Source organism: Pedobacter sp. PACM 27299, from assembly GCF_001412655.1.
Classification (GTDB): Bacteria; Bacteroidota; Bacteroidia; order Sphingobacteriales; family Sphingobacteriaceae; genus Pedobacter.
In genome coordinates, this window is sequence record NZ_CP012996.1 from 230,686 (window position 1) to 288,356 (window position 57,671).

A 57,671-nucleotide genomic window follows, 5' to 3' on the forward strand; every position below is an offset into this window, starting at 1 on the left:
TTGCCTTTTCCTGAAGGATGGATGATCACCAATGAACGGCTAAAAGTGACAAATGATGCAAAAGTAATGCATTGTTTGCCTGTGCGCCGGGACCTGGAACTATCTTCGGAAGTATTGGACGGACCAAATTCTTTGGTAATACAAGAAGCAGGAAATCGTTTATGGGCCGCCCAGGCAGTCCTGAAAGCAGTCCTGGAAAAATTATAATTTTCATTAAGGGATGTTGGGGTAAATCCAGCATCCTTTTTTTATATCGCTAAAATTGTGCGGCCCGGTAAATCAGTTCGGGATAAAATGAGCTGGAATTTCTTGCTGGCATTGTCAGCAGAAAATGGTTAAATGGCCAGTATTTATTAAGGTCAAGAAAGAAAACAGGTTTTGTAAAGCCTTAAATATTGAAAACATATTGATTAAAAATGAAGAAACTAAGTGTAATTAAAATCGGCGGAAATGTAATTGACAACTCGGAGAAACTGCATCAGTTCTTACTGGACTTTAAGGCACTTTCCGGTGATAAGATTTTAATTCATGGAGGTGGAAAAATCGCGACTGAATTAGGGGTTTCCCTGGGCGTAGAAGCGAAAATGGTAGAAGGCCGACGCATTACCGACATTGAAACGCTTAGAATCGTGACCATGGTATATGCCGGTCTGATCAACAAAAATATGGTGGCGCAGTTACAGGCTAAAGGCTGTAATGCCATCGGCCTGACTGGTGCCGATGGGAACATCATTAAAGCAGTTAAACGCCCTGTAAAAGATATTGACTATGGTTTTGTAGGAGACCTGGATGAAAATTCTGTGGCTTCCGGCACGCTGGATAGCCTGCTGAAAGCCGGGTTAGTACCCGTTTTATGTGCGATTACGCACGATGGCGAAAGTCAGCTGCTCAATACCAATGCGGATACCATTGCTTCTGCCGTGGCTGTAGCCATGTCTGATTTATACGATACCGTATTGGTGTACTGTTTTGAAAAAAGAGGCGTTATGCGCGATATAGAAGATGATCATTCCCTGGTTCCCGAGATAAAAATGGAAGAATTTGAAGGACTAAAAGCCGAAGGAGTAGTTTCTGGAGGTATGATCCCTAAATTGCACAATGCTTTTGATGCGATAAAAAAAGGAGTGGCCGCGGTGTATATCGGTAAGGCCGATGAACTTCCTCAGCTAAATGAAGCGGGTTTCGGAACCCGGTTAATCATTTAAATTTTTGAATACCCAGATCAATCACCAACCAAACCATAAAAAGATGAAACAGTTTAACGGCAATATCGCCATTTTAGGAAGCGGAAATATTGGCATTTCTTTGGCCATGGGACTCGTAAAAGCACATTATGCAGCGCCCGGTCAGATTAGTTTAACCAGAAGAAACGTGGATAACCTAGCCCCCTTTGCCGAACAAGGCTTTGTGGTAAGCGGTGATAATGCAGCTGTTGTTGCGGCCTCAGACGTGATTGTACTGGCAGTTCTACCGCAGCAGTTAAACCAGTTAATGGATCAGATCCGCCCTTCCGTAGATTTGAAAAAGCATCTTTTTATCTCTGTGGCCTCCGGCGTGAGTTGTGCAGACATCAGAAGTAAATTGGGCTCGGAAGCCCAGGTTGTTCGCGCAATGCCAAATACGGCCATCGCCATCGGGCAATCCATGACTTGCATCGCTACCGATCAGGCTTCGCCAGAATACATGGAAGAAGTAACCCGTATGTTTGAAACGGTAGGAGCGGTCGTGAAAATAAATGAAGATTTAATGACAGCCGCTACAGCCCTTTGTGCCTGTGGAATTGCTTTCTTTTTAAGAGGAATCAGAGCCGCTTCGCAAGGAGGAGTGGAAATTGGTTTCCATGCAGATGAAGCGTTAAAAATGGCCGTTCAGACCGCAAAAGGAGCCGCTGATCTGCTGTTACAGATGCAGTCGCACCCAGAGCAGGAAATAGATAAAGTAACATCGCCGAAAGGCTGTACCATTGCCGGGTTAAATGAGATGGAGCACAATGGCTTTAGCTCCTCTTTGATTAAAGGCATCAAGCTGTCGGCACAAAAAGCCGGCGCTTTATATACCAAAGAATAAAATTATGATAGAACAACTGCAAAAAGATAGTTTAGAACTGTTGAAACAATTGATTAGCATCTCTTCATTTTCAAAAGAAGAAGATCAGACCGCTGATGTAATTGAACAGTTTTTGCAGATGCGTGAAGTAAAAACTCATCGGAAATTGAATAATGTGTGGGCTTATAACAAACATTTCGATCCGAAAAAGCCAACCCTGCTTTTAAATTCACACCATGACACGGTGAAGCCGAATTCAGGCTATACACGCGATCCTTTCGCGCCAACCGTTGAAGATGGTAAATTATATGGATTGGGCAGTAATGATGCAGGAGGTTGCCTGGTTTCGCTTATAGCGACCTTTCTTTACTTCTATAAGCAGGAAGGTTTGAGCTATAACGTATGTCTGGCCGCTACCGCAGAAGAGGAGATCTCTGGAAATAACGGGCTGGAATGTGTCCTTCCAGACCTCGGTGAGCTGGAATTTGCCATTGTTGGCGAACCTACTTTAATGAATTTAGCCGTTGCTGAACGCGGTTTACTGGTGTTAGATTGCGTAAGTACCGGAAAAGCCGGGCATGCTGCCCGCGAAGAAGGCGACAATGCCATCTATAAAGCACTGAAAGATATTGAATGGTTCCGCAATTATCGTTTTTCTAAGGTTTCAGAGATGTTTGGGCCATTGAAAATGTCGGTCACGATTATCAATGCCGGTTCTCAGCACAATGTGGTGCCTGCAACCTGTACTTTTACAGTCGATGTAAGGGTAACAGATGCTTATGCAAATGAAGAGGTTTTGAAAATTATCAGAACAAATGTGGATTGTACGGTAACTCCGAGATCTGTTCGTTTGAAGCCTTCCTCAATTGACAAGGAACACCCAATTGTACGTGCTGGCATCGCATTGGGAAGAACAACTTACGGCTCTCCAACTACCTCAGATCAGGCACTGCTGAGCATTCCTTCATTGAAAGTTGGGCCTGGTGACTCTGCACGTTCTCACATGGCAGATGAATATGTGTTTGTGAATGAAGTAGAAGAAGGAATTAAGTTATATATCGAGATGTTAAAACCCGTGATTAACGGAAAATAGAAAGACGATCCTTTAAAGGAGATCAATAAATTCTCTTTGATTTGGGTAGACAGGGATGTGCTGATCATGACAATTTTGAAAAACACAGGCCACAAGATCAAAAATCTTGCGGCCTGTGTTTGTTGGAGATGTTTTCTTTATGGTTTTATGGGCTATTGTTCTTGCGTGTGATCAAATGCCCTGGCTTCCAGATGTTTTTCCATATCAGAGCGGTTAATTCCTTTTGCCCACCAATCCGGTGCAGGTTTATCTTTTAGCATATAGTCGAAATATTCCATCATGCGAACTGCATAATCCTTTCTGTTCGGCATTTTAGCAATCCCGTGATTTTCCCCGCGATAGGTAATCATTACGACCGGTTTATTTAACCTTCTCAGGCCGTTATAGTACTCAATACCTTGCGTATAATCTACCGCGCCGTCTTTATCATTGTGCAATAACAACAGTGGTGTTTGTACTTTTTTGATGTGGTAGATTGGAGAGTTGCGGGTAAAGGCATCCCAATTGTCCCAATAGCCAGGAGTTAATCTGCCCTGACTGGCTTCGAAAATCGCCTGATTGGTCCCTCCGCTATTCCAATAAATCAGACTGTACATACTGATCATATTAGTTAGTGGTGCACCCGCTGCGGCTGCTTTAAAGATGTTGGTTTGAGTAATCAGGAAGGAAGTCTGATAACCTCCCCAGGAGTGTCCGTGAATCGCTACGCGTTTCTCATCTACAATCCCGGTAGCAATCGCCGCTTTTACTGCCGGAACCACACAGGCCACTGCCGACATTCCCGGATCGTTTAACTTGTACTTGATGTCAGGCATTAAAACCGCATACCCATTGCTGTTATACATGGCCCTGTTGAAACCTCCACCAGGAAACGCAGGCATGGAGTAAACATTCATTTCATTGGTTAAGCGCTCGTAGATATAAGTGATGGTCGGATAACTTTTTCCTTCCTGATAGTTCGCCGGTAAGTATAAAACAGCTTGCAGTGAATCGCCGTTTGCACTCACATAGTTGATCAGTTTAACACCAGAAGACCAGGCATAATTGCGCTGATCAGGCGTGTTGTTGCTGATTTGCTTCGCGCTGGCAAGCGTAGCTGCGGTAGTGGAATACATTTCCGGGGATTTTTCATTGTCGTATTTCATGTAAATGAAAACATTGGCATCCGTCGCTTTCTTCAATCCTCCATAAACATGAGCATCTACAAAAAGTGGTTTGATGTTCGTTTTACCAGCTTCCAATAACCCAACGCCTGAATTCTTATTCTGCTGGTTGAAAACGAGGAAATATTGGTCTTTAGTCAAGTCTGTTCCCTTCTCTCTCTGGTAAATGGAAAACCGCTCTGTGACCTCCTGTTTTTTGCTTTTCCAGTGGTCAGAAAGAGAAACTGCCGTTTTTCCATCTGCAGAAATCCGCCATAAATCGTAGTTATCTTTGATCAGCGCATATTTAGAATCCGCAGACCAGCCGAAATTGGGCGTTTCCGGTTGAAGCACATTATGGTCGTCTAATTCATCCACAAAAGAGGATTTGATGTTTTTGGTCAGGTTATACTGTTCCAAAGTTTCCAGATTGATGCTGTAGAATGCGCCATCTTTACTGAAAGTAGCCCATTTTCCATTCGGAGAAAGGTTGAAAAGATCACGTCCTGCGGTGTAAAACTTCTCAAAAATACGCTTTTTATTCCCTGTTTTTAGGTCGATTACATAAATGTCGGTATAACCCTGTCCATCCAGATTCCTCATTAATTCATAGTTCGAGTCGTCATACCCAATTGCATATAGGTTTTTCGGAGCCATTACAACGTTTTTTAGCGTGCTGTCTGCCAGTTGACTGAATTTCTGATCAGCAATGCGGTAAGCACTCAGGTAGCTGTAATTTTTATCCCGGGTTTCCTGTGTTTGCTGCGCGGATTGCAGGCGTTTGTCCTGCCAGTTCCAAATGATCATATCTGGCTTTTCAATGTCAGCTTTTGCCAATGCCTTTTGGTCTGGTTTAGTTTTGCCAGTGCTGTCGGCCTTGGTTTTAACACTATCAGTTTTGCCGCTTGCATTGGTCGCTACAGGATTGCTGCCAGATTTCTTGTCGGTGCTGTCGGCTTTCTTTTCCTGAGCACTGATGCCAAAAAACAAACTCGCCTGGTCGTCAGACCAATAAGGTCTGCCATTGGCGCTAATGCCCATGTTAACTGGGAAATTCTTAGCTGATGCGCCATTAAAGGAAATCTTATTGCTCAGTTCTCCGGCAATTTTATTGATACCGATGACGGTAAACACGTCTTCTTTATATTTTTCATTCTTGTTGGACTTGAGTAGGGCAAAAGCATCTCCATCCTCGTTCCAGTTGATGTTTTTATAATTCGCCTTATCATTTTCCAACGCAGTAATCAGCCCGGTTTTCATGTCCCTGATGAAAATTCCGTTTCCATTTTGTCCATTTGCATCAATGATATAAGCCAGAACGTTTCCTGTCTTATTAAAGGCATATTCGGATACATTACCCAGGTTAAAACTCTTTTTTGTACTCAATTGATACAGTAGTAAATCGGTTCCTTTTGCCGCGTCTTTATCTTTTGACGCACTTTCTGCGGGTATGAAATGAATGGCGAGCCAATCTGGGTTGTCCGCAGAAAAACTGAAAGCCTTTACCTTTTCAAAAGTTGTCTTTTGATTCCCCGGCAAAGAAACCAGTAAAAGCTGATCGTAAAGTGGTTTCATGGTTTTCTTGACAGCTTTCACCTCCGCATCCTTCGCGGAAACTTTAAAAGCAGCATATTTAGCGTCTTTAGAAAAGAAAACAGGGGAGGCAGTTGCACCGATCGGATAAATGAAATTGAGGGTATCTGAAACTTTTCTGATCACCATTTGAAGGTCTCCTTCGGTAGGGCCCTTTGCCCAGGAAAGCCATTGTCCGTTAGGAGCCAGGCTATAGGTATTACTTCTGATGTAATTCCATTTGGAGACATCTTTCCAGCTCAGTGCCGGTTTTTGCTGTGCCAGTACCCCTGAACTGAAGGGTAGGAGCAAGAATAAGAGCGAATACTTGATTCTGTTCATTATGTTTGAAGGTTTCCCCTAAATTATTGTTTTAGTTTAACAATATTCTAATGTGACAAGAAAATTGTACAACCCTCCTTTATAGCGTAATTATTGTATTTTTGCAAAATACCTTTAGCCTTTAAAGAACCTAAACTATAGATTGATAAATGAAGATTTGGCAGAAAAACGTAGACGTAAATAAAGATATTGAAACTTTTACTGTAGGTAAAGACAGGGAACTGGATTTACAAATGGCAGCTTTTGATGTGCTGGGCTCTTTGGCTCATGTGGAAATGCTGGAGAGTATCGGCCTGTTAACCGCGCCGGAACTGGTAGAAATACAAACAGAATTGAAACATATTTACGCGGATATCGCCGCAGGGAAATTTACCATCGATGATACGGTAGAAGATGTACACTCGCAGGTAGAATGGCTGCTGACTCAGCGTATCGGCGAAGCGGGTAAGAAAATTCATAGCGGACGCTCCCGTAATGACCAGGTTCTGGTAGATTTAAAGCTTTATTTCAGAAGCTGTATTGAAGAAATGGTGGGCAATACCACTGTACTTTTTGAACAGCTGATCGAACTTAGTAATACTCATAAAGACAAGTTGCTTCCTGGTTATACGCATTTACAGATCGCCATGCCTTCCTCTTTTGGCCTATGGTTCGGTGCTTATGCGGAAAGTTTGGTAGATGATATGGAAATGATGCTGGCCGCTTATAAAATCTGCAACAAAAACCCACTGGGATCTGCAGCAGGTTATGGCTCTTCTTTTCCTTTGAACAGAACGATGACGACAGCATTGCTGGGTTTCGAAAGACTCAATTATAATGTGGTATATGCACAGATGGGACGCGGAAAAACGGAACGTGTATTGGCACAGGCAATGTCTTCAGTAGCGGCTTCATTAGCTAAAATGGCCATGGATGTGTGCTTGTTTATCAACCAGAATTTTGGATTTATCACTTTCCCTGATGAGTTAACCACCGGTTCGAGCATCATGCCTCATAAAAAGAACCCGGATGTTTTTGAATTGATCCGCTCCAGATGTAATAAAATCCAGGCGCTGCCGAATGAAATTGCATTGATGACTACAAATTTGCCTTCAGGATACCACCGCGACCTGCAGTTGCTAAAAGAAAACCTTTTCCCTGCCATTACTTCTCTGAATGAATGTCTGGAAATGACTACTTATATGCTGCAGCACATCCGCATTAAAGACCATATACTGACAGATAAAAAATATGCTTACCTGTTCAGCGTTGAAGTAGTAAACGAGCTGGCTTTAAAAGGGGTTCCTTTCAGAGAGGCTTATAAAATTGTTGGAGAATCCATTGAAATGGGCACTTTCTCACCCTCTACGGAATTAAATCATACCCATGAAGGCAGTATCGGTAATCTTTGCAATCCGGAAATTAAAGGGATGATGAATGAAGTACTCTCCCAGTTCAAATTTGAGAAAACGACTGCCGCAATTGAAAAATTGCTGGCTTAATTATTCATATATAAATAAAATACAATGAAAGTATCAGTATTAGCTAACACGCTTATCGGTTCGGAAATCATTAAAATTGGAAATGAAGTGAATGAAATGAAGCGGAAGGGTGCAGAAATTGCAAACCTGACCATCGGTGATTTCGACCCTTCTATTTTTCCAATTCCCGCTGAACTGAAAGAGGAAATTATTGATGCTTATCACCATAATCAAACCAATTATCCGCCTGCAGAAGGTATTTTACCATTGCGTGAAACGGTAGTTGGTGTTTTAAAAGACAGGTATGCCTTAAGTTACAGCAGTTCAGATATTCTGGTTGCAGGTGGATCCCGCCCTTTAATTTATGCAACCTATCTGGCCTTGATAGATCCGGGAGATAAAGTGATTTACCCGGCACCATCATGGAATAACAACCATTATTGTCACCTTTCTTCTGCCAAAGGAATTGCAGTGGAAACGACTGTAGAAAACAACTTCATGCCTACTGCAGCACAGTTGAAGCCTTATTTAAAAGGTGCCACCTTACTTGCTTTATGTTCCCCATTGAATCCTACAGGAACGATGTTTACCAGGGAACAGCTGGAAGAAATTTGTGATGCGGTCATCGCGGAAAACGACAGCAGGGCACCAGAGGATAAGCCTTTGTACATCATGTACGATCAGATTTATTCCTTACTGACTTTCGGTAAAGAACACATCAACCCTGTGAGTTTACGTCCGGAATTAAAAGATTACGTCATTTATATTGATGGAATTTCTAAATGTTTGTCGGCTACAGGAGTTCGTGTAGGATGGGCTTTCGGACCAGAAAATGTGATTGGGAAAATGAAATCAATACTGGGACACATTGGAGCATGGGCACCTAAAGCAGAACAAGTGGCCGTAGCGAAATATTTTAAAGATGCGACTTTGGTTGATCAGTACCTGACTTCCTTTAAAAAACAAGTTCAAAATAGCCTTGATGCACTTTACAATGGGTTCCAGGAATTGAAATCAGCAGGTTTTGCAGTAGATGCAGTGATCCCAATGGGCGCAATTTACCTGACGTTAAAGATCGATTATATCGGCAAAACGACTCCTGAAGGCAAGGTGTTGAAAAACAGCGCAGACGTGAATTTCTACCTCATCAAACAAGCTCAGGTGGCATTGGTACCCTTTTCTGCTTTCGGTACAGACGAAACGGTGAACTGGTTCCGCGCTTCGGTTGGTGGCTGTTCATTGAAAGATATTGAAAACATGATTCCTAGAATCAAAACCGCTTTGAGTCAGCTTAAATAAATACGATAAAAAAGAAGCCCCATAAAGTTCAATACTTTATGGGGCTTTTTCATGAACACTCCAGTCGTTTATTTAAACTCTGAAGTTTTGTGGAATTCAATATCCGGATAATCGCGCATGGTCATATTGATCATGAAATCATTATCCGCAAGGAATACCGGATTGCCATCCTTATCCTCGCCAATATGCTGTTGCTTTCTTTTCAGGAATTCGTCTAACTTTTTCTTGTCTTTAGAGGTCACCCAGTTTGAACGGCCATAACTTAAAGTACGGAAATGTGCTTTTGCACCGTATTCATGCTCCAGACGGAACGCAATCACCTCAAACTGCAGCTCACCAACTGCACCAATAATCTTACGGTTACCCGGTTGTGCGGTAAATAATTGCGCTACACCTTCTTCCGTAAGCTGTTGTATGCCTTTCTCCAGCTGTTTTGTACGCAATGGATCTTTATTCTCTACCTCTTTAAAAATCTCAGGAGAGAAGCTAGGAATCCCTTTAAACTTCAATTGTTCTCCTTCTGTTAAGGTATCTCCAATTTTAAAGTTTCCGCTGTCATATAGCCCAACAACATCTCCAGGCCATGCTTCTTCTACAATGCTTTTTTCATTGGCCATGAAATCCATTGGATTGGAGAATTTCAGTTTCTTCCCCTGACGCGTATGGTAATAGAATTTATTACGCTCAAATTTACCAGAGCAAACCCTTAAAAAGGCAATACGGTCACGGTGTTTTGGATCTAAATTGGCATGTATTTTAAACACAAAGCCACTAAAATTCTTTTCATCTACTTTCACTTCACGCTCTTCTGCTTCTCTGCTTCTAGGGCTAGGAGCGATTTGAACGAAAGTATCCAGCAATTCTTTAATCCCGAAGTTATTGATCGCACTACCAAAAAACACAGGAGCAAGTAAACCTTCTGTATACATGCTTTTGTCTATCTGCCCATAAACACCTTCTACCAGTTCCAGTTCGCTTTTCAAGCCATCCAGTTCCTTTGGTTTTAAGAAATTATTCAGGTTAGGATCATTCAGGTCGTTTACTTGAATTACTGACTCACTGATTTTAGTTTTATCCGGCTCAAAAAGATTCAGATGTTTGTTATATATGCTATATACACCTTTGAAAGTATGTCCCTGACCAATTGGCCAGGACAAAGGACAAAGACTGATGTTCAATTTATTTTCAATTTCGTCTAACAGATCGAAAGCATCTTTACCTTCACGGTCCATCTTATTGATAAAGATGATCACAGGAGTATTCCGCATCCGGCAAACAGCCATCAGTTTTTCGGTCTGCTCTTCCACACCTTTTACACAGTCAACCACCAAAATAACGCTGTCTACAGCGGATAAAGTACGGTAAGTATCTTCCGCGAAGTCCTTGTGACCTGGCGTATCTAATATATTGATGCGCTTTCCACTATATTCAAAGCCCATTACTGAGGTCGCCACGGAAATTCCACGCTGTTTCTCAATTTCCATAAAATCGGAAGTATTGCTTTGGTTTGCCTTGTTACGTTTAACCGCTCCGGCTGTATTTATTGCACCTCCAAAGAGTAAAAACTTCTCCGTAAGGGTAGTTTTTCCGGCATCGGGGTGACTGATAATAGCGAATGTTTTTCGTTTTTCTATTTCTGGGTGAATCATAAAGAATTAAGCCTGTTGTGCTTGATGAGGCTGCAAAGATAAATATAATATATAAAAGAAATCGTATTGCTTCCTATAGTGCTGCGGATCAGCAAGAGCGGACAAAAGAAAACCGGTCTGTGAGGACCGGTTTTCAATAATTTTCAAAAGAGATTATCCTCTTCCACCTCTGGAACTTCTTGTTCCTTCAGTTCTGCCTTCGCTGCTTCTGCCTTCAGAACGTGGAGGGGCGCTTTGACGCTCTTCCCGCTGCGGCTGCACTTGTGGCTGCCTTTGAGGTTCTGCTTGTCGCTGTGGCTCCTGCTGACGCTGCGGCTGTTGCTGTGGCATCGGCCTTTCTTGCCTTTCCGACCTTTGACTAGGCTGTGGATTCTGCTGCGGTTGAGGCATTTGCTGCGGTCTCTGTTCACGCTGTGGTCTAACCTGCGGCTGTGGCTGCTGTTGAGGTGCAGGCTGTTGCTGCTGCGGAACATTTGGAGACGAATTCGGCATTCTCGACGGGCGGTTTTCTCTGCCAGGATAAGTCCGGTCAGTTTGTGACGGATTTACCTCTGGATTCCGACCAGGTAAGGTCGAAGGGCTGTTGTTTTCTCTTGATGGTCTGTTTTCTGGCCTGCCGACTGTATTCCCCACATCAACATTCCCTGCATCATTTCTCGAAGGTCTGTTATTCGGTGAAGGATTCACATTGTCTCGATTTCCTCTGTCAGTACGGTCTGCACCAGGAGTTCTACCGCCGTTTATGCCCTCAGTTCTGGAAGGACGGCCAGTGGTTACCGTGTTGCGATCACCTCTGCTAAAGTTAGCATCCCCTTGAATTGAGTTTCTTGGTGCTTGTACAGTACCTCTTGCTTCCCTTGATGGCCTTGGATTGTAAATATTCAATTCATTGCCTCTGATCTCGCTTCTTCCTGATCTGTCGGTTCTGTTTACACGGTATACGGTCACGTCGCCTCTGGTTGCACGCCTTACATCATCGATCCTCGGACCTGTATAATAAGTCCTTCTGCCTCTTTCATAAGTATTATTTATGATCGTGGTATGGTGAATAATGGTCACATTTCTGCGAGAGTAATACCTTGGAAAACGGTCGTAATAAATGTTTGCCTGAGGAATAAATACCCACCAGTTATCAGGAATGCCAATATTGATGTTGATATTGAGGCCTGGACTTAAAGGTGCCCATCCATAGTATCCGCCACCACTTCTCCAGCTTACCCATGCCGGTCCCCAAACGGTATCAGGAATCCATAACCACTGTCTGTAGCGGTTATATACCCATCTTCCATAGTGAAACGGTGCCCATCCCCAGTCATAGTCAGACACCCAGGTATTGCCATATTCGGTCATTGCCCATCGGCCATTGCTATAATAAGGTCTAAAATCTTGTTGGTCAACATCAGGTCTCCATACATACCCATATTGTGGGTCTTGAATCCAGGTGCCGTAAGGAGAAAGCTCATCATAAAATGATTGGAGCGATACATCATCATCCTGCGCCATAGCGCGCTGCGTGAAACCGGTGATTAGGAGCAGTAGCCCCAGCACAATTGCCGGTAATTTGATTAACTTTTTCATCTGTGTGTGTGTTTAATTTACCTAACGCTTTTGATATATCAATTTGAGTTCCAATTCTTACAAATAGTTTAAAGCCTCGGAGAAATATTACATTAGGATTATGACATTTCACCTAATAATATTGGCTTTGGAGAGGTGTTTGATGATATTTAATTCGTTATCCTGCTTTCAATTTATTGACAATTTAGCAAAAATTATTTTTTATCATCGTTATAATATAGTCAGAATGCAATATTAAATCTCCGGTCTTGCTCTTTCCAGGAATATATTTTCTTCTTTTGTAAACAAAACACAACTTATGCAAAAAGGCACTTTATTTTTAATACCTGTTCCTCTGGCAGAAAATGCTGCTCAGAAATCTTTTACCCCTTTTCTTGGCGATACCATCAACTCCATCAGTACCTATATTGTGGAAAATGAAAAATCCGCCAGAAAATTCTTAAAAGAGGCTGGATTGAAAATGCCACAGAGTGAGCTGATCGTTCATGATTATGGCAAGCATCAGCGTAATGCCTCTTTAGCGCCTTATTTTAAAGAGCTGACTGCAGGAAAAGATGTTGGTCTGATGAGTGAAGCCGGATGTCCGGGAGTAGCAGATCCAGGTGCAGAAATCGTTGCCGAAGCACATAGAAGAGGGATCAAAGTGGTTCCTTTAGTAGGGCCGAGTTCTATCTTACAAGCTTTAATGGCTTCAGGATTTAATGGTCAGAGTTTTACTTTCCATGGATACCTGCCGATTGATAAGGTAGAAAGAGCAAAAAAAATTAAAGAAATCGAATTATTGTCGACAAAAAACAAGCAAACGCAAATTTTTATGGAGACACCATTCAGAAATAACCACTTGTTCGAAGACGTATTGAAAAATGCTTCCGCACACGCGATGTTATGTGTGGCTTCCAATATCAATGGCGAAGAGGAATACATTAAAACGTTATCGGTTACTTTCTGGAAAAAAGAACGCATCGACCTTCATAAAAAGCCAACCATCTTTCTGCTGTATAAGCCAGCTTAAAATTAGCGGTACATGTTTTTATTGTCCATGAAAGACAAGACATTATCCGGAACAAAATATTGAACATTTCTTCCATCTTTTAACGCTTTGCGAATAAAAGTGGAGGAAATGTCCATTTGTGGGGTATCCGTAATGGTAATTGAAGGATGATTTTCCCAATCTTTTATCTCTATACCAGGTCTTGGGTAGACAAAAATCTCATAATTTTTCAGCAGGGTCTCATAATTCTTCCACTTTTTAAGGGAAGCCAAGTTATCTGCACCCATGATCAGCACAAACTCCCGTCCAGGGTATTTTTCCTGCAAATAAGCTAAAGTATCAATGGTATAAGAGGGTTGAGGCAGTCCAAATTCAATGTCGCTCACTTTAATATGATCGGCGTTTTCCGTGGCGAGTTTTGCCATTTCCAAACGGTCGTACATATTGCCAAGCCCGGATTTATTTTTTAAGGGATTATGTGGGGAAACCACCAACCATACCTCTTTTAACCCGGTAAAACCCGCCATATAATTGGCGATCACCAAGTGTCCGATATGGATGGGATTAAAAGACCCAAAAAATAACCCTGTTTTCATTTATTTTTTATTGATAAAATCACCTACCAGTTTTTCAGCTTCTTTACAAGCTGTTTCTAGGTCAAAATTTTTCAGGATCACATCAAATTTCTCTGCATAAGCCAATTCTTTTTCCGCTTTTGTAAAGCGTTCCTGAAGTTTTTCCGGACTATCAGTACCCCTTCCTGTTAAACGTTCTTTCAGTACCTCTAAAGATGGTGGCTGAACAAATATGGCTAAAGCATTGTCTTCATATTTACGTTTCAGACGTAAGCCACCTTCTACGTCAATGTCAAAAATTACATGTTTCCCGGTATTCCAGATGCGTTCAATTTCAGACCGCAAAGTACCATAAAAAGTGCCATTGTATACTTCCTCGAATTCTACAAACTCCTGATGCGCTACTTTATGAAGAAAACTTTCCTGAGAGATGAAATAATAATCTTTTTCATGTTCCTCATCGCCTCTTGCCGGACGCGTAGTCGCTGAAATAGAGAAACTTAATGAAGGGAATTTCTGTAAAAGATGTTTTACGATAGTGGTTTTGCCTGCGCCGGAAGGTGCAGAAAATATAATGAGTTTACCTTGTGTCATGCTTACTTATAAAACGTTTAATAGTTGTTCTTTAATTTTCTCCAGCTCTTCTTTCATCCCTACTACTAACTGTTGTATTTGTGCATCATTTGCTTTAGCACCCATAGTATTGATTTCTCTGCCAATTTCCTGGGAGATGAATCCTAATTTTTTACCGTTGGCATCCTTACTTTTCAAAGTTGCTGTAAAATAATCACAGTGACTTTTCAGACGGGTTTTTTCTTCGGTAATGTCTAATTTATCAATGTAATAAATCAATTCCTGCTCTAAACGGTTCTGATCAACATTGATTTTACCCACGTTTTCTTCTAAAAACTGGTTCAATCTAGCCCTGATCTGTGGAATTCTTAGCGGTTCTAATTCTTCCACCTGAGCAAAAAATTGTAAGATATTTTTAATTCTAAGCTCTAAATCTGTCTTTAAAACATTTCCTTCTGTAAGTCGGAATTGATTAAAACTTTCTAAAGCTTTGCTGAATGTGCTGTATAAGATATCCCAGTCGCCCTCATTGATTTCTTCTTCCTGATAAGAGATGACCTCAGGGAAGCTCAAAACAGCCTGTAAAAGATTAGAGGAATTTGCACCCAGATCCACATTAATGGCTTCCAGCTGCTTGTAGTATTTACTCAATAACGCAGCATTGATGGTTGCACCTTTCAGACTTTCTTCGCCGCGGTCAATGTTAATAGCAACACTTACTTTTCCGCGCTCAATCTCTTTACTGCAAACATTACGCAACAACAACTCCTTTTCGGAGAAAGCCCTTGGAAGTTTTAAGTTGAGTTCTAAAAACTTACTGTTTAAAGACTTAATCTCTACTGCAAACTTGATGTTTTCATGATCAGTAGAGGCCAGGCCAAAGCCCGTCATTGATTTTATCATGTGCAAAGATATAATTTATTGTTAAAATGATTAAACCTATGTTACTTAATGACGCTGAGATCTCATTGGTTCCTAACCTTTTTCTGTTTTTATTGTTAAATATTGGCAGATTTTAACATTTGTAAAAAGTTAAAATAGCGTCATTAATGAGGATTTTAACTTTTTTTAACGTAATCGGTTGAAAAACTATGGTTAAGTTTACAAAAAAACGATACAAAATGAAGTTTCTACATCTCCTTACACTGTCATTTGGCGTGTTTTTCTTTACGGCGATGCCCTCTGCTTTCTCTCAAAAAGAGTTTTTACTAAGTGGAGCGGTAAAAGAACGGGGAACAAATTCCAGAATACAAAATGCTCAGGTGATCAATAAACGTAATGGATATACCGTTTTTACTACTGATTTAGGGCTTTTTCAAATCAAATCAGCAGTAGGAGATAGCTTGCTGATCATCAAAGCAGACTATTCAGATGGAGAAGTTGGTGTGTTTAGCACAGCAGATATCATGGTTTACCTAAGTAAAGGATCGACTTTGGAAGAAGTGAAGATATTTGGGCAGACGAAAAAGCAGGAAATGAACGATATCAAAAGAGAATTTAGAAATCAAGGCTCTTTTTATCAGGGGAAACCACCGCTTTTAGCGTACATATTTCAGCCTTTAACTGCAATGTATGAGCTATTTGGGCGTACCCCTAAAAATGCAAGAAGGTTTGGCCGATATTATGACAATGAGCTGAAGCAATCACAGGTAGATAACTTTTTTAATGAATCGCTGATCCAAAGTCAGACCGACTTAAAAGGAAAAGAACTGGAAGATTTTATGCTCAATTACAGACCGGATTATGAAAAATCCAGAAACTGGGCAGAATATGATGCCATCAAATATATTCGTGATTCCTATAAAAAATACAAGGAATCCTTAAATAAAACACCGTAAACAAGAAATTACGCTGGAGATATTAGATAGATAACGCTTCACACGCTTTTTCAGCGGCTAACTTCTCTGCATTCTTTTTATTGTAATCACGACCGATTCCATAGCTTTCACCCTCCACAACGGCGCTGATCGTGAATAGCTTAGCGCTATCTCCTTCTGTGTTTTGAATCATGTCAAAAGTAATATCTTTTCCATGACGCTGGCACCATTCAATCAATTTGCTCTTGAAATTCGTCTCTGTAAGTTCCAGGGTATGAATGTCTATGTAAGGCTTAATGATCCTTTTTAATAAGAAATCTTTAGTGTAATTATAGCCTTTATCCAGATATACCGCACCAACTAGCGCCTCAAAAGCATCCCCAAGCATGGAATGATGTTTGGTTTGAATGTTAACAGCCTTTTGATCAAATACCATCAGCTGGTCGAAACCCATCTTACGGGCAAGCTGATTCAGATTGGCCCTGTTCACAATTTTTGAACGCATTTCCGTTAAAAAGCCTTCTTCTTTGTAGGGATAGGCCTTAAACAATACTTCTGCGATGACAGAACCTAAAATCGCATCTCCAAGAAACTCAAGACGTTCATTACTGCTTCTGCTTCCGTTCTTCAGAACTTTTGCTACAGACCTGTGCCTGAATGCCATTTTGTATAAAACAGTATTTCCAGGAACAAAGCCTAAAATATTTTTTAGCTTTTTTATAAAGACCTTATCTGTCGAAAAATAAAGCTTGTACAGGTCGAATAACGGCATTAATTGTTACAAAAATTAGTGGATCATATTTGTGAATAGTCTCCTTTTATGGAGACTAATTATTATTCTTCGTACTTTTTGAATATCACAGATGCATTATGACCACCGAAGCCAAAAGTGTTGCTTTGTGCAGCACGAATGGTGCGTTTTTGTGCCTTGTTGAACGTGAAGTTTAATTTTGGATCACATTCAGGATCATCAGTAAAGTGATTGATTGTTGGTGGTACTATATCATTCTGGACAGCAAGAATCGCGGCAATCGCCTCAATTGCACCTGCAGCACCGAGTAAATGGCCTGTCATTGATTTTGTAGAGCTGATGTTTAGTTTGTAAGCATCTTCTCCGAATAAATCAACGATTGCTCTGCTTTCGGAGATATCTCCCAATGGGGTAGAAGTACCATGAACATTGATATAATCAATATCTGCGGTAGTTAAACCTGCATCTTTTAAAGCATTTGACATCACCATTCTTGCGCCAAGTCCCTGAGGGTGTGGTGCTGTAATGTGATTCGCGTCTGCGCTCATTCCTCCGCCTACTAATTCAGCATAGATTTTTGCACCACGTTTTTTGGCATGTTCCAATTCTTCCAGAATGATAGTTCCTGCACCTTCACCAGCAACAAATCCATCTCTGTCTTTGTCGAACGGCCTTGAAGCTGTTTTTGGATCGTCATTTCTAGTCGATAGTGCATGCATTGCATTGAATCCTCCGATTCCAGCCTCATTAATGATGGCCTCAGAACCTCCGCTAATGATCACGTCACACATATTCAAACGAATATAGTTGTAAGCATCAATCATGGCGTTAGTGGATGAAGCACAGGCAGATACAGTGGCAAAATTCGGTCCGCGCAATCCATATTTTATAGAAATATGGCCGGGAACGATGTCAATAATTACCTTAGGGATGAAGAACGGATTTATGCGTGGTGTACCATCGCCTAAAAAGAAGTTCTTCATTTCGTCCTGAAATGTTTTAAAACCGCCAATACCTGATCCCCAGATAACGCCGATACGGTTGCAATCTAATTGTGAAAAATCAAAATTGCCGTCCTTAACAGCCTCATCTGTTGATACTAAAGCGTATTGAACAAATGGATCTAACTTGCGGGCTTCTTTTTTGTCCAAAAAATCTTCAGGGTTGAAGTTTTTAAGTTCACATGCAAACTTCGTCTTGAACTTTGATGTGTCAAAACCTGTAATAGGGCCAGCGCCGCTCACGCCATTCAGCAAACCATCCCAGAATTCTGGGATCGTATTGCCAATTGGAGTGAGCGCACCTAACCCTGTAACTACTACTCTTTTTAATTCCATTTATACGGATTATACGGAGACCGTATTTTTACTTAACGTTTTTCTCTAAGTAAGCAATTGCTTGACCAACAGTACCAATAGTTTCAGCCTGATCATCAGGAATCGCTACATTGAATTCTTTTTCGAACTCCATAATAAGCTCTACTGTATCTAAAGAATCAGCACCTAAGTCGTTAGTGAAAGAAGCTTCTGGTGTAACTTCGTTTTCATCCACACCTAATTTTTCAACGATAATAGCCTTAACTCTTGAAGCAATATCAGACATAATGTTTATAATTTAATGGTTAAATAATTCAGTGCAAAGAAAAATAAATAATTACACATTTCAAATGTTTTTATTTCTCTTCCAATTTTAATGTTTTTATTTTGAACATTAATGTAAAATTAGTTTTATAATTTTGTAATTCCCGTAAAAAAGTGTGTTTTGAACAAAACTTATTTAAAACTGTCCTTAGACCTTGATTTTGTTTTAATCGCCATTACAGCTTCACTGAAGGATTATATGCTCTGTCATAAGGTCAATACTAGCCTTAATTTTGACTTCGAAAAGATTGATGATCACGAGGTTTACTTCAACGTAGATGAAAATCCCCTGGCCTTTTCTAAGTATTATTTTTTTGTGGAACAGGGAGAAATCGAGTACTACATCATCAATAATCGCAACGCAGAAGGGTTTTTGATCCCTGAAATGAATAAAGTTGACTTTTTTATGATAATTCATCAGTATATTGACAAAGAAGACCTAAATTTTATTTTAACAGGATTAAACAAACTAGCTGATATTCAGGTAGCTGCACAAATTGATCCGAAAAAGTTGAAGTCCCGTGAAAATTTGGTAATGTAAATTTTATATTGAAGGTGTATTAAATACACTATATTTGATTTTAGAAGACTCAGAAATAAAATATTAATAACCTGGCCAACATCGGTTTTAGACATCGAAACCTTCATTTTGTTGGTCCATATAAATTTAAGTAACCAAAATGAAACCATTTCATTCCAGAACAAAAATCGTAGCGACGCTTGGTCCTGCTTCAGCTAAACCAGAAGTTCTATTTAGCATGTTTAATGCCGGACTTGACGTATGCAGATTAAACTTTTCACACGGTTCTCAGGCAGATCACCAGGAAGTACTAAATACCATCCGCAGTCTTAATAAAAAACACAATTATAACGTAGGTATTCTGGCTGATTTACAGGGTCCTAAGATTAGAATTGGAATGGTGAAAGACGGTGGTATTCACTTAGTTAACGGTAACAGAACGGTCATCACGACTAAAGAATGTATCGGTAACGAAGAACGTATTTACATCACTTATACGACTTTCCCTCAAGACGTTAAACCAGGTGAAATCATCTTGTTAGATGACGGAAAACTTCAAATGAGAGTGATCGAAACTAACTTGGTTGACGAGGTAGTTTGTGAGATCGTTCATGGTGGTATCCTGACTTCAAGAAAAGGGGTTAACCTTCCAAACACTAAAGTTTCTATCCCTTCACTTACTGTGGAAGACCGTAAAAACTTAGAGTTTGTATTAGAAAATGATGTAGAGTGGATCGGACTTTCTTTTGTTCGTAACGCCGCTGATATCGTTGAATTAAAAGAGATTATCAAACAAAGAGGTAAAACTGCACGTGTCATTGCGAAGATTGAAAAACCTGAGGCAATTGCCAATATTGATGAAATCATTGCTGTTTCCGACGGTATCATGGTTGCCCGTGGTGATCTGGGTGTGGAAATGCCAATGGAAGAAGTTCCATTGTTGCAAAAGATGATTGTTCAGAAATGTAGAGCAGCTTCGAAACCAGTAATTATTGCAACTCAGATGCTGGAAAGCATGATCACTACACCAAGGCCAACACGTGCTGAAGTGAATGATGTTGCCAACTCGGTATTAGACGGTGCAGATGCAGTGATGCTAAGTGGAGAGACTTCAGTAGGTGAATTCCCGCTGATTGTTATTGAAACCATGCAAAAAATCATTCAGAACATCGAGGTAAACAACTATCCATTCCACCCGGAGAAGTTCCTTAAACCGAAATCTGATAGCTTCCTGAGCGATGCAATTTGCGATACAGCTTGTTTCTTATCAAAACAAACTAACGCCGTTGGTATCGTTTCTATGACGGTAAGTGGTTATACTGCTTTCGAAATTTCAAGTCACAGGCCAAAAGCATTAACTTATATCTTCACCAGCAATGTGTCGCTATTGAATACATTGAGCTTATTATGGGGCGTACAAGGTTTCTATTATGATAAGTTTGACAGTACGGACGATACCATTCAGGACGTAAATAACTTACTAAAAGAATACAAAATGATTAAAAAAGGTGATGTGATCATCAATACAGCGGCTATCCCAATGGAGAAAAAAGGGAAAACCAATATGTTGAAAATTACAGTAATTGATTAATCACTTGTAGCAATCAAAAATTTTTCTACTTTTGCAATCCGCAAAAAGGAGAGATGTCCGAGTGGCTGAAGGAGCACGCTTGGAAAGCGTGTGTACCTCAAAAGGGTATCGAGGGTTCGAATCCCTCTCTCTCCGCGAATTACAAAAGTATCAAAAGGCTTTCAGCATCTGCTGGAAGCCTTTTTTGTAAAGCCCACTTAGCGAAGTCAGGCAAATGGCAAAGAGGCTAAAGTGCTTCCTTCTGGAAAGGGATGAGTAGGGGGCTGGTAGGGCCGTGCTAGGGCCAATTGAGGTAAATAGCCCTTCGGGCAGTTTGAATAATGCCTTTTAGCCTCTTTAATTCGCCTTTCGCAAAATAAACAGTTTATTAAGCGTACCTTGCGCTTTTACCTGATTATGAGCGATATTACAAAAGAGTTGCACCAGGGTGCAGATGAGAAAAAGAGACTGGAGTTTGAGGAAAAACTTAAGCAAATTGCTCTGAAATATGATCGCTGGTTTAGTGGCCATACAAATAAAGATACAGGTGACAAACCTGATAAAATTCAAAACTATTTCCGTTACTTCCAAAATCATGAAGGATTAACCCAACTTTATATTAAAGATGGTATGCCAATAGAAGTTGATTTGGACTGTAGAGAGGCCTTTAAGGCAACCTTTAAAGCTTAAAACACCAAATTTATTCGCTTCATTCCTACCATTGCCGATTTGTCTGTTCTTCCTTTTTTCATACCATGAAACAGGGAAGAAGAGATGAGTCTTTGGGTTTTTAATATCCCAGGTTATTCGAACACAAAAAAAGGCTTGAGTAATGGAAGGCTTTTAAAATCTTTAGGAGCTAGGGCATCTTCGCCTTTTATTTTCCAGACTTTGAGGTCTTTAATGGCTGCATCTCCGTTGATGGCAAAGCCGAACTGTCCTTTTGGTTTTACAAAACCTGTACTATCCTTAAATGATAGCACAGCTTCCTGATTGATCCAGATAAAAAACTGATTTCCTGATCTTTGTATTTTCCAATCTTGCCAATCCGTTTGTTTGATTCTTTTTACCTTGGGCATGATGCCGATATGGCCGGTACTGTGAACAAATGTACCTCTGTTTTCTAAATCGGCAAACAAGGACCGATCTTCTAAAGCCACTTTATTTTCGAGTTGATTGAGTAGAATTCCTAGAAATTTGGAGCCATTTAAGTTCAGCATAACTTCAAACAAATAGGTTTTTGGTGCAGCCATTGCCGAAAATGTTAAAATAAAATCTTCAGGTAATGGTTTATTGGCTAGTAAAATTGCCCAGTTCAGATCTTTGCTGCCATATAAAGCCTGATCCTTGAGCTCCCAGCTACCATTGACAGTTAACCATTTTTTTTGGTCCAGGTTCTTTTTAAAATTTTCTTCAAAAATCAATTTACTTTGAGCATGAGCAGTAAATTCGGTGCTGAAAGTTAAAAGAGCAGTTAGAAACGTGGCTGAGATGAATTTTGGGAACTTGATCATACGATAAGAAAGGGCAGAATATTGCTGAAATCAGTTCTCAAATATAGGAATTGCAGTTGGGCTCTCTCCAAAAAAGAGTCGGGATTTCTGCAATTCCTATGAGCAGTTATTTCGAAGTTGAGCCCTATCTCGCCCTTTCTTTCATTCATAATTGCCTGGCAGACTCTACGTATCTCTTGAAACTATCCATAATCGCCTGCCAGCCATTCCTTTGCATCTCTATAGGATTTTGCCCCTCCGCTTCAAAACTTTCCGTAATTTTTACCCCATCAGCATTTTTTTCGAAGGTGATTTTTACTTTTCTACCATCACCAAGGGTGTAGCGCATCAGTTCATAAGGGATTACCTCATCATAAACACCTCCAAAATCAAACCCAAAACTTCCGTCTTTGGCTTCCATTCTAGAGTTGAATTTTCCGCCGGTACGTAAATCGTTTTCCGCCTTAGTGGTATGCCAGTCGTCGGATGCAGCACTCCATTTGGTAATGTGCGATGGGTCGTTCCAGGCTTTCCAAATGATGTCAATAGGGGCATTTACAGTAGCTGCTACCGTAATTACGGTTTGATCTTTTGTTGTCATCTTTTTTCTTTAATTGGTTGATGAATTAAAGTTAATGGTAATTTGTCGATTTGCTAGGGGTAAAAGCAACAATGTGTGCGGTAATTTACGACCATCCCATTTGAGTAAGAAACACTCTTCTGTAATCCATTAGCCACTCTTTTACAATTGATTAGTCGACTTTTAACCAGCCAGTAATGCTCATTCTGGGCTTATTCGTTACTAAAACTTCGTGTTCCAGTTCACTGCTTTTAAAAAACACACTCTTCCCGTCCATAGGGGGGATATTTTGCAGACCATTGGTATGGTGGACGCACAATTCACCACCATCGGCAAGTTGCCAATCCGCATTTAAATACATAATCATGGAGTATTGCCTGCTGGTATTTGTTCGAAACTGATCCAGGTGCTTTTTATAGAAACTGCCTTTTTCATAGAGGGTATAATGGAATTCATAGCCTGTAATTCCTGTGTAGCAAGTGCTGTTCAGGTAGCTCACAAAACAATCCATTAGATCAAAAAAGGCATTTTCATGAGGGTCATTGTGTGAGCGATCAAGCCAATAAATGCGATCACTTCGAAATAGTTTGTCGGGAACAACAATGGTCTCGTTGCCTGTTCCTGCGGATAATAGTTGGTTTCCCTGGTAGAGCCGTGTCAAATTATTTTTTAAATGACCTGATAAATTTTCATTTAAAAAGAGGTCTGCTATGCCAACTTTATCTTCTATAAAGCTGTCAATTAGCGTATTAAATATTTTTTCCAATGGAAAGGTACGGCGCGATCGGGGCGTAATTGCCCTTATCTGGTGAAGGTAGTTTTTATTAGTGGTAACTGATTGTATGTCAGTAACATTTATAATAACTAAAAGTCTATGGAATTAGTAGTTTAATTGTTTATATTTGTCCTGTTAAAGATTAAAACAGCTCAAGACCATGAACATATTTAAATTTTCCATTTTAGGACTATTGCTGGGCAGCACTGCCATTCATGCACAGGACAATAGCAAGGTAACCATTACAGGAACTCTTAAGGGGGCGAATACAGGGAAAGTATACCTTCAGAAATTCGACAATAAAATGTTTAAAACGCTGGATTCTGCGGAAGTAAAGAACGGCACATTTAAGTTTAGTAAAAGCTTGAAATTACCAGAACTTTATGGTTTGACAGTCGATAAGGAGCAAAGTCCACTGTATGTGTTCCTGGAGAAAGGCCAGGTGAATGTTACGCTTGATCCGGAAAAATATTATAGAAATTCAGTGGTAACTGGTTCCGTTTCCAATGATCTTTTTACCAGTTATAAACAAGAAAAAGACGTTAAAATTGAAGAGTTCATCAAAAAGAACCCTGCTTCCTTAGTGTCTGCGTATGTGTTGTACAGAGATTTTTCTTACAGATTAACGCCAGAAGAAATCAATCAAAGCCTACAACTATTAGACCCGACATTACAAAGTACACCTTACGTGGCGGTATTAAAAGACCTGGTGAATGTGCTGAACGCTGTAAGCATTGGAAAAAAAGCACCGGATTTTGAAGGCAATACGCCGGAAGGAAAAACAATTAAACTTTCTGATCATTTTGGAAAATACCTATTGCTTGATTTTTGGGCTTCTTGGTGTGGTCCATGCAGAAGAGAAAATCCAAATCTGGTAAAGGCTTATCAGAAATACCATGAGAAAGGATTTGATATATTCGCAGTCTCTTTAGATAAATCAAAAGAAGCCTGGTTAAAAGGAATTAAAGATGATAACCTGAGCTGGACTCATGTGTCTGATCTGGCCTTTTGGAATAGCGCTCCTGCGAAGTTATACGGAGTAAGGGCAATCCCTGCAAATGTATTGATCGATCCAAATGGAGTGATTATAGCAAGAAACCTGACTGGTGAGGACCTGGAAAATAAACTTGCAGAGTTATTGGCAACACCATTAGCGAAAACGAAATAAGGTGATATACTCAGGTATAACGTTAATCTAAAATTGAAAGAGCACTTCAGACTAAGATTTTGGATCGGCTACAGAAAACCCGATAGTATACACCTACGGTCACGGTAGGTGTATACTGCAAGCCCTCAAAAAACAGCTAGTTTCTTGAGGGCTTTTTAACTTGCAGAAAAGAAAAGGGCTACCTTATGCCTGATGTAAGTATATGTTGAGAAATGCTGCCAATGCGCTGCCGATGAGCGGGCCAGCAATAGGAATCCAGGCATAAGCCCAGCCACTATCTCCTTTACCATGAACGGGTAATATCGCATGCATAATTCTTGGTCCCAGATCTCTGGCCGGATTAATCGCATAACCTGTCGTTCCTCCAAGCGACAATCCAATTACCCAAACGAGAAAAGCTACAGGGATTGCACCTAAGGATCCCAATCCTATGGCTGTTTTTTCGCTGCCTAATGCTGCGTCGGTAAAGTGAAGAATGGTAAATATCAATACAAAAGTTCCAATGATTTCAGAGATAAGGTTGGACCAATTATTTTTAATCGCTGGAGCAGTACAAAAAGTAGCCTGTTTTGCACCTTGATCTGCGGTTGGTTTATAATGGTCTTTGTACGTTAACCATACCAGAAATGCACCTAAAAAGGCACCTATAAATTGGGCTGCAATATATAATGGTACTTTTGCCCAGCTGAATTTTCCGGCAATGGCCAGACCAATGGAAACGGCAGGATTCAGGTGTGCACCACTATATGGGCCAGCAACAACTACACCGACAAAAACGGCCAGCGCCCAGGCAGTTGTGATGACAATCCAACCTCCATTATTTCCTTTGGTGCCGGATAAAACCACATTTGCGACTACCCCATTTCCCAAAAGTATCATTAGCATTGTGCCGATTACCTCGGCCGAAAATTCCGACATTTCTATAGATTTAAATTTTAATAATCAACCAAGCGTAATTATACGTAAGTATAAACAATCGTTATCGAAACTAAAAGAAAGCGAATTGAAATATTTCAGCACCCCCTTTTTCAGCCTTGCTTTGCGTCAACAGCAGGAAATCTCCAATAAGCCTCATTTATAACAAGAATTTTAAGAAGTTGGAGAGGCTAGCTTCTAATTGTATCAAATTTAATACAATTAAGGCGGGCCATAAAACCTTAGATAAAATAAGCTTTATCTTTTTGTTGAATCCGGTAAAGCACTTTAAATGAGCCATTAAAGATCGTTTTGCCAAAATGAAGGGAGCACTACCGGTATCATGGCACATTTCTTTCTAAGCCCCTCCAATAAAACAACACATTATGAAAAAGATCATCATTTTGGCAATATGCCTATTCACCGCAGGTGCTGTAAATGCACAGAGCCCTATCAGATTTGGGGTCAAGGCGGGATTAAACCTCCCTAATATTATTAAAGGAGATGGAAATAACGATTATGATACTAAAGTAAATCCTGGATTTAATGCCGGTATTACCTTAGATATCATGTTGATCAAAGGATTGGCCTTTACGCCAGAACTATTGTATTCCACGAAAGGTTATAAGTTGGAAACACCACTAGGTGAATTTAAACAGACCACTCATTTTATTGATATTCCAATTCTAGCCAGTATTAATTTAGGTGGCTCAGGATTAAATCTGGTTGTAGGACCTCAGGTTTCTTTCTTAACTTCCACTAAAAATAAGTATTCAAGCAACTTCGGATCCTCTGTAGAAGAGGAATTCAGAGAAGATTCTGATAAGTTTAAAAAGAGCCTTGTAGGGGGTGTAATAGGATTTAGATACGATATTAATGACAAATTTGACCTTCATGGTCGTTATGCACTGGATTTCCAGAAAAATAACGAAGATGGAACGAAAAGAACTCCTGAATACAAAAATCAGGTATTCTCAGTAGGTGTTGGTGTAAAATTCTAGTACCTGTCTTTGTCAGAAAAGGAATGCTCTAACCGAGCATTCCTTTTTTTGTGCTTTCTTCAGCTCTTTTCGGTGTTAGAGACAATTAGGATTGACTCCCTGCTTTTTTTAGGTGTGTGGAATTTCGGACAATTCATCTATAGGTCAGGTGAAAGTCACAAGGTTGTGTTTGACTTTATGGTATTGATAGTCAGCGGTGTTTTATCCGGGTAATCATTCTTTTTCCCCTTTAAATCTAAGTTTTTGGCATGGTTATTACATTAGCCTGTCCGAATTTTAAAATAATTAAAATCGATAACTATGAAAAAATTATTCATTATAGGATTGGGTCTGACGATGAGCAGTCTGGCCTTCAGAGCAAATGCACAACAATCACAAAGTGCAGCAAATGATCAGATGAGGTTCGGTATTAGAGCAGGAGCAAATCTGATGAACATGGGTAAGATCTCTATTGGTGATCAAAATTATTCCACAGATTCAAAAGTGGGATTTCAGGCGGGTGTATATGCTGACTTACCTTTAGGTGGTGGTTTTGCATTTTTACCTGAGGTAATGTACTCGCAAAAAGGAGGTAAAGTGAAAGAAACTTTTGCAGGAAATACTTCCGAATTCGATTCTAAAATAGGTTACCTGGATGTGCCAATTCTGATTGGGTTCAGACCAGCTCCGGAATTTACTGTTTTTGCAGGTCCTCAGGTTTCCTTCTTACTTTCTCAGGAGTCTTCATTTAAAGTGAATGGTGAACAGGTAGGAGATAACTTTACGAACAAAAAGGATTACAAGAAATCTATTGCTGGTGGAGTTGTGGGTGTTGGATACAGCATTACACCGAACATCAATATAAATGGAAGGTATGCGATGGACTTTCAAAAATCATTTAATGATGATTTAAACCAGGATAAATTGAAAAATAAAGGTTTTGCCCTATCATTGGGTTATACTTTTTAAGTGTTATAGATTTATCTGATTAAGTATAAAAACTTTTTCTATTGTGAGAGGCCTGTATCATTGTTTATGATGCAGGCCTTTTTTTTAACAGATAGAATTGATGATGATCCTCTGATTTGGGTTTAGTTTGCCCTGATCACCGACCCTAAACGAAAGCATTCTCCCTGTTTTTTTATTTATATTTGAAATTTAACCGAACACTAGCTCAATGAAATTTAAGTACCCCATATTTGTCTTTATTTTCTCTTTAACGGGGCTTTCTGCCGTTTTTTCACAAGAATTGCAGTCATCCAAATCAGCATCGCAGCGTAAAAGCTATATAGAAACGTTGTCTAGTCCCAATCCATGGGTCGACTCTGTGTTTAACAAATTAAATAAACGCCAGAAAATCGCCCAGTTGTTTTTTGTGAGGGCACATACCGATATGGGCAAAGTGTTTGAAGATTCCATTGCCAATGTGGTGAAGAAAGAACGGATCGGTGGACTTGTATTTTTTCAGGGAGGGCCGGGCAGACAAGCCATCCTGACCAATAAATACCAGGCTTTGGCTCGCGTGCCTTTATTGATTACTTCTGATGGTGAATGGGGATTGGGGATGCGTTTAGACAGCAGCATTTCTTACCCTTACCAAATGGCCTTAGGGGCGGTTCAAGAAAAAGAACTGATTTATAGAATGGGTTTGGAAGTAGCGAAAGATTACAAACGGATTGGGATGCACATGAATCTGGCCCCAGATGTAGATGTGAATAATAACCCTAAAAATCCAGTTATCAATTACCGGTCTTTTGGTGAAAATAAATACAATGTAACCGCTAAAGCTTCGGCTTATATGAAAGGAATGCAGGATGGCGGACTATTGGTTAGCTTGAAACATTTTCCAGGTCATGGGGATACCGATGTAGATTCTCATTACGATTTGCCAAAACTGCCATTTTCAAAACAAAGGTTGGACAGTATGGAAATTTATCCTTTTCGTGAACTGATCAAAGAGGGAGCAGCAGGAGTGATGATCGCACACATGAACATTCCGGCATTGGACAATACACCTAATATGCCTTCTACTTTGTCAAAACCGATCGTTACGGGTATCTTAAAAGAAGAACTTGGCTTTAAAGGGATTATTATTTCTGATGCGATGGGCATGAAAGGAGTAGTGAAATATTTTAAAGATGGAGAGGCTGATGTGATGGGCATAATTGCAGGCAATGACATCCTGGAGCTTTCAGAAAATAGTGCAAGGGCAATTAAACTTGTGAGGAAAGCCGTTAGAGAAGGCCGAATTCCTATGGAACGCATAGATGAAAGTGTAAAGAAAATCCTGACCGCTAAGTATTGGGCAGGACTGAACGTAAAAGACACGGTAGATGAAAAGAATGTCTATGCGGAAATTAACCGACCGGAAAGTAAAGTGCTGTTGCAGCAGCTTGCAGATGCCTCGATGACTTTGTTAAGGGGAAAACAATACCTAAAGACGCTTGCTGCTCAAAAGAGAACAGCAATTATTAGTATTGGTACCCCTCAGGTGACGACCTTCCAGGAGGATCTGGGTAAATTTTATAAAAACTCTGTTTTTTATACTTTGGATAAAACCGCAAATGCCAATGCTATTGCGAAGGTATTAAAAGAGGTGGGCAACTTTGATCAGGTAATAATTGGGATTCATGATACAAGAACCCGCCCTGGGAATGGAATCGTGTTGAGCGCAGATCTGAAAATGTTTATTAAAAGCATGGCCGATAAAAATGCCGTATTTGCTTTATTTGCGAATCCATATAATCTGGCTGCTTTGCCAGGGCTGGAAAATAGCAAAGTACTGGTGGTTGCTTATCAAAAGGAGGATTTTATGCAGCGTGCAGCATCGTCTGTAATTAAAAATCAATTGACAACCTCTGGAAAATTACCGGTTACCGTGAATACTTTCTTTAAGTATGGTGATGGTGAGTAATGTGCTGGAAAAAAAATCCCTCAAAAAAAAGAGCAGCTTTTGAGGGATTCTTTTAATAGTTGAAGGCTATTCAGACCTTTTGTAATTTTATTTATTGTTTTCCGGTTTTAAGGCGGCAACATTCCAGTTTTTAAGGAATTCCGTTACTTTTTTTACACTGTGACCTTTTCCTTCTTCCAGATAAGCAGAGTTTTGCGTGTGTAAAAGTCTTCCATTACCATCAAGAATCAGAAATACGGGAAAACCGAAACGTCCTGGGTATTGTAATTTGGCTAATACTGCTTCATTTTTGTTCTCTTTGCTATAATTGATCAACACTGTTTCATAATTGTCGTTCAGCAATTTTTTAAGCTCAGGAGTATGGTCTACCAGGTTGTGAAAAGCGATGCACCAGGAGCACCAGTTTCCTCCTACCTGTACAAATACATGTTTACCTTCTTTTTTAGCCTTCGCTATGGCAGCATCAAGGTCGGCCTGAGCATTCGCCGCAGGATTATAAATTTTAACCGCTTCTTTGGTATCCTGAGCAAAAGTGCTGATAGAGATAGTTATAAAAGCGAAAAGTAGTAAGGTTAGTTTTTTCATTACAATTTATAGGTTAGTTATGGTACAATAAACATCGGCTTCACCTTTCTTTGACTTGAAATCGAATGGTAATACAGCTATACCCAAAAGTAAAAAACTATTGAGACCTTTTTGTAATCTGAGTATAAAATTACTCTACTAATCTAGTAGTTTACTATTTTGTGGAAACTTCGGAAGAATCCTTTAGCTTTACCTAATGCCTCAACAGCCGTTAAAAATACTACAAGCTTCCGCAGGATCTGGTAAAACATTCAGTCTTACAGCCCATTATTTGACCCTTTTATTATCCGGTGAAACCAAGTACCGGGAAATTCTTGCCGTTACCTTCACCAATAAGGCGACAGAGGAGATGAAAACCAGAATCATGGAGGTGTTGAAAGGCTTTGCCTTAGGTCAGGATGAAGTGGAAGATTACCGGATATTGGTTTTAAAAGCGCATCCAGATTTAAATAAATCATTGCTTCAGCAAAGATCTGAGGCAATTTATAAGAGAATCCTTCACGATTACAGTCGGTTTTCAGTGAGTACAATTGATGGTTTCGTTCAAAAGGTGATCAGAGGTTTTGCCTTTGAACTGGGGCTTGATTCTGGCTATGCGCTGGAAATGAATTTTGAAAAGGTAAAGAACGAGCTTGCGGATAAGCTGGATGAGCAGATGGACCATAATCCAAATTTGCTGCAGTGGATCATAGACCTTGCTTTAGACCGGATCAGCAACAATGTAAGCTGGAATTACAGAAATGAGCTGACCGACCTGGCCGGTGAGATATTTAAAGAACGTTATCAGCCTTTCGATAATGCCATTCAGGAATTAATCGAGTATAACGACCTCAATGTAATGTTCGGGGAGTATAGTAAATCTACCAAGCAGCAAATCAGTTTATTTGAAAGCACGCTCAAAGAACTGGCATTACGTGCCGTTAATTTATTTGAAGCTGCAAATATCGCGACCGATCAGCTTAAAGGAAAATCAAGGTCACCTTTATTGGCCATTGCCAAGATTGCTGATGGTGATTTTTCAAAAATTGAAACGATTGCTAAATTAATCAATGAGCCTGATGAGTGGTTTAAAGCTGGGGCTGATGATAGTTTATATGATACCCTGAATCCTGTTCTCGATAAATTATACCAGCATTATAGCAATGGCCTGCCAGAATATATTCTGGCACAAGCCTTCAACAAAAATTTATACTATCTGCGCTTAATGCAGGAAATGGCCGTTTTGCTGAAAACTTACCGACAGGAAAGTGGCAACTTGCTCATCAGTGATGCTCAAAATCTACTGAAAGGGATTACCGGAGAAGATGATGATAACCCAGCCTTTATCTGGGAAAAGACCGGCAGCCGGTACCGACATTTTTTATTCGATGAATTCCAGGATACTTCTGCGAATCAATGGGGGAACTTTAAACCTTTATTGAAAAATGCGATGGCAGAAGCCAATGGGAAACTGATCGACCATTTGATTGTCGGAGATGTAAAACAATCTATTTACCGCTGGCGAAATGGCGATTGGAACATCCTTCATCAGCAGGCTAAGAAAGACATTGGCGAAACCTATGTCGTTGCCGCAAATCTGGAAGAAAATTACAGGAGTACAGAAAATATCATCACCTTTAACAATACGCTTTTTAAAGCATTGCCGATCCTGATGCAGCGCCGCTTAAATGAAACGATTGGAGAACAATCCGCCAATCAGAAATTAGCAGATTGGTGGGAAGAAAAAGGCTTCAGTCACATCATGACTGATGTGTATGAGGAAGTTGCTCAGAAGATCACGCCAAAAACAGCAGCAGGTGGTGCCATTGATTTTTCCGTTTTGAAAACGGATGCAGATGGCGCTAGTTTGGGCCGGACAGGCTTCAAACCTGAGGCGTTAAGGCGCATGGTAGAGACTTTAAAACGCCTGATTATAGAAGAGAAGCGTTATAAATCAGGAGATGCCTGTGTTTTGGTGCGCTCCAATTCGGAAGCCATTGCTGTGGTAGATGCCTTGATGGGAAACAACATCAATGTGATTTCCGGTGAGGCACTCTTAATTGAAAACAATACCGCAGTTAAAATCCTGATCAACACACTAAAAGTGATGGCAGGAATTCCCGGAAATACCGCTTTATATAAAGCGAATATCATCAGTATGTATGCGCAGTTGAAGGTGGTGGAAGTGCTGCCTGATCATTTATTCAACCTAAAAATTAAAGGTCTGGAGCATTTGATTGATCGACTGCCACTTGAGCTTTGTGAAAATTGGAAGAGCTGGATGCAGCAGCCATTGCCGGAATTACTGGAAAAACTGATTCATGCTTATGGGCTGAATCAGGCAAAGCATTCTTCGCATTTACCTTATTTATTTGCTTTGAGAGACCTGGCAGGTAACTTCGCCCGGCAAGGTGAAAAGGGCATTACCGCTTTTCTGAACTATTGGGATGAAGAAGGCAAAAGAAAAACTTTGCCATCCTCAGAAAACACCGATGCAGTACAGGTGATTACCATTCATAAATCTAAAGGACTAGCCTTTAAAGTGGTTATGGTGCCATTCTGCAACTGGGAAATCAATGGAAAACCAAATGGGATTTTCTGGGTGCCTACTGCAGACACCGCTTATCACCAGCTGCAAAGTATCCCATTGAAATACAATAAAGAATTAGGACAATCGGCCGTAGCCATCCCTTATTACGAAGAATTACTTTACAATAATATGGATGCGTTAAATATGCTGTATGTGGCCACCACGAGGACAAAAGAGTATTTGTACATCACTTGCTTAGGCAAAAAAACAGATACGGTAAGTACTATTGGGGATGTTTTAGCCATGACTTTACAAGATCAGCTGGATGAAGATGGGCGGTTTTTTGTAGACGAACCGGTGGTTAAGAAGAATAAAACACATCGCGTAGAAGAAAGCGGGCCAGCTTTCATCAATCTGCAAGAATATCCGACTTCAGAAAGACTTTCAGAAGTTTTCAATAACAACCTCAAAAGAAAAGAACTTGAAATGCTTACCGGTACCAATGCGGGCAGGGAAGGAACCATATTGCATGAAGTACTGGCCAGATCTGCTAATTTGGAAGAAATGGAAACTGCGCTAAGTAATATGCTCAATGAAGGTTTTTTTAAAGCAGAGGAATTGCCTTCTTTACGTAGACAGGCAGGAAATGTATTGGCTCATGGCGAATTACAAGCCTTATTGAAAACCAGTAAGGAAACGATCAATGAGAAGAGCATTATTGATATCCGTGGGAAAATGTACCGGCCGGATAAAGTGTTGATCTCTGGAAATGAGGTCATCGTAATCGATTATAAATTTACGCTCAAAGAGAGCGATTCACATATTAAACAAGTGTACGGATACCGCGACTTGTTATTGGCAATGGGCTACCAGAAGGTAAAAACCTATTTATTTTATGCACATAGTGCAACCTTAAAATCAGTGTAAAGATGAAGGCGTTTTTAAAAGAAGTTGCAGAAGATTTAGTAAAAAGGTTGGGTTCGGATCTGCACCATGCCGCAGTTGTTTTTAACAATAAAAGGCCGGTGCCCTATCTGCAGAACCATTTGGCAGATACGCTGAGGAAACCCTTCTGGGCACCTTCCTTTTTTACCATTCAGGAGTTTTTTGCGCTGTCTACTCATTTGCAGGTAGCCGATGGTTTCAATCAGTTTTTTACCCTGTTAAAAGAATACAATAAACTCATTATTGAAGAAGGAGGAAAATCGCTCAATCCAGATGTTTTCTATCCAATTGCCCGTATTATTCTCAGCGATTTTTCTCAAATAGATAACGATCTGGTCAATGCAGATCAGCTTTTTCAGGAGCTGGAAGATATTGCGGTGATTGAAAAGGATTTTCAGCACCTGACGGCGGAACAGCAGCTGTTTTTAGAGCAGTTTTGGTCTTCTTTTTCAGCTGGGAAACAACAATACCATCAGGAACAGTTTATCCGCATGTGGAGACGAATGCCTAAATTATACCGTGGATTTCATGCGGCTTTAAGGGAAAAAGGGTACACCACCATGGCTTATATTTATCGTCAGTTGGCAGAAGGAAAAGCAGATAAACCGGAATTTATTGATGATTTTAAGAATGGAAAGATTGTTTTTGCGGGATTTAATGCCCTTAGTAATGCGGAAGCGGTAATTTTCAAGCAATGGAATAAAGATGAAAAGGCTTTATTCTATTTTGATGTCGATAAATACTATATGGAGGATGAGACTCAGGAAGCAGGTTTGTTCCTGAGAAAAAATATACAGCGACTCGGGCTGCCGAATGCTTTAGGTGAAGCAAGGGATCTGATTCGCGGACAGCAAAAAGAAATTAATGTTTACAAAACACAGGGACAAACAGCACAGGCAAAGATTCTTCACCAGGAATTGTTACAGGATTATCCACTATTGGATGTAGCTGATAATGCCGGGAAAATCGCACTGATTCTTGCTGATGAAAGCTTATTGTTACCCGTTTTGCAAACAATTCCCACCAAATATCAGCATGCAGGAGGTATTTCGAATATCGAATTGAACGTGACAATGGGGTATCCCTTATTAGCGACTTCCATTTTTGGATTGGCAGATTTATGGCTGAGTGTTCAGGCACAGCTGATTGATGGAAAGAAAGACACCATTTATTACAGAGAAGTAGAAGCCTTCCTATCTCATCCTTTAACGGGCGTGTTGCCTATTGACAGAGATGCGGTACAGCAGGAAATCCTAAAAGCCCAACTGATTGATGTTCCGATAAAAACTTTGCATAAAGATCCTTTATCCATCTTGTTTTTTAGCAAAGTAGATGCTGGATTAATTGCCATCGAACATTTGCAGCAGGTCTTCAAACTGATACTGGAAAGACAACTGGAAGAAAAGACTTTAAAGCAAACGGAAGCCGATTTATTTGGCGCTACGCTGAAAGAACTCAACAGATTACATGATACTTTAGCAGATTATGCGGCACATCTGCCACTTTCTTTTGTACTTTCTTTGATGCAAAAGGCAGTGCAGGGAATTGCAGTTCCTTTAAGCGGGGAGCCATTGCAAGGTGTTCAGGTGATGGGATTACTGGAAAGCAGGAGTCTGGATTTTGAGCATGTATATGTGCTTGGTGTTACAGAAGGAATTTTGCCACAGATCAATGTTTCGCCAAGTTTTATTCCCGACAGTATCCGCAGGGCCTATGGATTACCGGTGATTGAAAATCAGGATGCCATTTCTGCCTACATGTTTTACCGCTTATTGCAGCGCTCCAATAAAGTAAGTCTGGTCTATAACGGACAAGCGGATGATAGCAATACCGGAGAACCTAGCCGCTTTTTAAAGCAGCTGGAATTTGAAAGCGGCTATACTTTTAAATATTTTGACCAGTCGCAATCTCTTGCCATTGAGCCGAAAGTAGAATTTGAGATCAAAAAAGAAGGAGAGGTATTGAGGCGTTTATATACTTATCTTGACAATCAGGAAGAAAATCCGGTGAAATTATCTGCTACCAGACTGACTACCTACCTCAATTGCCCGCTGCAGTTTTTTTATAAATACATCGCCAAAGTCGAAGAGCCGGAAGAACTTGCCGAAAATATGGAAGCCAACAGCATTGGTTCTATCTTACACAAGGTGATGGAGCTCTTTTATCAGAAGTTAAAAGGCGAAAGTCCTTATATCACTAAAGAACGTATCGCCGAAAACAGAAAACAGCTCAAAGAAATGTGCAAGCTCGCTTTTGCGATAGAGATGTTTGATACGGAAGAAATACTACTGGAATATAGCGGGATGCAGCAGGTCATGCTGGCCATTGTTGCCGAATATGCCAATGTAATTTTGGACCATGACGAACAACAAGCGCCATTTTCAATCGTAGAACTGGAAAATAATAAGGACTACGACAAAGTGACTTTTCCGATCCATGTAAAAGGAGAAGAACGAAAGCTGACTTTATTGGGTATTATTGACCGTGTGGATCAGCGAAATGGCGTCACCAGAATTGTCGATTACAAAACAGGAAGAGACGAAGTCGGCTTTTCTTCTATTGATGAACTATTTGACAGCGAGAGTGGTAAGCAAAATAAAGCCTTGGTGCAGACCTTGTTTTATACTTATGTTTATGAGCAGACGAGAAAAATTTCTGGGGTAGAGCCCAATCTTTATATTGTACGAAAAATGCGTGATGAAGGTACCCTGTTCTATTTAAAAGAAAACAGAAAGAGAGTCCTTTTACAGGCAGAGCATCTGGAGGATCTGAAGGGAAATTTCACGCAGTTATTGCGCCAGAAACTGGAAGAATTATTCAATCCAGACCTTCCTTTTAAGCATACAACCGTTGCAGAAAACTGCACATATTGTCCTTATTTAACGCTTTGTGGAAAATAATTAAACAAAAAAACAGCGCTTATGTTACTTTCAGCAGTACCTATTCTGGCTTCTATCCATCAGGTGGAAACCATTGCTTTTTACACTGAAAAAATGGGCTTTACGCTCAATTCTCAATGGGATGGTTACCTGATTTTCAGTCGGGAACAAGTGAATATTCACCTCTGGTTTACGGAAGATACGGCCATTCCGAAGCATACGGGCTGTTATATTAATGTAAATAATGTACTGCAATTGTATCATGAATATGAGCGTCAAGGCATCATCCATCCGAATGGAAAACTGGCTGAAATGCCCTGGGGAATGCGTCAATTCTCGATTTTGGACAACAATGGGAACATTATTCATTTCGGTGAGCCCCTGGAAAATCCCAGCAATTAATGCGGAAAACACAGTGTAATTAAAACACTACTTTATAATTAATTTACAATGGTTATATTTGCCATCAGTTAATATTTGAATATACAATGAGAGAAATTCAATTTAGAGAAGCGTTACGTGAAGCCCTAAGTGAAGAAATGCGTAAAAACGAGAACATTTTTTTGATGGGTGAAGAAGTAGCGCAATACAATGGTGCTTATAAAGTAAGTCAGGGTATGTTAGACGAGTTTGGCGACAAACGCGTAATTGATACTCCTATTGCCGAAATGGGCTTTACCGGTATTGGTATTGGCGCAGCAATGAATGGATTAGTTCCGGTCATAGAATTTATGACTTTCAATTTCTCATTGGTTGCTATTGATCAGATTATTAACGGTGCAGCCAAAATGCTTTCAATGAGTGGAGGTCAATTCTCTATTCCGATCGTATTCCGTGGCCCAACCGGAAATGCAGGTCAGCTAGGTGCACAGCACTCTCAAAACTTTGAGAACTGGTTTGCAAACTGCCCGGGTTTAAAAGTAGTAGTTCCATCTACTCCTTACGAAGCTAAAGGTTTATTAAAACAAGCTATCCTTGATCCAGATCCAGTGATTTTCATGGAATCTGAGGTAATGTATGGCGATAAAGGGGAAGTTCCTGAAGAAGAATATTACCTGCCTATCGGTAAAGCTAACATCGTTAAAGAAGGAACTGATGTAACGATTGTTACTTTCGGTAAAATGTTAACCCGTGTAGTAAACCCTGCAGTTGAAGAACTGACAAAAGAAGGAATCAGTGTAGAAGTAATCGATTTACGTACTGTACGTCCTATTGATTATGCAACGATCATTGAATCTGTTAAGAAAACAAACCGTTTAGTGGTAGTAGAAGAGGCATGGCCATTGGCTTCAATCTCTTCTGAGATCGCGTTTAATGTTCAAAAGAATGCTTTTGACTATTTAGATGCACCAGTATTACGTATCACTTGCGCAGACGTTCCACTTCCTTATGCACCAACTCTAATCGCGGCTAGTTTACCTAACGCTGAAAGAGTAATTAAAGCAGTAAAAGAAGTATTATACGTAGCAAAATAAGTTACAAATTACATCGTTAATATAGGATCCCGTTGGTATGACCAACGGGATTTTTTTTAACCCATTCTAACCTGTAGCCAACAATTCATTAACACATTATTTATTTGAGGATATCGATTGTTAGCCTTAATTTTGGCGCCAATTGTACGTTAGCCTATCAAAAGATCATTAAATGAGTCATCATTCTAAAATAATTGCTACCGAGCTTGGCGTAGCTGAAAAACAGGTTGTTGCAACCATCGAATTGTTAGATGCCGGTGCAACTGTACCATTTATTTCCCGCTATCGTAAGGAAGTGACCGGAAGTTTAGATGAAGTACAGGTAGCGGCAGTCCGCGATAGATTTCAACAGCTGCGTGAGCTGGACAAACGTAGAGAAGCCATTCTTAAAGCCTTGACCGCATTGGATAAGCTGAGTCCGGAATTGGAACGTCAGATCAATGAAGCCAGCGATATCACCACAATTGAAGACATTTACCTTCCTTATAAACCTAAGCGTAAAACGAGAGCTTCTGAAGCTAGAAAGAAAGGTCTGGAGCCATTGGCGCTTACACTGCTGGAACAAGGTAAAGGTGATCCGGATTCGGAGGCTCAGGCCTTCTTAAACGAGGAACTGGGGGTAAATTCGACAGAGGAAGCCCTGGCAGGTGCAAGAGACATCATTGCAGAAATTGTGAATGAGCATGTAGAGCTGAGGACCTCAATGCGTCAGTATTTTCAGCAGAAATCTTCTTTTAAATCTTCTGTAATGAAGGGTAAAGAAGAAGAAGGAATCAAGTATAAAGATTATTTCGACTGGGAAGAGCCGCTTAAGGCAGCACCATCACATCGTGTTTTGGCCATGAGAAGAGGAGAAAATGAAGCGATTTTGAAACTGGAAACGATGCCAGAAGAAGAAGGCGCAATTTCTATCATTGAAGGACAATTTATTAAAGGCAATTCTGCAGCGACGAAACAAGTGAAAATGGCCATCCAGGATTCTTATAAGCGTCTTTTGGGGCCGGCTATGGAAACTGAAATCCGATCTTTCTCAAAAGAGAAAGCAGATGCAGAAGCTATCCGCGTGTTTGCAGAAAATGCCAGACAATTATTATTGGCGGCGCCGATGGGGCAGAAAAACGTGCTGGCAATTGATCCTGGATTCCGTACCGGATGTAAGGTGGTTTGTTTGGACCGACAAGGAAAACTATTAGAAAATACTGCGATATACCCACATACCGGACAAGGGAATGTGAAAAACGCAGCAGATAAGATGATAGAGCTTTGCAAGAAGTATCAGGTAGAAGCCATTGCCATTGGTAATGGTACTGCGGGTAGGGAAACAGAGGTGTTTATCCGTGGTTTACAGATTTCTGAGGTGACTATTGTGATGGTCAATGAAAACGGAGCTTCTATTTATTCCGCTTCAGATGTGGCCCGTGAGGAGTTTCCTACACAGGACATTACCGTTCGTGGAGCAGTTTCTATCGGAAGAAGGCTGATGGATCCGTTAGCAGAATTGGTGAAAATCGATCCTAAATCTATTGGGGTGGGGCAATACCAGCATGATGTAGACCAGAGTAAATTACAGCAATCGCTGGATGATACGGTAATGAGTTGTGTGAATGCGGTAGGGGTTGAGTTAAATACAGCCTCTAAACAGGTATTGGCCTATGTTTCTGGTTTAGGTCCGCAATTGGCACAAAATATTGTGACTTATAGAAATGAAAACGGCGCGTTTAAAAATAGAGATAGCCTGAAAAAAGTCCCTCGTTTAGGTGATAAGGCCTATGAGCAGGCTGCGGGTTTCTTAAGGATCAGGGATGCAGAGCAGATTTTGGATGCCAGTGGCGTTCACCCGGAGCGTTATGCATTGGTGAATAAGATGGCGAGAGATTTAAATTGCAGTGTTGCACAGCTGGTAAAAGATGCAGAGTTAAGAAAACAAATCAAACTGCAGCAATATGTAACTGAGGAAATTGGTCTGCCGACTTTAAACGACATCATGAATGAATTGGCGAAACCAGGGAGAGATCCAAGGGAACAGTTCGAGGCTTTCAGTTTTACGGATGGTGTGAATGAAATCGCTGATTTAAGAATCGGTATGAAACTTCCGGGAATTGTGACCAATATTACCAATTTCGGTGCTTTTGTGGATATAGGCGTTCATCAAGATGGATTGGTGCATACCAGTCAGCTGGCAGATCGTTTTGTAGCGAACCCTAATGATGTGGTCAAAGTACATCAAAAGGTGGAGGTGACGGTGGTAGAGGTTGATGCGGCAAGAAAACGCATTTCCTTATCCATGAAATCAGGAGAAGCTAAGCCAAAGGTGAAAGCAGTAGGAAAACCTGAAGAGCGCTCAAAAACTTTCCATAAGCCAGTTAATAAAAATCCTGCTGGCAATAGGCCAAAACCTATTCAGAAGTCTGAACAAAAAGGGAAGGCTCAGCCAGAAGGTGATTTACAGTTGAAACTGGAAGCTTTGAAAAGCAGGTTTAAATAAATAAGCCGGGCAATTTTTTTTAAAATGACTCCGCGCAAGAAGACAGATTGAATTACAATTCAATCTGTCTTCTGATACTTTCTTCCAGTGAAATCAGTGTTTCTGTGCGTTGAATACCTTCAACCGCTTGTATTTCCTCATTCAGCACATGTCTTAAATGATTCGTATCTCTACAGATAATTTTAGCGAACATACTATAAGCGCCGGTCGTATAGTGTAATTCCACCACCTCCTTGATTTTACTCAATTGTGCTACAGCATCTTTATACTGAATTCCTTTTTCGAGATAGATTCCCAGAAAAGCAGTGATGTCATAACCAGCCTTTTGCGGATCAATCATCAAATGAGAACCTTTGATAATGCCCATTTCCTGTAATTTCTTCATTCGAACATGGATAGTTCCTCCAGAAACGATCAGATCTTTAGCGATTTCCGTATAAGGTTTCGTCGCATCCTGCATTAACTGTTTCAAAATGTCAATATCCAGGTTATCAATTTCTAAATTTTGGCTTTCTTTTTTAAGCATGATTTTGATATTTGTTAACGATATTCAAATATAATTATTAATATGGTAATAATAAAATAATATGATTAAAATATTTGCAACATAATAGGGTTGTTGTTACATTTGTATCAAGCAAGTAACAAAAAATAACAGTTCTTTTAACATTTGCTTATACTCTGTAGGGTGGTGAAACTGGCAGACGCACCTCCTTGTCTCGGTGGTGGAGAATATGGAAAACCCGTAAGGGCTAACTACTCCTTGAAGGTTCGACTCCTTCCCCTACAGCCATGAAGTTTTGAGTGATAAGTTTTTTAATTCTAATATAAGGTGCATTTGGAAATTTACAACTTAACGCTTAAAACTCAGAAGATTGTCCTTTAAAATAATGTTGGGTGGTGAAATTGGCAGACACGCCTCCTTGTCTCGGTGGTGGGGATAAATGGATAAACGTAGTTTATGGGTTGACCACAATTGATTTTGAACTATAGCTAACTACCCCTTGAAGGTTCGACTCCTTCCCCAACAGCCAGTTTTTTTATGAATAATAAGTTAGTTAAAAAAAAGTGACCTTGGATGAGGTCACTTTCTTTTTAGCGTCTTTGCATAAAAAAAGCGGCTGCTTTTTTCAAAACAGCCGCCAGATATAGCCGAAAGATTATGGTTTCAATTGATACTTTTCACTGAATTTTTTATCCAGTTGTTTATGAAGATTGTCCAGGTTGATGTCTCTTCCCTGAATAAACGCCTGTTCTACATGATTACTTTTCATATCCAAGGCATCTCCAGAGGAGATAAAGAAGGTCGCATCCTTACCCATTTCTAAACTTCCGGTAGTTTTATCGATACCCAATACCTTTGCAGTATTCAAAGTGATGGTTTGTAATGCCTTTTCCGGATCTAGTCCCCATGCAGCAACGGTTCCTGCCATAAAAGGAAGGTTGCGCTGTTGCCAGTAACCATCAATACTCACTACCACATTTACACCTGCATTGGCCAGTACTGCCGCATTCTTATAAGGCATGTTCACATCGTCATCTACAGAATTCGGTAATGCGTGTGGTTGTTTCACGACTACCGCTACGTTATTCTGCTTTAAGAAATCTGTGATCAGATAAGCTTCATCGCCACCAACAATGATGGGTGTTAGCTTATATTTCTTTGCAAAATTTATTGCTGCAATGATGTCTTTCTCACCATCTACATTGATAAATAAGCGCTGTGTTCCATTAAAAAGGTTCCTCATCGCTGCCAAACGTGCATTGCTGACTGCAGGTTTAGGTCCTTCTGCATAAGCTTTAGCTTCTGCAAAAAGTTGATCCAGCTCATTGATCGAATTTTGTGCCCTTTCTTTTAGGACTTCTGGTGTTAGGACAGGACCGCGGAAGCCAAAACCAAAGCCTCCTCGGCCTTTAGGAACGATTGGCCAGGTGATGTGCATGGCATCGTCTTTCTTAATCGCTGCATCTTCCCAGTTCCAGGCATCCAGCTGTACCACAGATGAGCTTCCCGAAACCATTCCACCCTGTGGCGTAACCTGTGCCATTAAGATGCCATTGCTTCTTAATGTTGCCGGAACTTTAGAATCCGTGTTATAAGCAATAATAGAGCGGATATGTGGATTGATATTGCCGATTTCAGCAAAGTCAAGCGTGGCTTTTACCGATTCAAATTCTGTCAGGCCCAGGTTGGTTAGGGGTGCAATAAATCCAGGATATACATGTTTGCCATTTGCCTGAATCAGGTTTCCTTTGCTCATGTCTAAACGGACCACGGTTGCATCTCCAATACCCGTGATTTTCCCTTTATCAAAAATCAGGTAGCCATTTTCAATGACGCTGCCATTGCCCAGATGTAATTTGGCACCCAGCACATAAGTAAGCTTGCTTTGTGCAGGAGCCGGAGAGATATTCGCCTGTGCGAAGCCTGCAACCGTTGCTGCTGCGGTAAGGAATACGGTTAAAATATATTTATTCATGAGCATGTGTCCTTTCTAATTCGTTTAGTTCCATAGCATAATCTTCTACAGTTTCGCAATGGTACATGCGTGGGCTTTCCGCCACTGGACGCTGTGTTTTTCCACCTTTTCCTTTACTTTCCTGCATTTTTTTAATGATTCTTGCGCGTTCGTTTTGCTGGTCTTTTCTAACTTGTTCATCGCGATCGATGTCCCAATAAGAAATACCATCTACAAAAGTTTTTTCTGCTTTCGCGTAAATTGACAATGGATTTGCCGACCAGATCACAACGTCTGCATCTTTACCCACTTTAATACTGCCTACTTTATTGTCGATATGGAGCATTTTTGCGGGATTTAAAGTCACAAATTTCAACGCATCTTCTTCCGGTACGCCACCGTATAATACCGCTTTACCGGCCTCTTGGTTTAATCTGCGCGCCATTTCAGCATCATCAGAATTGAATGCCGTAGTGATGCCCACATTGTGCATGATCTTTCCATTGTAAGGAATTGCTTCTGCTACTTCTATTTTATAAGCCCACCAATCTGAGAAAGTGGAAGCATTAATGCCTCGTGCCTTCATTTTGTCGGCCACTTTGTATCCTTCCAGAATATGGGTGAAAGTGTTGATTTTAAAGCCAAGACTATCGGCGACATTCATCAGCATATTGATCTCTGATTGTACATAAGAATGACAAGTAATGAAACGTTTATTGTCCAGAATTTCCACAATCGCATCCAGTTCTAAATCCCGGCGTACGTTATTTCCTTTAGTGGCTAATGCCGTTTTATATTCTTTTGCACGTGTAAACTCGTCTACGAAAGATTGCTCTACACCCATTCTGGTCACAGGGAAACGTGCACCTGTACCGAAATTACTCTGTTTAACGTTTTCACCAAGTGCGAATTTGATAAAACCATCAGCTCCCGCAAATTTCAATTCTTCAGGCAGTTTTCCCCAGCGAAGTTTAATCAGCTGTGCTTGTCCGCCTACCGGATTTGCTGAACCATGAAGGATGTGCGAAGTGGTTACACCACCTGCCAGCTGACGGTAAATGTTCACGTCTTCTGAGTTGATGATGTCTGCAATACGAACTTCTGCAGAGGAAGATTGCGCGCCTTCATTGATACCGCCTGTTCCGGCGATATGTGAATGTTCATCAATCAAACCTGGTGTAATGTGCTTTCCTGTGGCATCAATGACTTTTGCATTGCCAGCACTTAGATTTTTTCCAACGGCTTTAATCTTGCCGTTTTCTAGTAATACATCTGCATTTTGAAGAATTCCCTCTTTTTCATTTGTCCATACTGTTGCGTTTTTAAGCAACACAGTTTCCTGTTTTAATGGGCTGGCGATACCGAAAGCAGTGAAAGGATAAAGCAGCGTACCTGCATTTAAAACGGGTTTTTCGAGGTCTTTTTTAGCCAATGTTTTCGATACGGTATCTTTTTCATCCTTTTTATTAGTGATGAATCTTTTTCCTTGTACCCAGTTTTCCAAGACAATGTTGTTCTTTTTAAAGAGGCTATCGGAAGTGATAATGAAATTAGCCAGTTTACCTTTTTCCAGCGTTCCTACTTTATCAGAAACACCAATCATTGCTGCGGGGATCTCAGTAACGGATAAAAGTGCTTGTTTTTGAGTTAGGCCATTGTCGATCGCAGTGCGGATATTGGTCCAGAAATCAGCTGTTTTATCTAGCCCGAAGGTGGTTAAAGAGAATTTAATTCCCGCTTTCTCCAGGATCCCTGGATTTGAAGGAGCCATTTCCCAACCTTTCATCTGTGCTAAAGTCACATTTCTTGCATCTGCAGGATCTTCCACATCGTAAGCTTTAACAAAGTTGATGGGGATAATTAAGCTGGCACCTGTTGCCTTTACTGCGTCAACACGTTGATATTCATCACCATTTGATTTTATAATGTACTGTTTCCCAAACTCTTTGCCGATTTTATCTGCACGCAGAATATTTTGCCAGCCATCAGCTTCAAAAATTTGTGGGATTTGCTGTTGTTTGTTAAAAGCCTCTAAAGAGATGTTGTATTCTTCTTTTTGCTTGCCATACCATTGCGCGTCATAATAAGTTTGACGCAATAAGGCAATGGAGCCCATTAATGAAGTTGGATAGTCGTTCTGGGAAGTTCCTTTATTGAAAGAGTAGTTCGCAGCAGCTTCAGGTTTTAGCATGGTACTGTTCTCTCTTTCATCACTCAGGCTGACCACGGAAGAGGTGCCGCGAGCAATGCCATCTCTGTTGATGACGTTTACGCTGCCGAATCCAGCTTTGCGCAGCTCGTCTGCTTTTTTAGTGTCGATTGCAAAGATTGCATTCACTTGTGTTTCTGGTCTAATGGCTTCATTCCAGCCATAAGCCCCTTTTTTCGTGGAAGTAAAGATGGATTGACGCATACCTCCGGTTGAGGTTCTGGTGTTTTCCGACACACCATAAGCCGAAAATGCATCTACCAAAGAAGGGTAAATAAATTTTCCTTTTAGATCGATCACGACATAGCCTTTCGGTATGGCGGTGCCGCTGCCTACAGATTGGATAGTTTGGCCCTTAATTAATAAGGTTCCGTTGGGAATGGTCTGGTTCGCATTTACCACGATGTTTGCATTGGTAAAAGCATAATTCCCAGGTCTGATGTCATAAGACCCATTTACAGGGTAGGTCTGCTGAGCAAATACCAGGGTACCAGAAAAGACCAACGCAAGCGAGAGTAGAATTTTCTTCATAAAGATTTAGTTTTTAGTACCTAAATCTAACCTAAAAAAACGGGAGCATTTGTTTATAACCTATTTTTTACCAAGAGCGGAAGGTTGGTTTTAGAGTAAATGTGTAAATATGTTGACAATAGATGTGAATTATCTGGTAAAATTGGGATGAGATTGGTCACAAAGTCAACGCCATAAATGTGATGGTCTTTTCCACAATTGTGCAGCGTTTGTCTACAGATGTGTAGAATTCATGGGAAAGCAGGTCATGCTAACTACATCTCTATTAGTTTATAATGATTTTAAATATCGATTACTATTTTTCCTTTTTTTTAAAATGTATTTTATTGGTTAAGTTTGAAAGAAAAACTTGTTATGGATTTCTATCATATTTTGAAAAGTGCGCACTCAGGATGGCGTTACCTGGTTTTAATTATGTTGGTGTTGGCAATCGTTCAGGCATTGGCTGGATGGTTAGGCAAAAAACCATATACAGAAGCAAATAGAAAGATAAATGTTTTCACATTGATCTTTGTACATACCCAAATATTATTTGGATTGGGCTTGTATTTCTTGAGTCCACTGGTTCAGGCGGGAATTAGATATTGGAAAATGGAGCATATCGGAATGATGATTTTTGCGGCTATTTTAGTGACTGTTGGTAATGCAAGATCGAAACGTATCGACGATGCAGCGAGCAAACACCGTACTATCGCCCTATATTTTGGCCTTGGACTGATCGTTATCGTTGCTTCTATTATTCAAATGACTCAGGTGGATCCTACAAGGACATTCTGGGGAGCATCATAAAATTTCACAATTTAATTTGGTGTTGTAAGATTTATTTATATTTTTGTTGCACATGATTAACAATATACATACTTGGCAATGGCGCAGTAATTCTGAAAAGAGTTTCGTCGTAGCTTCGTGTACCTTATAGTTTATCAACCTAAACCAAACCACACTTATAAACCCGACGTAACCACACGTCGGGTTTTTTTGTATAAAATTTTTTATGACGGCGATGAAATACAATTGCATAATGATGAAAACTAAGATTTAAGATGAAGAATTATATCATTAACACCACCTACAAGAAGCGTCTTGCGGATACCACTACTCCGGTAAGTATTTACCTGAGGTTGAGGGATGTATATCCGAACACCATTTTATTGGAAAGTTCCGATTACCACAGCCGCGAGAACTCGGTGAGTTACGTGTGTGCCCAGCCAGTGGCCGGGATCGTATTGAAGAATGGCATCTTATCTACTTATTTCCCCGATGGAAAGAAAGTGGAAAAAGAGAACTTTGTGCTCACGGAAGAAATTGACGCTTTTAAGCAGCAGTTTGAGCCTGGCGTAGTCAATGATACGCGCTATATCTCTAACGGTTTATTTGGTTATTTCACCTGGAATGCCATTCAGCATTTTGAAGACATTTCTTTCCAGGCTACTTCTCCTGAAGGAGAGGACATCCCGATGATGCAATACCATATTTACCGGTACATCATTGCCATAGACCACTTTAAGAATGAAGTGACCTTGTTCAAAAATACTTTTAACGGGGATGAAGATGATGATCTGGCGAAAATGGAATACCTGGTGCAGAATAAAAACTTCCCGGAATACAGTTTCAAAACTACTGGAGAGGAGCATTCTAACTTAACCGACCAGGGTTTTATGGACATCGTTGACAAAATGAAAAAGCACATTTTACGAGGTGACGTTTTTCAAATTGTTCCATCAAGAGCGTTTAAGCAAGGATTTTTAGGTGATGAGTTTAATGTATACCGTTGCTTGCGCTCCATCAATCCTTCTCCATATCTTTTCTATTTCGACTACGGAAGTTTCAAACTATTTGGTTCTTCTCCGGAAGCACAAATTACCATTAAAAACAATGTAGCGAATATTTTCCCGATTGCAGGTACCTTTAAACGTACTGGAAATGACGAGGAAGACGCAGAATTAGCTAGAAAACTGGAGCAGGATCCTAAGGAAAGCGCAGAGCATGTAATGCTGGTCGATCTGGCAAGAAATGACTTGAGCAGACATTGCAGCGGTGTAGCCGTGAAATCGTTTAAAGAAGTACAATATTATTCTCATTTGATACACCTGGTTTCTAAAGTTAGCGGGAACCTTCAAAAAGATGTTTCCGCTTTCAAAGTGGTGGCGGATACTTATCCTGCAGGAACATTGAGCGGTGCACCAAAATATCGTGCTATGCAGCTGATTGATGAGTACGAAGGCTTAGGACGTAATTTTTATGCAGGTGCCATCGGATATATGGGCTTTAATGACACTTTTAACCATGCCATTATGATCCGTACTTTTATGAGTAAAAACAATGAATTGCACTATAGGGCAGGAGCGGGTATTGTGGCCGATTCTATCCCTGAAAATGAAATGCAGGAAGTAAATAACAAAATTGCAGCCCTTCGCAGAGCTGTAGAAATGGCCACAGGTATTTAACATGACAAACGATAAAGAGATGCAAAAGAAAGTATTGGTAATTGACAATTACGATTCATTCACTTATAATTTAGTCCACCTGGTAAACGAGTTAGGAAGAGAAGTGGAAGTATGGAGAAATGATAAGTTCGAATTGTCTGATGTAGCGCAATACGATAAAATTATCCTGTCGCCAGGTCCCGGTATTCCAGAAGAAGCAGGTTTGTTATTAGATGTAATTAAAGAATATGCAGCAACCAAGAGTATATTTGGTGTGTGTTTAGGGCAGCAAGCCATCGCTCAGGCTTTTGGTGGTACTTTACTGAATTTAGGCAGACCAATGCATGGTATTGCCACCCCAATTCAGGTGCTCGATAAAGAAGAGATACTTTTCAAAAATTGTCCAGAGGTGATCAATGTTGGCCGCTACCATTCATGGGTAGTCAATGCGAAAAGTTTGCCGGACTGTTTAACCGTAACTGCAACAGATAAAGACCAGGAGATTATGGCGCTAAGACACAAAGAATATGATGTTAGAGGTGTTCAATTTCACCCGGAAAGCGTATTGACAGACCATGGTAAAGAAATGATGAAAAACTGGTTAGAAGCTTAAAAGATGAATATTTTAGATAAAATTGTCCTTCGCAAGCGCGAAGAAGTGGCGCTGGCCAAAGAACTGGTTTCTACAAAAACGTTGGAAGCAGCATTGCATTTCAACCGTGTACCTTATTCATTTGAAGAGTTTCTATTGGACGAAAAGCGTTCAGGAATCATTGCAGAGTTTAAGCGGCGTTCACCTTCAAAAGGTATCATTAATGACAAAGTGACTGTAGAAGAGGTGACTACTGCCTATGCTGCAGCAGGAGCTTCGGCACTTTCTGTACTAACGGATGTAGATTTCTTTGGTGGCCATACCAATGATTTACTGGCGGCAAGAGCAGTGAACAATATTCCGATTCTTAGAAAGGATTTCATGATTGATGAATATCAGATCCTGGAAGCCAAAGCATTGGGGGCCGATATCATTTTACTGATTGCTGCGATTTTGACACCAGATGAGATTGAAGACCTGGCTGTGTTTGCTAAAAGTCTTGGATTGAACGTGTTATTGGAGGTTCATAACTTGGAAGAACTGCAAAGAAGCGTAATTCCAGAGCTGGATGCCATTGGTGTCAATAATAGAAATCTGGCTGATTTTTCAGTTAACATTCAGACTTCTTTTGAACTGGTAGATGAAATTCCTGATGACTTTTTGAAAATCTCTGAAAGTGCCATTAGTGATCCGATTACCATCAATGAATTGAGAGCCGCTGGATTTGATGGTTTCCTGATCGGTGAAAACTTTATGAAAACTCAAAATCCGGGAGCATCGATGGCCGACTTTGTCAGTCAGCTGATCTCGGTATAACTTTTGTATCTTTGTACTTTACATGGGAAAGCAAAAATATTTTGATACCGCGCTTAAACCTGAACGTGCTGTTCTTGTTGGCGTAATAAGACAAGGTGAAAAACCGGAAGAAACCAAAGAGTATTTGGATGAACTGGCATTTCTGGTAGATACTGCCGGAGGTGTGGTGACGCATATTTTTACTCAAAAAATGGAAAAGCCTGACCGGAGCACCTTTGTAGGTACAGGGAAATTAGAAGAAATAGCGGCTTATGTGAAGTCGGAAGAAATAGATTTAGTGGTGTTTGATGATGAATTGTCACCTTCACAGCTGAGAAATATTGAGCGCGAGCTTCAGGTAAAAGTGCTGGACAGGAGTAACCTGATCCTGGATATTTTTGCAGGCAGGGCGCAGACAGCACAGGCGAGAACGCAGGTGGAGCTGGCTCAGCTGCAATACTTGTTGCCACGATTAACCCGTTTATGGACCCACTTGGAGCGCCAAAAAGGGGGTATCGGAATGAGAGGTCCTGGTGAAACTCAGATTGAAAGTGATAGAAGGATGATTTTGGAGAAAATCGCACTTTTAAAAGAACGTCTGAAACTCATCGATAAACAAAATGAGACACAAAGAAAAAATCGTTCTGAACTGATTCGTGTCGCATTAGTAGGATATACCAACGTAGGCAAGTCTACGATCATGAACATGCTTTCGAAATCGGAAGTATTCGCGGAAAATAAATTATTCGCTACTTTAGATACTACCGTGCGTAAAGTGGTGATCGAAAACGTGCCTTTCCTTTTATCGGATACGGTAGGTTTTATCCGTAAACTGCCTCACCATTTGATCGAATGTTTCAAATCAACTTTAGATGAGGTGCGTGAAGCAAACGTTTTGATCCATGTGGTAGACATATCTCATCCTAATTTTGAGGATCAGATCAATGTGGTCAATGAAACTTTAAAAGACCTGGGTGCAAGAGACAAACCGACGATCATGCTGTTCAATAAAATTGATGCCTATGTGAGTCCGGAAGTAGATCTCGAAAATGGGGAGAAGTCCACATTGACCATTGAGGAGTTCGAGCATAGCTGGATGGCCGCTAATAATGCCCCTGCGATGTTTATATCGGCCTTGCACAAAGAGAATTTAGAAGAATTTAAACAACTATTGTACGATAAAGTGAAGGCTTTACATACAGAGCGCTATCCTTACGATAAGCTGTTATATTAATATTAAGATTGGAATAATTATGGAAAGTAAACGTCAGCAGAAATTTGCCGGAGTCCTGCAAGAGGAATTAGCTAGTATATTTCAACGTGAAGGAGCAGCATATTTACCAAATACCCTGGTTACCATTACTAAAGTCCGCGTTTCACCGGATTTAGCGGTAGCAAAGGTTTATTTAAGCTTTTTAAATACCAACAATACCACATTATCTGTGGCAGAAGTGAATGCTCATTCTAGTGAGATCAGGTATAAACTAGGTGCAAGAATTCGCCATCAGGCAAGAGTTGTCCCTACCTTAACCTTCTTCCTGGATGATACCAATGAGTATGTTCAGCACATGGATAAGATCTTCGACAAGATTGCAAAGGAGCCTAGACAGCCAGATACAGAAGAGACAGCGGATTAATTTATAGCGCTAAAATAATATGCAGGAAACAGCAGCCTTAGAGCATCCGTTAAATCTGAAAGGGGTAGAAATTGGAAAAGTGGTAGATTTTGATCCTTCAGCGGATCGATTGTATCCTTTCAATTTTACCGTTAGCAATACGGAGCTGAGTCCGGAAATATTGGCCGATACGGCAGTTTTTAGCGATTGGATCAGGGATCATCTTTCGAAGGTCGATGCCCGTTATGGGATTGGCGGATATGATGAACACCGGACTATCTATGCCAGGAGTCATCATTTTGATAGTGAGGAAGAACCCCGCAGACTACATCTTGGAGTCGATATCTGGGGTCCTGCAGGAACGAAAGTATACAACTTTTACGATGCGGAAGTCCACAGTTTCAAATTCAATGACCATTATGGGGATTATGGGGCAACCATTATTCTTAAATATACAATCAATGGCCAGGTGTTTCATGCTTTGTACGGGCACCTGAGCTTAGATTCATTAACAGGATTGTCTGTAGGGCAGAAGATTGCTAAAGGAACAGCATTTGCTGCTTTTGGCATCCCGGAAGAGAACGGTCATTGGCCTCCTCACCTTCATTTTCAATTGATTTTTAACCTGTACACTGCCCAAGGTGATTACCCTGGAGTGTGTCAGTTTTCACAAAAAGCGGTATTTCTCCTGAACTCTCCAGATCCTTCTGCAATATTAAAACATACTTTTAAAGCCGCATTGATTTGATTTCCGTAAATTAGGGTATGGGCAGAATCTTTCTTTTATGCTTCCTTTTTTTTGGATTTTCGGCGCAGTCACAGCCTAGGTTAAAAGGTGGACTGGACAAATTTGTCATGGAAAAAAAGGTGTATCCGGCATATTCCCTGCGCAACTGTATCCAAGGCCTGGTAACCATTGAATTTAAACTCAATCATCAGGGGGAAGTGACCTATTCCGCGATTCGTTCGGGTATGGGTACAGATCTGGACGATGAAGCGCTTCGTCTGATTCGTCTGAGCAGCGGCAAATGGGAGATTCTTAAAAGCCATGACTCCACTGTAGTACTGCTTGCTCCTATGAAATTTGAGCTTTCGGGATCTGGCTGCGATGGGAAAACGAAAACGGATATTAACCTGGCAATCGCCAATTATGTATCCAATGCCTCCCTCACAGAAGTGATCCAGAATTTCTATAAAAATAGAGAAAAAACAGGTTTTAAGCCTGAAGATGAGGCCAGGTTTGCCAGGTTAAAGGAACAACTGGGCTATGATGATGATTATTTTGCGGAAAGGATAAAAGATGGAAAGCGCAAACTGAAACAAAAAGATCCTCAAGGCGCTTGCGAAGATTTTCTATTTGTCAAGAATATGGGATCCAATATGGCTGATGAGCTGATCGCTCAGTATTGTCGTTAGGCAAAAGAACCTAGCGGTTTATGATGGACAAATGATCGTAATGGCTGCAGGAAGAATAATGGCTTCCACACGGTTCACTTTCCCCAAATACTCCCCATCTACTTGAAAATGTACTTTATGCTTTGTTTTGATACACAGGTCTTTGGTGTGAAATAGCTCAATCTTTTCCGGATTAAAAGGCAGTTCTGTAAATCGAACTTTTAAAATTTCGAGTACCGTATATTTCTTTACTAAAATCACCTCAAATAGATCGTCTGATAAATCACCTTCCGGGTTGATTTTTACACCTGTGCCGTAACTGGTGGCATTCGCAATCACGACCATAGCTGCCTGGGTCTTGATCTGTTTTCCTTTAATTTCTAGCGCTATCTCCATTTTATGGTGGCTCCAAAGGGCTTGCCAAGCTGCTTTTGCATAACCTAACATCCCACGACTGGGTAGACTGTCGAAGCGTTTAATGATGTAGGCATTAAAGCCAATATCCGCAAGGTGGATGCAAAGTTCTCCATTGACTTTTATGGCATGGATTTTCTTTGGCTGACCATTTACCACCACTTGAAGTGCCGCATCCAGCTCCAGGGGAATACCCAATTCTTTAGCCATCCCATTGGCAGAACCGGCAGGAATAATTCCTATCGGCGTGTTTGCTCCCTGTAAGCATTCGGCAACGAGCTTTAGCGTACCGTCGCCACCAACAGCAATTACACGGTCGGCCTTGGACTGATCAATGGTTTGTTTTATTTTTTCCTGACTGCAGTTTTTAGGGAGCTCAAAAATCTGAATTTCCTGGGACTGTCCTTTAAAATGAAGGGCTATAGCTTCGGAATAGTTAATTTGCTGGTTTCCTGAACCGGGATTAACGATAAAAAGTAATTTTGCGCTCGAACTGGCTGCTCCCATTGATATTGTTTAATATCACAAACAACTTCTGGCTTACTCTGTTTTAATTAGCAATGAATAAATCCTGCAATGTTAAAGTATATCATGGCTACGGACATACCCATAACCTGGTTATTTATGGCCATGTGTTTACCTTTAAGGCGAAAACAAAACAAGTTTATAGCAATAATATCTTTGTAAATATCGCCCATCTTTTGAAGCTTTTCATTGTTAAACCCGCTGCATTTACTCGGGTGCAGCTAAATTTCAATGGACAGTTGCTAGAGCAAAAAACTGCCTATGATGGTTTTTTTAAGTTTGAGTGGGAAGCTCTTGAGGATGTAGCTGCAGGTTGGCATGGTGTAAAGGTGAAAGCATTTGCGAAAGATGGAACCGTAATTGGTGAATCTTTAGGCAAAGTATATGTTCCTCACATTACCCAGTATGCGATTATTTCTGATGTAGATGATACTGTGATGGTTTCTCATTCGGCCACTATAGGGCGAAGGTTGCGGGAGTTATTTATTAAAAATCCAAGAACGCGTAAAACTTTTCCTGGTATTGCGGAATTCTATCGCCTGCTCGCTTTATCTCATACCACTGCTGATCAGCCCAATCCCTTCTTTTATGTATCGAGTACTGAGTGGAATCTTTATGATTATCTGGTAGAAACGTTTCGTTTTAACCGACTGCCGGAAGGAGCCTTTTTACTCAACCAGCTGAAACGCTGGACCAGCTTAATTAAAACAGGTAAAACAGGACATGAAGGGAAGCTGATTCGTTTGAGAAGGATTATGGCTGTTTTCCCAAATCAGAAGTTTATCCTTTTTGGTGATAACTCGCAGAAAGATCCTTCTATTTACGCAACAATAGCAGAGAAGTTCCCGCAAAATGTGTCCGCGGTATTCATTCGAAATGTGCGCAAAGAAAAGGAGTTTGAAACTTCGGGAATATTGAAGAAAATGGAAGTAATAGGGATCCACACTTGCTTGTTTAAAGATAGTAAGGAAGCATTTGTAAAGGCGCAAAAAATAGGTTTGATTGAAATTAATTAAGTCGAGGGGCCTCTCGTAGATATGGTTTTCAGGAAGGGGTCAATATTTATTGCCTTGATTTTAACTGATTGATTTACCGAAAGGTGTAAAGGCCAGGTTCATTAACTTGAAATGTTGTCTGCCGAAAGGGATACCTATAATAGTAATACAAAACAACAAGCCGAAAACTAAATGGGTTAATGCAATCCAGAAACCACCAAAAACCAACCAGATGATGTTCATAATGGTAGATAAGCAACCGGTATTAGAGGAGGTATCCGTAATTTTTACTCCGAATGGAGCCAATCCTACAATGGCAAATTTGAAACATTGCAGACCAAATGGAATACCTACGATGGTGAGACATAAGATCAGTCCTCCGATGATGTATTCGAAAAAGATGAAAATGCCGCCAAAAATGATCCAGATGATATTGCCTATTAAGTTCATAGCCTTTTTTTTCATTTAAGATGCGATAAGGAAGGGTTCGTTACATTAAATTATTGTTTTTATTATTGCATCATGGTTTTTAGACTCGATGAAAAGGAGATTAGCTTTCCAGATCCGGCATTGGCGGATCCGGACGGATTATTAGCAGTAGGAGGAGATTTAAGTGTCAACAGACTGCTTTTGGCCTATCATCACGGGATTTTTCCCTGGTTTAGTGAAGATGATCCTATTTGTTGGTATTCGCCCCATGAGCGCTGTGTAATTTATCCGGATCAGGTGAAGATTAGCAAAAGCATGGCAAAAGTTCTAAAAGATGGGATATTTAAAATTACCTATAATGAAGCTTTTCCAGAAGTGATCAGAAATTGTGCTAAAGTTGGCAGAAAAGATCAGCCGGGCACTTGGATTACAGCAGAAATGCAGGAGGCTTATATTGCGTTACATGAGTATGGATTTGCAAAAAGTGTTGAAGTCTGGAAGGATGGGCTTTTATGCGGTGGATTGTACGGGCTGGAGATTGGCGATGTATTTTGCGGAGAAAGCATGTTTAGTCTGGTCAGCAATGCTTCTAAAGCAGGCTTAATTTGGTTGTGCCAGCACAAAAATTTTGAGCTGATCGATTGTCAGCTCCCGAATGATCATTTGATGAGCCTGGGCGCAGTCATGATCAGTCGGGATGAATATTATAGTTTTTTACAAGGCTAGCCATTGTTCAGGCTAGTTTAGGATTTCCCTGATGTCGTCTTTGCTGAGTGATTTGAAGAAGCTTTCCTCGGTTGTAATTAATGAACTGGCCAGCCTTTTCTTGCGGTTCTGCAAGGCAAGGATTTTTTCTTCTACCGTATCCTTTGCGATAAACTTGTAAATGAAAACTTTCTTTTCCTGTCCGATGCGGTGAGTCCGGTCTATGGCTTGCTGTTCTACAGCTGGATTCCACCATGGATCCAGGATAAATACATAATCGGCTTGGGTAAGGTTTAAACCTACACCACCCGCCTTGATCGAGATTAGAAATACCTTCAGTTCTGTGTTTTCCTGGAACTCTGCCACGATTTCTCCTCTGTTTTTTGTGGCACCATCCAGATAAGAGAAGGGGATTTCTTCTTTCTCAAAATACTGTCTGAAAATATTGAGATGCTTCACAAATTGGGAAAAGATCAGCACTTTATGGCCACCTTTTAATACGTTATCTAAGGTATGGATTACATTTTCGAACTTACCGGAATCAGAAGTATAGTCTTCATCAATCATCAGGGGATGATTGGCCAGCTGCCTCAATGCAGTTAATCCTTGTAATAGCTGTACCTGTTTTTTGGCATAAGTACCATCATCCATGCTGCTTAGCAAGTCGTTTCTATAAGCTGATTTAGTTTTCTCATAATAAGCGGCCTGGTCTTCAGACATATCGCAATAAATCACCTGTTCCGTTTTGGCAGGAAGCTCAGAGGCCACTTGTTCCTTAGTTCTACGCAAAACAAAAGGTTTGATAATGGCCTGTAATTTCCTGGCTTTTTCCTCATCCTTTCTTTTTTCGATGGCTTGTACATATTCCTCATTGAAGAAGGTCTGTGTACCTAATAACCCTGGGTTTAAGAAAGTGAGTTGGGTCCAAAGGTCACTCACGGAGTTTTCGACCGGTGTACCGCTCAGGATCAGCTTATGCCTGGACTTTAATGCTTTTACGGCCTTAAATGATTTTGAAGAAGGATTTTTGATATTCTGACTCTCATCCAAAATGATGTAGTTGAAATAATAATCCTTCAGTAAATCTATGTCTACACGAGTAATCCCATAAGTGGTGATGATGATGTCATATTTCGCAAATTGACTGATATCTTTGTTTCTGGAACTGCCGGTATGCGCATGAATCTTTAGTTTCGGAGTGAATTTCTTCGCTTCATTCAGCCAATTATAAATCAGAGAGGTAGGCATGATGATCAGTGAGGTACTTTTCGTCGATTGCTCTTCATCTTCTTCTTTAATCTTTTGCAGCATCGCCAGGGTCTGAATGGTTTTACCTAAACCCATATCATCCGCCAGACAGCCACCAAAATTATACTCCCTTAAAAAGCTAAACCAGTTGTAACCTGCTTTCTGATAGCTGCGGAGGTCTCCTTTAAAGTGTACCGGCATTTTAGTATCGGCAATGTTTTCAAAATCGTTCAATCTCTGCAATTTTCGACTCAGCGTAACATTGGCAATACCATCCTCTGCCAATTCATTGATGAGTCCGATGTGGTGCTTTTTTAACTTCAATTCCTTGCCGCCATCAGAAAGACTAAACAGACTTCCATATTGGGTAAACCATTTTTCAGGGATGATCGCAATGGAGCCATCAGGAAGGGTAAACTCTCTTTTTTATGGAGGATATGTTGCTTTAGAGCAATAAATGGAATGGGATGCTGGCCGAAATAAACGATCGCATTAATGTCAAACCAGTCATTGTCTTCTTTGATTTCAAAATCAATCTTGTTACTGGCAAACTGAAATTTTTTCGCGCTTTGATTTTGTTCGATTTCAAATCCTTCCGCTTTCAATTGCTCAATATGTTCATTTACCCAATTGAGGACCGCATAACTCTGATTTTCATCTGCATGGGCAGGTAATTCCAAATTATGGTCCAGCGGACTTACTTTTTTAAGTCCAAGGGTGGTTAGAAAGTTAAACTTCTGTTTTTCCCATGCTGCATCTCTTTTGATGCGAGTGAAGATATAGTTGTCTTCTGTTTTTTCTATATGTACAGTTATTTTTTTCTCATTGCCCATGGCAAAAGCATGGGTATCATACCTAAAGTATAATTGTAACTGAGAGACGCCTGCATCCACATAAATTACTTTGATGACTGGTGTAGGCTCATGTTTTTCCGTTTTGATGTCAAATCCTTCTGCATATACATGGTATTTTTCAATCAGCGGTGCTACAAATTTTTCAAAGTAAGCGCCT

General features: G+C 40.5%; 49 protein-coding genes, 3 tRNA genes and 1 pseudogene (2 of these 53 only partly in view). 33 read left to right on the forward strand and 20 right to left on the reverse strand.

Annotated elements, in window-relative coordinates; genetic code table 11:
- The 4 genes from AQ505_RS00920 to AQ505_RS00935 form a co-directional block, all read left to right on the forward strand.
- Window positions 1–207, forward strand: the final stretch of a protein-coding gene (locus AQ505_RS00920; protein WP_062546444.1) for an acetylornithine carbamoyltransferase. The gene continues 756 nt to the left of window position 1, outside the view; the window shows 207 of its 963 coding nt (coding positions 757–963); the start codon falls outside the window, past its left edge; the stop codon is at window positions 205–207.
- A 209-nt stretch (window positions 208–416) separates the two neighbouring features.
- Window positions 417–1,205, forward strand: a complete 789-nt coding sequence (argB, locus tag AQ505_RS00925) for an acetylglutamate kinase (protein ID WP_062546445.1) — start codon at window positions 417–419, stop codon at window positions 1,203–1,205.
- 43 nt (window positions 1,206–1,248) lie between these two features.
- Complete coding sequence (gene proC / locus AQ505_RS00930) at window positions 1,249–2,067, forward strand: pyrroline-5-carboxylate reductase (RefSeq protein WP_062546446.1); 819 nt, start codon at window positions 1,249–1,251, stop codon at window positions 2,065–2,067.
- Window positions 2,068–2,071: 4 nt separating this feature from the next.
- Window positions 2,072–3,139, forward strand: coding sequence for a M20 family metallo-hydrolase (locus AQ505_RS00935; protein WP_062546447.1), 1,068 nt, complete (start codon window positions 2,072–2,074; stop codon window positions 3,137–3,139).
- Between the two features lie 152 nt (window positions 3,140–3,291).
- Here the strand turns inward: AQ505_RS00935 and AQ505_RS00940 are convergent, their stop codons facing one another.
- Window positions 3,292–6,195, reverse strand: coding sequence for a S9 family peptidase (locus AQ505_RS00940; protein ID WP_062546448.1), 2,904 nt, complete (start codon window positions 6,193–6,195; stop codon window positions 3,292–3,294).
- Window positions 6,196–6,344: 149 nt separating this feature from the next.
- Here AQ505_RS00940 and argH point away from each other — a divergent pair, with 149 nt between their 5' ends.
- Window positions 6,345–7,676, forward strand: a complete 1,332-nt coding sequence (gene argH / locus AQ505_RS00945; protein ID WP_062546449.1) for an argininosuccinate lyase — start codon at window positions 6,345–6,347, stop codon at window positions 7,674–7,676.
- 24 nt (window positions 7,677–7,700) lie between these two features.
- Window positions 7,701–8,954, forward strand: coding sequence for a pyridoxal phosphate-dependent aminotransferase (locus AQ505_RS00950; protein WP_062546450.1), 1,254 nt, complete (start codon window positions 7,701–7,703; stop codon window positions 8,952–8,954).
- A gap of 68 nt (window positions 8,955–9,022) precedes the next feature.
- Here AQ505_RS00950 and AQ505_RS00955 read toward each other — a convergent pair whose 3' ends face one another.
- The gene (locus tag AQ505_RS00955; RefSeq protein ID WP_062546451.1) at window positions 9,023–10,603 is read right to left on the reverse strand and encodes a peptide chain release factor 3; all 1,581 of its coding nucleotides are present in this window, start codon (window positions 10,601–10,603) and stop codon (window positions 9,023–9,025) included.
- A gap of 153 nt (window positions 10,604–10,756) precedes the next feature.
- Window positions 10,757–12,181: a DUF6600 domain-containing protein gene (locus AQ505_RS00960; protein WP_062546452.1), complete on the reverse strand. Its 1,425-nt coding sequence runs from the start codon at window positions 12,179–12,181 to the stop codon at window positions 10,757–10,759.
- A gap of 298 nt (window positions 12,182–12,479) precedes the next feature.
- On the opposite strand from AQ505_RS00960, the gene AQ505_RS00965 reads away from it, so the two are divergent.
- Entirely contained in the window at window positions 12,480–13,193 is a 714-nt protein-coding gene (locus AQ505_RS00965) for an SAM-dependent methyltransferase (protein ID WP_062546453.1), read from the forward strand.
- A gap of 2 nt (window positions 13,194–13,195) precedes the next feature.
- Here the strand turns inward: AQ505_RS00965 and nadD are convergent, their stop codons facing one another.
- Genes nadD through AQ505_RS00980 form a run of 3 tightly spaced genes read right to left on the reverse strand, consistent with a single transcriptional unit; the run spans window position 13,196 to window position 15,211 of the window.
- The gene (gene nadD, locus AQ505_RS00970; protein WP_062546454.1) at window positions 13,196–13,768 is read right to left on the reverse strand and encodes a nicotinate (nicotinamide) nucleotide adenylyltransferase; all 573 of its coding nucleotides are present in this window, start codon (window positions 13,766–13,768) and stop codon (window positions 13,196–13,198) included.
- A complete protein-coding gene (gene gmk / locus AQ505_RS00975) occupies window positions 13,769–14,341 on the reverse strand; it encodes a guanylate kinase (protein ID WP_062546455.1) in 573 nt (190 codons plus the stop codon).
- A gap of 6 nt (window positions 14,342–14,347) precedes the next feature.
- Complete coding sequence (locus AQ505_RS00980; protein ID WP_062546456.1) at window positions 14,348–15,211, reverse strand: YicC/YloC family endoribonuclease; 864 nt, start codon at window positions 15,209–15,211, stop codon at window positions 14,348–14,350.
- Window positions 15,212–15,441: 230 nt separating this feature from the next.
- Between AQ505_RS00980 and AQ505_RS00985 the strand changes: the two genes are divergently transcribed.
- A complete protein-coding gene (locus AQ505_RS00985) occupies window positions 15,442–16,158 on the forward strand; it encodes a hypothetical protein (protein WP_062550839.1) in 717 nt (238 codons plus the stop codon).
- Between the two features lie 22 nt (window positions 16,159–16,180).
- On the opposite strand, the gene rnc is transcribed toward AQ505_RS00985, so the two are convergent.
- The 3 genes from rnc to AQ505_RS01000 all read right to left on the reverse strand — a co-directional run bounded on the left by rnc (window position 16,181) and on the right by AQ505_RS01000 (window position 18,490).
- Window positions 16,181–16,909, reverse strand: a complete 729-nt coding sequence (rnc, locus tag AQ505_RS00990; RefSeq protein ID WP_197286274.1) for a ribonuclease III — start codon at window positions 16,907–16,909, stop codon at window positions 16,181–16,183.
- Window positions 16,910–16,971: 62 nt separating this feature from the next.
- On the reverse strand, window positions 16,972–18,225 hold the full coding sequence (gene fabF / locus AQ505_RS00995) for a beta-ketoacyl-ACP synthase II (protein WP_062546457.1): 1,254 nt from the start codon (window positions 18,223–18,225) through the stop codon (window positions 16,972–16,974).
- A gap of 28 nt (window positions 18,226–18,253) precedes the next feature.
- The gene (locus AQ505_RS01000; protein WP_008241990.1) at window positions 18,254–18,490 is read right to left on the reverse strand and encodes an acyl carrier protein; all 237 of its coding nucleotides are present in this window, start codon (window positions 18,488–18,490) and stop codon (window positions 18,254–18,256) included.
- Window positions 18,491–18,649: 159 nt separating this feature from the next.
- On the opposite strand from AQ505_RS01000, the gene AQ505_RS01005 reads away from it, so the two are divergent.
- The 4 genes from AQ505_RS01005 (at window position 18,650) to AQ505_RS01020 (ending at window position 21,308) form a co-directional block, all read left to right on the forward strand.
- Complete coding sequence (locus tag AQ505_RS01005) at window positions 18,650–19,069, forward strand: IPExxxVDY family protein (RefSeq protein ID WP_062546458.1); 420 nt, start codon at window positions 18,650–18,652, stop codon at window positions 19,067–19,069.
- 139 nt (window positions 19,070–19,208) lie between these two features.
- Window positions 19,209–20,639, forward strand: coding sequence for a pyruvate kinase (pyk, locus tag AQ505_RS01010; RefSeq protein ID WP_062546459.1), 1,431 nt, complete (start codon window positions 19,209–19,211; stop codon window positions 20,637–20,639).
- A 47-nt stretch (window positions 20,640–20,686) separates the two neighbouring features.
- Window positions 20,687–20,774, forward strand: a tRNA-Ser gene (locus AQ505_RS01015).
- A gap of 261 nt (window positions 20,775–21,035) precedes the next feature.
- Window positions 21,036–21,308, forward strand: coding sequence for a hypothetical protein (locus AQ505_RS01020; protein ID WP_062546460.1), 273 nt, complete (start codon window positions 21,036–21,038; stop codon window positions 21,306–21,308).
- Between the two features lie 113 nt (window positions 21,309–21,421).
- Here the strand turns inward: AQ505_RS01020 and AQ505_RS01025 are convergent, their stop codons facing one another.
- The 3 genes from AQ505_RS01025 to AQ505_RS01035 all read right to left on the reverse strand — a co-directional run bounded on the left by AQ505_RS01025 (window position 21,422) and on the right by AQ505_RS01035 (window position 23,457).
- Window positions 21,422–22,132 (reverse strand): hypothetical protein, encoded by a 711-nt coding sequence (locus tag AQ505_RS01025; RefSeq protein ID WP_062546461.1) that lies wholly within the window; start codon window positions 22,130–22,132, stop codon window positions 21,422–21,424.
- A 145-nt stretch (window positions 22,133–22,277) separates the two neighbouring features.
- Window positions 22,278–22,712 carry an SRPBCC family protein gene (locus tag AQ505_RS01030; RefSeq protein ID WP_062546462.1) on the reverse strand — a complete coding sequence of 145 codons (435 nt, stop codon included), beginning with the start codon at window positions 22,710–22,712 and terminating at the stop codon, window positions 22,278–22,280.
- Between the two features lie 151 nt (window positions 22,713–22,863).
- Entirely contained in the window at window positions 22,864–23,457 is a 594-nt protein-coding gene (locus tag AQ505_RS01035; protein WP_062546463.1) for a 2OG-Fe(II) oxygenase, read from the reverse strand.
- A 169-nt stretch (window positions 23,458–23,626) separates the two neighbouring features.
- Here AQ505_RS01035 and AQ505_RS01040 point away from each other — a divergent pair, with 169 nt between their 5' ends.
- Complete coding sequence (locus AQ505_RS01040; protein WP_062546464.1) at window positions 23,627–24,634, forward strand: TlpA disulfide reductase family protein; 1,008 nt, start codon at window positions 23,627–23,629, stop codon at window positions 24,632–24,634.
- Window positions 24,635–24,817: 183 nt separating this feature from the next.
- Here AQ505_RS01040 and AQ505_RS01045 read toward each other — a convergent pair whose 3' ends face one another.
- Window positions 24,818–25,552 (reverse strand): MIP/aquaporin family protein, encoded by a 735-nt coding sequence (locus tag AQ505_RS01045; protein ID WP_062546465.1) that lies wholly within the window; start codon window positions 25,550–25,552, stop codon window positions 24,818–24,820.
- Between the two features lie 383 nt (window positions 25,553–25,935).
- On the opposite strand from AQ505_RS01045, the gene AQ505_RS01050 reads away from it, so the two are divergent.
- The 3 genes from AQ505_RS01050 (at window position 25,936) to AQ505_RS01060 (ending at window position 29,443) form a co-directional block, all read left to right on the forward strand.
- On the forward strand, window positions 25,936–26,550 hold the full coding sequence (locus AQ505_RS01050; RefSeq protein WP_062546466.1) for a porin family protein: 615 nt from the start codon (window positions 25,936–25,938) through the stop codon (window positions 26,548–26,550).
- A gap of 300 nt (window positions 26,551–26,850) precedes the next feature.
- Window positions 26,851–27,498, forward strand: coding sequence for a porin family protein (locus AQ505_RS01055; protein WP_062546467.1), 648 nt, complete (start codon window positions 26,851–26,853; stop codon window positions 27,496–27,498).
- A gap of 208 nt (window positions 27,499–27,706) precedes the next feature.
- A complete protein-coding gene (locus AQ505_RS01060; RefSeq protein WP_062546468.1) occupies window positions 27,707–29,443 on the forward strand; it encodes a glycoside hydrolase family 3 protein in 1,737 nt (578 codons plus the stop codon).
- Window positions 29,444–29,530: 87 nt separating this feature from the next.
- On the opposite strand, the gene AQ505_RS01065 is transcribed toward AQ505_RS01060, so the two are convergent.
- Window positions 29,531–30,028 carry a thioredoxin family protein gene (locus AQ505_RS01065; RefSeq protein WP_062546469.1) on the reverse strand — a complete coding sequence of 166 codons (498 nt, stop codon included), beginning with the start codon at window positions 30,026–30,028 and terminating at the stop codon, window positions 29,531–29,533.
- Between the two features lie 196 nt (window positions 30,029–30,224).
- Between AQ505_RS01065 and AQ505_RS01070 the strand changes: the two genes are divergently transcribed.
- The 5 genes from AQ505_RS01070 (at window position 30,225) to AQ505_RS01090 (ending at window position 40,321) form a co-directional block, all read left to right on the forward strand.
- Entirely contained in the window at window positions 30,225–33,464 is a 3,240-nt protein-coding gene (locus tag AQ505_RS01070; protein WP_062546470.1) for a UvrD-helicase domain-containing protein, read from the forward strand.
- A gap of 2 nt (window positions 33,465–33,466) precedes the next feature.
- On the forward strand, window positions 33,467–36,382 hold the full coding sequence (locus tag AQ505_RS01075) for a PD-(D/E)XK nuclease family protein (protein ID WP_062546471.1): 2,916 nt from the start codon (window positions 33,467–33,469) through the stop codon (window positions 36,380–36,382).
- Window positions 36,383–36,403: 21 nt separating this feature from the next.
- Entirely contained in the window at window positions 36,404–36,763 is a 360-nt protein-coding gene (locus tag AQ505_RS01080) for a bleomycin resistance protein (RefSeq protein ID WP_062546472.1), read from the forward strand.
- 86 nt (window positions 36,764–36,849) lie between these two features.
- Window positions 36,850–37,836 (forward strand): pyruvate dehydrogenase complex E1 component subunit beta, encoded by a 987-nt coding sequence (locus AQ505_RS01085; protein ID WP_062546473.1) that lies wholly within the window; start codon window positions 36,850–36,852, stop codon window positions 37,834–37,836.
- Between the two features lie 172 nt (window positions 37,837–38,008).
- Window positions 38,009–40,321: a Tex family protein gene (locus AQ505_RS01090; protein WP_062546474.1), complete on the forward strand. Its 2,313-nt coding sequence runs from the start codon at window positions 38,009–38,011 to the stop codon at window positions 40,319–40,321.
- 52 nt (window positions 40,322–40,373) lie between these two features.
- Here AQ505_RS01090 and AQ505_RS01095 read toward each other — a convergent pair whose 3' ends face one another.
- The gene (locus tag AQ505_RS01095) at window positions 40,374–40,847 is read right to left on the reverse strand and encodes an Lrp/AsnC ligand binding domain-containing protein (protein ID WP_062546475.1); all 474 of its coding nucleotides are present in this window, start codon (window positions 40,845–40,847) and stop codon (window positions 40,374–40,376) included.
- 156 nt (window positions 40,848–41,003) lie between these two features.
- Here AQ505_RS01095 and AQ505_RS26270 point away from each other — a divergent pair.
- Together AQ505_RS26270 and AQ505_RS26275 are read left to right on the forward strand one after the other, a co-directional pair.
- Window positions 41,004–41,114: transfer RNA gene (locus AQ505_RS26270), tRNA-Asp, on the forward strand.
- 98 nt (window positions 41,115–41,212) lie between these two features.
- A tRNA-Asp gene (locus AQ505_RS26275) sits at window positions 41,213–41,355 on the forward strand.
- Window positions 41,356–41,481: 126 nt separating this feature from the next.
- Here the strand turns inward: AQ505_RS26275 and AQ505_RS01100 are convergent.
- Window positions 41,482–42,801 (reverse strand): amidohydrolase family protein, encoded by a 1,320-nt coding sequence (locus tag AQ505_RS01100; protein WP_062546476.1) that lies wholly within the window; start codon window positions 42,799–42,801, stop codon window positions 41,482–41,484.
- Window positions 42,794–45,520 (reverse strand): amidohydrolase family protein, encoded by a 2,727-nt coding sequence (locus tag AQ505_RS01105; protein ID WP_062546477.1) that lies wholly within the window; start codon window positions 45,518–45,520, stop codon window positions 42,794–42,796. The genes AQ505_RS01100 and AQ505_RS01105 overlap by 8 nt, the downstream gene beginning before the upstream one ends.
- A gap of 354 nt (window positions 45,521–45,874) precedes the next feature.
- On the opposite strand from AQ505_RS01105, the gene AQ505_RS01110 reads away from it, so the two are divergent.
- The 8 genes from AQ505_RS01110 to AQ505_RS01145 all read left to right on the forward strand — a co-directional run bounded on the left by AQ505_RS01110 (window position 45,875) and on the right by AQ505_RS01145 (window position 52,365).
- Entirely contained in the window at window positions 45,875–46,309 is a 435-nt protein-coding gene (locus AQ505_RS01110; RefSeq protein ID WP_062546478.1) for a hypothetical protein, read from the forward strand.
- 254 nt (window positions 46,310–46,563) lie between these two features.
- Window positions 46,564–47,967 carry an anthranilate synthase component I family protein gene (locus AQ505_RS01115; protein ID WP_062546479.1) on the forward strand — a complete coding sequence of 468 codons (1,404 nt, stop codon included), beginning with the start codon at window positions 46,564–46,566 and terminating at the stop codon, window positions 47,965–47,967.
- Between the two features lie 19 nt (window positions 47,968–47,986).
- Window positions 47,987–48,559, forward strand: coding sequence for an anthranilate synthase component II (locus AQ505_RS01120; RefSeq protein WP_062550841.1), 573 nt, complete (start codon window positions 47,987–47,989; stop codon window positions 48,557–48,559).
- A 3-nt stretch (window positions 48,560–48,562) separates the two neighbouring features.
- On the forward strand, window positions 48,563–49,354 hold the full coding sequence (gene trpC, locus AQ505_RS01125) for an indole-3-glycerol phosphate synthase TrpC (RefSeq protein WP_062546480.1): 792 nt from the start codon (window positions 48,563–48,565) through the stop codon (window positions 49,352–49,354).
- A gap of 22 nt (window positions 49,355–49,376) precedes the next feature.
- Window positions 49,377–50,567, forward strand: coding sequence for a GTPase HflX (gene hflX / locus AQ505_RS01130; protein WP_062546481.1), 1,191 nt, complete (start codon window positions 49,377–49,379; stop codon window positions 50,565–50,567).
- 19 nt (window positions 50,568–50,586) lie between these two features.
- Window positions 50,587–50,970 (forward strand): 30S ribosome-binding factor RbfA, encoded by a 384-nt coding sequence (rbfA, locus tag AQ505_RS01135; protein ID WP_062546482.1) that lies wholly within the window; start codon window positions 50,587–50,589, stop codon window positions 50,968–50,970.
- 19 nt (window positions 50,971–50,989) lie between these two features.
- Complete coding sequence (locus tag AQ505_RS01140) at window positions 50,990–51,697, forward strand: peptidoglycan DD-metalloendopeptidase family protein (RefSeq protein WP_062546483.1); 708 nt, start codon at window positions 50,990–50,992, stop codon at window positions 51,695–51,697.
- A gap of 107 nt (window positions 51,698–51,804) precedes the next feature.
- Window positions 51,805–52,365 (forward strand): energy transducer TonB, encoded by a 561-nt coding sequence (locus AQ505_RS01145; protein WP_231635000.1) that lies wholly within the window; start codon window positions 51,805–51,807, stop codon window positions 52,363–52,365.
- An 18-nt stretch (window positions 52,366–52,383) separates the two neighbouring features.
- Here AQ505_RS01145 and AQ505_RS01150 read toward each other — a convergent pair whose 3' ends face one another.
- Window positions 52,384–53,265 carry a diacylglycerol/lipid kinase family protein gene (locus tag AQ505_RS01150; protein WP_062546485.1) on the reverse strand — a complete coding sequence of 294 codons (882 nt, stop codon included), beginning with the start codon at window positions 53,263–53,265 and terminating at the stop codon, window positions 52,384–52,386.
- A gap of 53 nt (window positions 53,266–53,318) precedes the next feature.
- Between AQ505_RS01150 and AQ505_RS01155 the strand changes: the two genes are divergently transcribed.
- Complete coding sequence (locus AQ505_RS01155) at window positions 53,319–54,299, forward strand: App1 family protein (RefSeq protein ID WP_062546486.1); 981 nt, start codon at window positions 53,319–53,321, stop codon at window positions 54,297–54,299.
- A gap of 60 nt (window positions 54,300–54,359) precedes the next feature.
- Here the strand turns inward: AQ505_RS01155 and AQ505_RS01160 are convergent, their stop codons facing one another.
- Window positions 54,360–54,728 (reverse strand): YccF domain-containing protein, encoded by a 369-nt coding sequence (locus tag AQ505_RS01160; protein WP_062550842.1) that lies wholly within the window; start codon window positions 54,726–54,728, stop codon window positions 54,360–54,362.
- A gap of 72 nt (window positions 54,729–54,800) precedes the next feature.
- Between AQ505_RS01160 and aat the strand changes: the two genes are divergently transcribed.
- A complete protein-coding gene (aat, locus tag AQ505_RS01165; RefSeq protein WP_062546487.1) occupies window positions 54,801–55,433 on the forward strand; it encodes a leucyl/phenylalanyl-tRNA--protein transferase in 633 nt (210 codons plus the stop codon).
- Between the two features lie 12 nt (window positions 55,434–55,445).
- Here the strand turns inward: aat and AQ505_RS01170 are convergent.
- Window positions 55,446–57,671 (reverse strand): annotated as a pseudogene (locus AQ505_RS01170) (SNF2-related protein) (it continues 668 nt past the right edge of the window).

What these genes read in the sequence shown, in the direction of transcription:
- argB (WP_062546445.1), top strand. Translation starts at nt 417, where the DNA reads ATGAAGAAACTAAGTGTAATTAAAATCGGCGGAAATGTAATTGACAAC.
- proC (WP_062546446.1), top strand. Translation starts at nt 1,249, where the DNA reads ATGAAACAGTTTAACGGCAATATCGCCATTTTAGGAAGCGGAAATATT.
- AQ505_RS00935 (WP_062546447.1), top strand. Translation starts at nt 2,072, where the DNA reads ATGATAGAACAACTGCAAAAAGATAGTTTAGAACTGTTGAAACAATTG.
- AQ505_RS00940 (WP_062546448.1), bottom strand. Translation starts at nt 6,195, where the DNA reads ATGAACAGAATCAAGTATTCGCTCTTATTCTTGCTCCTACCCTTCAGT.
- argH (WP_062546449.1), top strand. Translation starts at nt 6,345, where the DNA reads ATGAAGATTTGGCAGAAAAACGTAGACGTAAATAAAGATATTGAAACT.
- AQ505_RS00950 (WP_062546450.1), top strand. Translation starts at nt 7,701, where the DNA reads ATGAAAGTATCAGTATTAGCTAACACGCTTATCGGTTCGGAAATCATT.
- AQ505_RS00955 (WP_062546451.1), bottom strand. Translation starts at nt 10,603, where the DNA reads ATGATTCACCCAGAAATAGAAAAACGAAAAACATTCGCTATTATCAGT.
- AQ505_RS00960 (WP_062546452.1), bottom strand. Translation starts at nt 12,181, where the DNA reads ATGAAAAAGTTAATCAAATTACCGGCAATTGTGCTGGGGCTACTGCTC.
- AQ505_RS00965 (WP_062546453.1), top strand. Translation starts at nt 12,480, where the DNA reads ATGCAAAAAGGCACTTTATTTTTAATACCTGTTCCTCTGGCAGAAAAT.
- nadD (WP_062546454.1), bottom strand. Translation starts at nt 13,768, where the DNA reads ATGAAAACAGGGTTATTTTTTGGGTCTTTTAATCCCATCCATATCGGA.
- gmk (WP_062546455.1), bottom strand. Translation starts at nt 14,341, where the DNA reads ATGACACAAGGTAAACTCATTATATTTTCTGCACCTTCCGGCGCAGGC.
- AQ505_RS00980 (WP_062546456.1), bottom strand. Translation starts at nt 15,211, where the DNA reads ATGACGGGCTTTGGCCTGGCCTCTACTGATCATGAAAACATCAAGTTT.
- AQ505_RS00985 (WP_062550839.1), top strand. Translation starts at nt 15,442, where the DNA reads ATGAAGTTTCTACATCTCCTTACACTGTCATTTGGCGTGTTTTTCTTT.
- rnc (WP_197286274.1), bottom strand. Translation starts at nt 16,909, where the DNA reads ATGCCGTTATTCGACCTGTACAAGCTTTATTTTTCGACAGATAAGGTC.
- fabF (WP_062546457.1), bottom strand. Translation starts at nt 18,225, where the DNA reads ATGGAATTAAAAAGAGTAGTAGTTACAGGGTTAGGTGCGCTCACTCCA.
- AQ505_RS01000 (WP_008241990.1), bottom strand. Translation starts at nt 18,490, where the DNA reads ATGTCTGATATTGCTTCAAGAGTTAAGGCTATTATCGTTGAAAAATTA.
- pyk (WP_062546459.1), top strand. Translation starts at nt 19,209, where the DNA reads ATGAAACCATTTCATTCCAGAACAAAAATCGTAGCGACGCTTGGTCCT.
- AQ505_RS01020 (WP_062546460.1), top strand. Translation starts at nt 21,036, where the DNA reads ATGAGCGATATTACAAAAGAGTTGCACCAGGGTGCAGATGAGAAAAAG.
- AQ505_RS01025 (WP_062546461.1), bottom strand. Translation starts at nt 22,132, where the DNA reads ATGATCAAGTTCCCAAAATTCATCTCAGCCACGTTTCTAACTGCTCTT.
- AQ505_RS01030 (WP_062546462.1), bottom strand. Translation starts at nt 22,712, where the DNA reads ATGACAACAAAAGATCAAACCGTAATTACGGTAGCAGCTACTGTAAAT.
- AQ505_RS01040 (WP_062546464.1), top strand. Translation starts at nt 23,627, where the DNA reads ATGAACATATTTAAATTTTCCATTTTAGGACTATTGCTGGGCAGCACT.
- AQ505_RS01045 (WP_062546465.1), bottom strand. Translation starts at nt 25,552, where the DNA reads ATGTCGGAATTTTCGGCCGAGGTAATCGGCACAATGCTAATGATACTT.
- AQ505_RS01050 (WP_062546466.1), top strand. Translation starts at nt 25,936, where the DNA reads ATGAAAAAGATCATCATTTTGGCAATATGCCTATTCACCGCAGGTGCT.
- AQ505_RS01055 (WP_062546467.1), top strand. Translation starts at nt 26,851, where the DNA reads ATGAAAAAATTATTCATTATAGGATTGGGTCTGACGATGAGCAGTCTG.
- AQ505_RS01060 (WP_062546468.1), top strand. Translation starts at nt 27,707, where the DNA reads ATGAAATTTAAGTACCCCATATTTGTCTTTATTTTCTCTTTAACGGGG.
- AQ505_RS01065 (WP_062546469.1), bottom strand. Translation starts at nt 30,028, where the DNA reads ATGAAAAAACTAACCTTACTACTTTTCGCTTTTATAACTATCTCTATC.
- AQ505_RS01070 (WP_062546470.1), top strand. Translation starts at nt 30,225, where the DNA reads ATGCCTCAACAGCCGTTAAAAATACTACAAGCTTCCGCAGGATCTGGT.
- AQ505_RS01075 (WP_062546471.1), top strand. Translation starts at nt 33,467, where the DNA reads ATGAAGGCGTTTTTAAAAGAAGTTGCAGAAGATTTAGTAAAAAGGTTG.
- AQ505_RS01080 (WP_062546472.1), top strand. Translation starts at nt 36,404, where the DNA reads ATGTTACTTTCAGCAGTACCTATTCTGGCTTCTATCCATCAGGTGGAA.
- AQ505_RS01085 (WP_062546473.1), top strand. Translation starts at nt 36,850, where the DNA reads ATGAGAGAAATTCAATTTAGAGAAGCGTTACGTGAAGCCCTAAGTGAA.
- AQ505_RS01090 (WP_062546474.1), top strand. Translation starts at nt 38,009, where the DNA reads ATGAGTCATCATTCTAAAATAATTGCTACCGAGCTTGGCGTAGCTGAA.
- AQ505_RS01095 (WP_062546475.1), bottom strand. Translation starts at nt 40,847, where the DNA reads ATGCTTAAAAAAGAAAGCCAAAATTTAGAAATTGATAACCTGGATATT.
- AQ505_RS01100 (WP_062546476.1), bottom strand. Translation starts at nt 42,801, where the DNA reads ATGAATAAATATATTTTAACCGTATTCCTTACCGCAGCAGCAACGGTT.
- AQ505_RS01105 (WP_062546477.1), bottom strand. Translation starts at nt 45,520, where the DNA reads ATGAAGAAAATTCTACTCTCGCTTGCGTTGGTCTTTTCTGGTACCCTG.
- AQ505_RS01110 (WP_062546478.1), top strand. Translation starts at nt 45,875, where the DNA reads ATGGATTTCTATCATATTTTGAAAAGTGCGCACTCAGGATGGCGTTAC.
- AQ505_RS01115 (WP_062546479.1), top strand. Translation starts at nt 46,564, where the DNA reads ATGAAGAATTATATCATTAACACCACCTACAAGAAGCGTCTTGCGGAT.
- AQ505_RS01120 (WP_062550841.1), top strand. Translation starts at nt 47,987, where the DNA reads ATGCAAAAGAAAGTATTGGTAATTGACAATTACGATTCATTCACTTAT.
- trpC (WP_062546480.1), top strand. Translation starts at nt 48,563, where the DNA reads ATGAATATTTTAGATAAAATTGTCCTTCGCAAGCGCGAAGAAGTGGCG.
- hflX (WP_062546481.1), top strand. Translation starts at nt 49,377, where the DNA reads ATGGGAAAGCAAAAATATTTTGATACCGCGCTTAAACCTGAACGTGCT.
- rbfA (WP_062546482.1), top strand. Translation starts at nt 50,587, where the DNA reads ATGGAAAGTAAACGTCAGCAGAAATTTGCCGGAGTCCTGCAAGAGGAA.
- AQ505_RS01140 (WP_062546483.1), top strand. Translation starts at nt 50,990, where the DNA reads ATGCAGGAAACAGCAGCCTTAGAGCATCCGTTAAATCTGAAAGGGGTA.
- AQ505_RS01145 (WP_231635000.1), top strand. Translation starts at nt 51,805, where the DNA reads ATGGAAAAAAAGGTGTATCCGGCATATTCCCTGCGCAACTGTATCCAA.
- AQ505_RS01150 (WP_062546485.1), bottom strand. Translation starts at nt 53,265, where the DNA reads ATGGGAGCAGCCAGTTCGAGCGCAAAATTACTTTTTATCGTTAATCCC.
- AQ505_RS01155 (WP_062546486.1), top strand. Translation starts at nt 53,319, where the DNA reads ATGAATAAATCCTGCAATGTTAAAGTATATCATGGCTACGGACATACC.
- AQ505_RS01160 (WP_062550842.1), bottom strand. Translation starts at nt 54,728, where the DNA reads ATGAACTTAATAGGCAATATCATCTGGATCATTTTTGGCGGCATTTTC.
- aat (WP_062546487.1), top strand. Translation starts at nt 54,801, where the DNA reads ATGGTTTTTAGACTCGATGAAAAGGAGATTAGCTTTCCAGATCCGGCA.